The sequence below is a fragment of the Thioalkalivibrio sp. ALgr3 genome (assembly GCF_000377325.1).
Classification (GTDB): domain Bacteria; phylum Pseudomonadota; class Gammaproteobacteria; order Ectothiorhodospirales; family Ectothiorhodospiraceae; genus Thioalkalivibrio.
In genome coordinates, this window is record NZ_KB897991.1 from 1 (window position 1) to 46,677 (window position 46,677).

40 protein-coding genes and 3 pseudogenes are annotated in these 46,677 nt (G+C 66.9%); 27 read left to right on the forward strand and 16 right to left on the reverse strand.

The annotated features are described in order from the left end of the window. The first annotated feature begins 406 nt into the window (after nt 1-406). The 3 genes from C998_RS0111680 to C998_RS14635 are packed head-to-tail and all read left to right on the forward strand — an operon-like array spanning nt 407 to nt 1,868. Entirely contained in the window at nt 407-1,351 is a 945-nt protein-coding gene (locus C998_RS0111680; RefSeq protein ID WP_018871052.1) for a LysR family transcriptional regulator, read from the forward strand. Between the two features lie 54 nt (nt 1,352-1,405). Beyond that, nucleotides 1,406-1,645 carry a DUF4160 domain-containing protein gene (locus C998_RS14630; protein ID WP_018947922.1) on the forward strand — a complete coding sequence of 80 codons (240 nt, stop codon included), beginning with the start codon at nt 1,406-1,408 and terminating at the stop codon, nt 1,643-1,645. Then, nucleotides 1,605-1,868, forward strand: a complete 264-nt coding sequence (locus C998_RS14635; protein ID WP_081617446.1) for a DUF2442 domain-containing protein — start codon at nt 1,605-1,607, stop codon at nt 1,866-1,868. Before C998_RS14630 ends, C998_RS14635 begins: the two co-directional genes overlap by 41 nt. Before the next feature lie 11 nt (nt 1,869-1,879). On the opposite strand, the gene C998_RS0111695 is transcribed toward C998_RS14635, so the two are convergent. After that, nucleotides 1,880-2,629: a hypothetical protein gene (locus C998_RS0111695; RefSeq protein ID WP_018871055.1), complete on the reverse strand. Its 750-nt coding sequence runs from the start codon at nt 2,627-2,629 to the stop codon at nt 1,880-1,882. 254 nt (nt 2,630-2,883) lie between these two features. On the opposite strand from C998_RS0111695, the gene corA reads away from it, so the two are divergent. Next, nucleotides 2,884-3,960 carry a magnesium/cobalt transporter CorA gene (gene corA / locus C998_RS0111700; protein ID WP_018871056.1) on the forward strand — a complete coding sequence of 359 codons (1,077 nt, stop codon included), beginning with the start codon at nt 2,884-2,886 and terminating at the stop codon, nt 3,958-3,960. 241 nt (nt 3,961-4,201) lie between these two features. Here corA and C998_RS0111705 read toward each other — a convergent pair whose 3' ends face one another. Together C998_RS0111705 and C998_RS0111710 are read right to left on the reverse strand one after the other, a co-directional pair. After that, the gene (locus C998_RS0111705; RefSeq protein WP_018871057.1) at nt 4,202-6,610 is read right to left on the reverse strand and encodes a DNA/RNA helicase domain-containing protein; all 2,409 of its coding nucleotides are present in this window, start codon (nt 6,608-6,610) and stop codon (nt 4,202-4,204) included. Nucleotides 6,611-6,627: 17 nt separating this feature from the next. Beyond that, nucleotides 6,628-6,996 carry a nucleotide pyrophosphohydrolase gene (locus C998_RS0111710; protein WP_018871058.1) on the reverse strand — a complete coding sequence of 123 codons (369 nt, stop codon included), beginning with the start codon at nt 6,994-6,996 and terminating at the stop codon, nt 6,628-6,630. Between the two features lie 188 nt (nt 6,997-7,184). Between C998_RS0111710 and C998_RS15065 the strand changes: the two are divergent. From C998_RS15065 to C998_RS0111725, 4 genes and pseudogenes are all read left to right on the forward strand, one after another. Continuing rightward, nucleotides 7,185-7,672 (forward strand): annotated as a pseudogene (locus C998_RS15065) (class I SAM-dependent DNA methyltransferase); the annotation flags it as partial. Nucleotides 7,673-7,701: 29 nt separating this feature from the next. Further along, the gene (locus C998_RS14890) at nt 7,702-8,439 is read left to right on the forward strand and encodes a hypothetical protein (protein ID WP_156001308.1); all 738 of its coding nucleotides are present in this window, start codon (nt 7,702-7,704) and stop codon (nt 8,437-8,439) included. A gap of 204 nt (nt 8,440-8,643) precedes the next feature. Continuing rightward, nucleotides 8,644-9,651: a restriction endonuclease gene (locus C998_RS0111720; protein WP_026279602.1), complete on the forward strand. Its 1,008-nt coding sequence runs from the start codon at nt 8,644-8,646 to the stop codon at nt 9,649-9,651. Nucleotides 9,652-10,127: 476 nt separating this feature from the next. Beyond that, nucleotides 10,128-10,919, forward strand: coding sequence for a hypothetical protein (locus tag C998_RS0111725; RefSeq protein WP_231364992.1), 792 nt, complete (start codon nt 10,128-10,130; stop codon nt 10,917-10,919). 563 nt (nt 10,920-11,482) lie between these two features. Here C998_RS0111725 and C998_RS0111730 read toward each other — a convergent pair. Beyond that, on the reverse strand, nt 11,483-11,671 hold the full coding sequence (locus tag C998_RS0111730; protein WP_018871062.1) for a carbon storage regulator: 189 nt from the start codon (nt 11,669-11,671) through the stop codon (nt 11,483-11,485). Nucleotides 11,672-11,818: 147 nt separating this feature from the next. On the opposite strand from C998_RS0111730, the gene C998_RS0111735 reads away from it, so the two are divergent. Continuing rightward, nucleotides 11,819-12,877: a nuclease-related domain-containing protein gene (locus tag C998_RS0111735; RefSeq protein WP_018871063.1), complete on the forward strand. Its 1,059-nt coding sequence runs from the start codon at nt 11,819-11,821 to the stop codon at nt 12,875-12,877. An 8-nt stretch (nt 12,878-12,885) separates the two neighbouring features. Here the strand turns inward: C998_RS0111735 and C998_RS0111740 are convergent, their stop codons facing one another. From C998_RS0111740 to C998_RS0111750, 3 genes are read right to left on the reverse strand one after another with little or no spacing between them, the layout of a single operon-like run. Then, a complete protein-coding gene (locus tag C998_RS0111740; RefSeq protein WP_081617447.1) occupies nt 12,886-13,143 on the reverse strand; it encodes a Txe/YoeB family addiction module toxin in 258 nt (85 codons plus the stop codon). Beyond that, the gene (locus C998_RS0111745) at nt 13,122-13,412 is read right to left on the reverse strand and encodes a type II toxin-antitoxin system RelE/ParE family toxin (RefSeq protein WP_018871065.1); all 291 of its coding nucleotides are present in this window, start codon (nt 13,410-13,412) and stop codon (nt 13,122-13,124) included. The genes C998_RS0111740 and C998_RS0111745 overlap by 22 nt, the downstream gene beginning before the upstream one ends. A gap of 4 nt (nt 13,413-13,416) precedes the next feature. Then, nucleotides 13,417-13,656: a type II toxin-antitoxin system ParD family antitoxin gene (locus C998_RS0111750; RefSeq protein ID WP_038082052.1), complete on the reverse strand. Its 240-nt coding sequence runs from the start codon at nt 13,654-13,656 to the stop codon at nt 13,417-13,419. 281 nt (nt 13,657-13,937) lie between these two features. Between C998_RS0111750 and C998_RS0111755 the strand changes: the two genes are divergently transcribed. The 4 genes and pseudogenes from C998_RS0111755 (at nt 13,938) to C998_RS0111770 (ending at nt 15,046) form a co-directional block, all read left to right on the forward strand. Next, a complete protein-coding gene (locus tag C998_RS0111755) occupies nt 13,938-14,192 on the forward strand; it encodes a YlcI/YnfO family protein (protein ID WP_018871067.1) in 255 nt (84 codons plus the stop codon). A gap of 22 nt (nt 14,193-14,214) precedes the next feature. Further along, nucleotides 14,215-14,514: a type II toxin-antitoxin system RelE/ParE family toxin gene (locus tag C998_RS0111760; protein WP_018871068.1), complete on the forward strand. Its 300-nt coding sequence runs from the start codon at nt 14,215-14,217 to the stop codon at nt 14,512-14,514. A 104-nt stretch (nt 14,515-14,618) separates the two neighbouring features. Continuing rightward, nucleotides 14,619-14,759 (forward strand): annotated as a pseudogene (locus C998_RS14895) (efflux RND transporter permease subunit); the annotation flags it as partial. Between the two features lie 44 nt (nt 14,760-14,803). Next, nucleotides 14,804-15,046 carry a type II toxin-antitoxin system Phd/YefM family antitoxin gene (locus C998_RS0111770; RefSeq protein WP_018871070.1) on the forward strand — a complete coding sequence of 81 codons (243 nt, stop codon included), beginning with the start codon at nt 14,804-14,806 and terminating at the stop codon, nt 15,044-15,046. 21 nt (nt 15,047-15,067) lie between these two features. Here C998_RS0111770 and C998_RS0111775 read toward each other — a convergent pair whose 3' ends face one another. Continuing rightward, nucleotides 15,068-15,277: a DUF3185 family protein gene (locus tag C998_RS0111775; RefSeq protein WP_018871071.1), complete on the reverse strand. Its 210-nt coding sequence runs from the start codon at nt 15,275-15,277 to the stop codon at nt 15,068-15,070. Between the two features lie 122 nt (nt 15,278-15,399). Here C998_RS0111775 and C998_RS0111780 point away from each other — a divergent pair, with 122 nt between their 5' ends. Further along, nucleotides 15,400-15,735 carry a DUF3634 family protein gene (locus C998_RS0111780; RefSeq protein ID WP_018871072.1) on the forward strand — a complete coding sequence of 112 codons (336 nt, stop codon included), beginning with the start codon at nt 15,400-15,402 and terminating at the stop codon, nt 15,733-15,735. 9 nt (nt 15,736-15,744) lie between these two features. Here C998_RS0111780 and C998_RS0111785 read toward each other — a convergent pair whose 3' ends face one another. Beyond that, complete coding sequence (locus tag C998_RS0111785; RefSeq protein WP_018871073.1) at nt 15,745-16,509, reverse strand: SDR family NAD(P)-dependent oxidoreductase; 765 nt, start codon at nt 16,507-16,509, stop codon at nt 15,745-15,747. 51 nt (nt 16,510-16,560) lie between these two features. Further along, a complete protein-coding gene (locus tag C998_RS15070; RefSeq protein WP_018871074.1) occupies nt 16,561-16,713 on the reverse strand; it encodes a hypothetical protein in 153 nt (50 codons plus the stop codon). A gap of 104 nt (nt 16,714-16,817) precedes the next feature. Here C998_RS15070 and C998_RS0111795 point away from each other — a divergent pair, with 104 nt between their 5' ends. The 3 genes from C998_RS0111795 (at nt 16,818) to C998_RS0111805 (ending at nt 19,625) form a co-directional block, all read left to right on the forward strand. Beyond that, nucleotides 16,818-17,954, forward strand: a complete 1,137-nt coding sequence (locus tag C998_RS0111795; protein WP_018871075.1) for a glycerate kinase — start codon at nt 16,818-16,820, stop codon at nt 17,952-17,954. Between the two features lie 4 nt (nt 17,955-17,958). Next, on the forward strand, nt 17,959-18,906 hold the full coding sequence (locus C998_RS0111800) for a nitroreductase family protein (RefSeq protein WP_018871076.1): 948 nt from the start codon (nt 17,959-17,961) through the stop codon (nt 18,904-18,906). Between the two features lie 185 nt (nt 18,907-19,091). After that, nucleotides 19,092-19,625 carry a macro domain-containing protein gene (locus tag C998_RS0111805; RefSeq protein WP_026279603.1) on the forward strand — a complete coding sequence of 178 codons (534 nt, stop codon included), beginning with the start codon at nt 19,092-19,094 and terminating at the stop codon, nt 19,623-19,625. Here C998_RS0111805 and C998_RS0111810 read toward each other — a convergent pair. Genes C998_RS0111810 through C998_RS0111820 form a run of 3 tightly spaced genes read right to left on the reverse strand, consistent with a single transcriptional unit; the run spans nt 19,615 to nt 24,544 of the window. Further along, nucleotides 19,615-22,698, reverse strand: a complete 3,084-nt coding sequence (locus C998_RS0111810; protein WP_018871078.1) for an efflux RND transporter permease subunit — start codon at nt 22,696-22,698, stop codon at nt 19,615-19,617. The two genes, C998_RS0111805 and C998_RS0111810, sit on opposite strands and share 11 nt — an antisense overlap. Before the next feature lie 14 nt (nt 22,699-22,712). Continuing rightward, nucleotides 22,713-23,825 carry an efflux RND transporter periplasmic adaptor subunit gene (locus C998_RS0111815; RefSeq protein ID WP_018871079.1) on the reverse strand — a complete coding sequence of 371 codons (1,113 nt, stop codon included), beginning with the start codon at nt 23,823-23,825 and terminating at the stop codon, nt 22,713-22,715. Next, nucleotides 23,822-24,544, reverse strand: coding sequence for a TetR/AcrR family transcriptional regulator (locus C998_RS0111820; RefSeq protein WP_018871080.1), 723 nt, complete (start codon nt 24,542-24,544; stop codon nt 23,822-23,824). The genes C998_RS0111815 and C998_RS0111820 overlap by 4 nt, the downstream gene beginning before the upstream one ends. A 180-nt stretch (nt 24,545-24,724) precedes the next feature. On the opposite strand from C998_RS0111820, the gene C998_RS0111825 reads away from it, so the two are divergent. From C998_RS0111825 to katG, 4 genes are all read left to right on the forward strand, one after another. Next, nucleotides 24,725-25,594 carry a hypothetical protein gene (locus C998_RS0111825; RefSeq protein ID WP_018871081.1) on the forward strand — a complete coding sequence of 290 codons (870 nt, stop codon included), beginning with the start codon at nt 24,725-24,727 and terminating at the stop codon, nt 25,592-25,594. A 48-nt stretch (nt 25,595-25,642) separates the two neighbouring features. Next, nucleotides 25,643-26,533 (forward strand): hypothetical protein, encoded by an 891-nt coding sequence (locus C998_RS0111830; protein ID WP_231364993.1) that lies wholly within the window; start codon nt 25,643-25,645, stop codon nt 26,531-26,533. 57 nt (nt 26,534-26,590) lie between these two features. Beyond that, the gene (locus C998_RS0111835) at nt 26,591-27,433 is read left to right on the forward strand and encodes a PH domain-containing protein (RefSeq protein ID WP_018871083.1); all 843 of its coding nucleotides are present in this window, start codon (nt 26,591-26,593) and stop codon (nt 27,431-27,433) included. 149 nt (nt 27,434-27,582) lie between these two features. Beyond that, nucleotides 27,583-29,808 (forward strand): catalase/peroxidase HPI, encoded by a 2,226-nt coding sequence (gene katG, locus C998_RS0111840; protein ID WP_018871084.1) that lies wholly within the window; start codon nt 27,583-27,585, stop codon nt 29,806-29,808. Nucleotides 29,809-29,907: 99 nt separating this feature from the next. Here the strand turns inward: katG and C998_RS0111845 are convergent, their stop codons facing one another. Beyond that, nucleotides 29,908-30,453 carry a hypothetical protein gene (locus C998_RS0111845; RefSeq protein WP_018871085.1) on the reverse strand — a complete coding sequence of 182 codons (546 nt, stop codon included), beginning with the start codon at nt 30,451-30,453 and terminating at the stop codon, nt 29,908-29,910. Nucleotides 30,454-30,570: 117 nt separating this feature from the next. Here C998_RS0111845 and C998_RS0111850 point away from each other — a divergent pair, with 117 nt between their 5' ends. Continuing rightward, nucleotides 30,571-31,248, forward strand: a complete 678-nt coding sequence (locus tag C998_RS0111850) for a hypothetical protein (RefSeq protein WP_018871086.1) — start codon at nt 30,571-30,573, stop codon at nt 31,246-31,248. Nucleotides 31,249-31,269: 21 nt separating this feature from the next. Here the strand turns inward: C998_RS0111850 and C998_RS0111855 are convergent, their stop codons facing one another. Continuing rightward, entirely contained in the window at nt 31,270-32,208 is a 939-nt protein-coding gene (locus C998_RS0111855) for a pentapeptide repeat-containing protein (protein WP_018871087.1), read from the reverse strand. Nucleotides 32,209-32,270: 62 nt separating this feature from the next. Then, nucleotides 32,271-35,018, reverse strand: coding sequence for a response regulator (locus tag C998_RS0111860; protein ID WP_018871088.1), 2,748 nt, complete (start codon nt 35,016-35,018; stop codon nt 32,271-32,273). 195 nt (nt 35,019-35,213) lie between these two features. Between C998_RS0111860 and C998_RS15390 the strand changes: the two are divergent. The 5 genes and pseudogenes from C998_RS15390 to thiI form a co-directional block, all read left to right on the forward strand. Then, a pseudogene (locus C998_RS15390) lies at nt 35,214-35,333 on the forward strand (ESPR-type extended signal peptide-containing protein); the annotation flags it as partial. 39 nt (nt 35,334-35,372) lie between these two features. Further along, nucleotides 35,373-42,413 carry an autotransporter outer membrane beta-barrel domain-containing protein gene (locus C998_RS0111870; protein WP_231364994.1) on the forward strand — a complete coding sequence of 2,347 codons (7,041 nt, stop codon included), beginning with the start codon at nt 35,373-35,375 and terminating at the stop codon, nt 42,411-42,413. A 130-nt stretch (nt 42,414-42,543) separates the two neighbouring features. Further along, nucleotides 42,544-43,749, forward strand: a complete 1,206-nt coding sequence (locus C998_RS0111875; protein WP_026279604.1) for a diguanylate cyclase domain-containing protein — start codon at nt 42,544-42,546, stop codon at nt 43,747-43,749. A 158-nt stretch (nt 43,750-43,907) separates the two neighbouring features. Next, on the forward strand, nt 43,908-44,876 hold the full coding sequence (locus tag C998_RS0111880; RefSeq protein WP_026279605.1) for a DUF523 and DUF1722 domain-containing protein: 969 nt from the start codon (nt 43,908-43,910) through the stop codon (nt 44,874-44,876). Next, nucleotides 44,873-46,366, forward strand: a complete 1,494-nt coding sequence (thiI, locus tag C998_RS0111885) for a tRNA uracil 4-sulfurtransferase ThiI (RefSeq protein ID WP_018871093.1) — start codon at nt 44,873-44,875, stop codon at nt 46,364-46,366. Before C998_RS0111880 ends, thiI begins: the two co-directional genes overlap by 4 nt. The last annotated feature ends 311 nt before the right edge of the window (nt 46,367-46,677 follow it).

Below are 46,677 nucleotides of genomic sequence, written 5' to 3' on the forward strand. Positions count from 1 at the left end.
CTGCGCTCCTACGAGACCTCCCCCGACCGTAGGAGGCCAGCCCTATGGCCGATCGGGCCAGCCCCGGCGCCGGATCGCGCAGAGGGCTGCGCTCCCACGGGGCAGCGGTGCCGGGGGGAGAGCGCGCACAAAAAAGCCGCATCGACACCCAGCCAAGAAAAAGCGTCGATGCGGCGGGGGACTCCCTTCCCGCGGCGTGTCGGGACACCACCCCGACGTACCGGTCCAACGGAGATGTCACGCAGATACAGCAGCATGTCAGTCGCGTGGCAGGCTCTCCGCCCCGGCGCCTCGATGAAGGCGCCACGGCGGGTGAGCACGAGGGTTAGTTTCCACCCTGTCCACGCATGAGTAAAACAAGTTTTTGTCACGTAGTATGTGAGTCAGGCTCATGAAGGAGGGCGGCATGCTGGAGATCCGGCATTTGCGGGCACTGCACGAGATCGTGCGCCTGGGCAGCGTGACGGCGGCGGCCGAGTCGCTTTGCGTGACCCAGTCGGCGCTGTCGCACCAGCTGCGGCAGCTGGAAGAGCGCATGGACGTGGTGCTGTTCGAACGGCGCAGCTCGCCGGTGCGCCTGTCGCCGGCGGGAACGCGCCTGCTGCAGGCGGCCGAGCGCGTGCTGCCGGAGGTGGCCGCGGCCGAGCGCGACATCGCCCGCATCCGCGACGGCCGCGGCGGGCGGCTGTACCTCGCGCTGGAATGCCACAGCTGCTTCCAGTGGCTGATGCCCTCGCTGGCGGCCTTCCGCGAACACTGGCCCGAGGTAGAGCTGGACCTGAGCCTGAGCCATGGTTTCGATGCCCTGAATGCCCTGCGCGAACGCGAGGTCGATGCGGCGGTATCGCCGGACCCGGTGGAAGACCCGGAGCTGATCGCGCTGGACCTACTGGAATACGAGAACCTGCTGATCGTGCCGCGCGGCCATCGCCTGGAGGGGGCGAACTACGTGGAGCCCGCCGACCTCCAGGGCGAGACCCTGATCACCTACCCGGTGGAGGAGGAGCGCCTGGATATCTGCCGGCACTTCCTGCACCCGGCGGGCATCTCGCTGCCCCGACGGACCACCGAGGTGACGGCCATGCTGCTGCAGCTGGTCGCCAGCGGGCGCGGCGTGGCCTCGCTACCGGAATGGGCCCTGCCGGAACTGGAGGCACAGATGCAGGGCGCCGGCACCGGTTCGCGTGGCCCCGGGCGTTCCGCCATCGCGCGTCTGCGCATGGGCCCCGATGGCCTGTGGAGCACCCTGCGCCTGGCCATCCGCCGCGAAGACGAAGGCCTCGCCTTCATGCAGGACTTCGTCGGCATCGCCCGTGACGAACTCCACCAGGCCTCCGTGCGCCGCGGCTGAAAGGGACGTGTCTCGACTATACTGCTACCCTCGAAGCCAGGTCTGATACCAACGATGAGTCCAACCGTATTCAGAGAGAAGGGGTATCGATTCTTTTTCTTCTCGCGAGAAGAAACGCGCAAGCACGTCCATGTGGTTTCGGCGGAGGGCGAAGCAAAATTCTGGCTGGAACCGGAACTACAGCTGGCGCAGTCATGGCGATACAACCGGGCGCAGCTGAAAGAGATCGAGTGGCTGATCGAGGAGCACCATCATGAGCTTGTCAGCGCATGGCAACGCTATTTCGGAAGTTGAGGTCACGAACATTTCGGGGCATGGTCTCTGGCTGCTCGTGCGAGGCCAGGAACTGTTCATGCCCTACGACGAATTCCCCTGGTTCCGTGACCAGCCGGTCAGGGCCATCGTGAATGTCGAAGAACCATCCCCGGGACATTTCTACTGGCCCGATATTGATGTCGACCTGACGCAGGAGATCATTGAGCACCCGGAGCGGTTTCCGAACAGGGCGACCGGCTGATCGGCGCGGGGTCAGCAGCCGCCACCGCCGCCTCCGCCGGCCCCTCCGGCGCCGCCGCTCGAGCCGCGGGTGCTTTCTTCCAGCCACATGGCCATATGGCAGGCGATGGCGATGGCCCCGACCGGGCGCGGATGGATGACCTCGACGAACCAGCCGCCGGTCAGGCCGGTTTCCTGCTTGGGCCGGAAGGTGGCGACCATGTCGCGGTTGTCGCGCAGGGTATAGCTGAACAGCCCGCGCCAGTCGGTGCGTTCGCCATTGAGCTGGTAGTGATCGTCGCGATAGCTGAACAGCCCGCTGAGCGTCTTGCGGTCGGTGCTGGTCTCCTCGATCTGCGTGACCGTGCCCGCGCCGGCGCGCCAGACCTCCTGGCGCTGCGGCATCCCGAAGAAGCCGACATTGCGCTGAATCTGCTGGAAGAACCCCGCGTCCGGCGGGTCGGCCAGGCGCATGCGCGTGGTGGCGAAATGCAGCTCCGGCCTGCCGAACCAGGCCGCGAGCCCGCCCGAAGGGCGCCGCAGGCGGGCCACCGGCGTTCCGGCCTGTCGCAGTTCCGCGATGCTGCGGGTCTTTTCGCCAAAAAACGGCAGCCGCTTGAGCGGCGAGATCTTCACGAACTCCAGCTGCCCCTCTACCGGGCTTTCCTCTCCCGGCGGCGGGGATCCGGGCCCCGAGGGCGCTTCGGCAACCCCGGAAGCCGCGTTCGGTGAGGGGTCGTTCGGTTGCCACTGGGCCGCCGGCCCGTAACCACGCCTGGCCATGCTGATCTCCTTCCTGGATTGCGGAGGGCTGTGCATTCAGCCCGAGTATAGGCACGGCACGCTCGCCGTGCCCCGCATGAATGCATGGGGTGCAATGCCCGGTCCTGTTGCCCGGCGCCGATGCCGAAGAGGCCTGCCAGATCGCCGAACGGCTGCGCCGGGCCCTGGCCGCGAATGGGTTCGCGTGCGAGCACGCTCCCACGGGCGGGGGCGCGCACGGGCTATACTCGAGGCCCATTTCTGCGGGAGGCGTCATGAGCCGGCTGTTCGAAAAAAACTACCCCGAGCCCGGCGCGGCACCCGGCCACGGGGCCCATGCACGCGAAGACGTGGGCGAGGGCGCCCGGGCTTGTGCATGGCATTACGGCCATGAGCGGCTGACGGAGCTCGATGCCGACCGGATCCTGTCCGGAGGTGCGGGTGACACCGGCGAGGGTTTCATGTGGCTGCACCTGCAGGGTATGCCGGGGCCCGAGCAGCTCCGTGCCCTGGGCAATGCCTTCGGTCTGCATCCGCTGGTGCTGGAAGACATTCGTCACCAGGGCCAGCGCCCCAAGGTCGATTTCTTCGACAACGCGCTGATGGTCATCCTGAGCCACCCCCGGCACGAACAGGGCCGCATCGAACTCCACCAGTTCAGCCTGTTCGTGGCCCCCGGCCTGATCATCAGCATCCACGGTGGCGAGCAGGATCCCTTCGAGCCCGTGCGCGATCGCATGCGCAGCGCCAACCGCAACTTCAACCGCCTGGGCGCCGCGTACCTGGCCTACGCGCTGATGGACGCCGTGGTGGACCAGGGCTTCCCGGTGCTGGAAGAGATCAGCGAGTGGCTGGAACGCCTCGAAGACGAGGTACTCGAGCGGCCCGACGCCAGCACCCTGGCCGAGATCCACCGGCTGCGCCGGGAACTCCTGGTGCTGCGTCGCCAGCTCTGGCCTGCCCGCGACGTGGTGGCGCGGCTGATGCGCGACGACCTGGAACCGTTTACCGTCGAGCTGTTTCCGTACCTGCGCGACGTGCACGACCACGCCATCCAGATCGTGGATCTGCTGGAGTCCTACCGCGAAATGGCCGCCACCCTGATCGAGGCCTACATGTCCGCGATCAACCAGCGCTCCAACGACGTGATGCGCGTGCTCACCATCATCGCCACCATCTTCATCCCGCTCACGTTCGTGGTGGGGATCTACGGCATGAACTTCGACCACCCCGAGAGCCCCTGGTCGATGCCCGAGCTCTACACCTACTACGGCTACCCCGTGGTCTGGCTCGTCATGCTCGGCGTGGTCGCCGGCATGCTCTATTTCTTCCGCCGCCGTGGCTGGTTGTAACGCCCGGCACGAATCGGCCGGAGGGCCGGTCTACCGACTACCCCCGCCCGTAGGAGGCCAGCCCCCTGGCCGACCGGGGCCCGGACGACCCACCCGGCCGAATCGGCCGGAGGGCCGCCCACCCCGCGCAGGAGGCCAGCCCTCTGGCCGATCGGGGCCCGGACGACCCACCCGGCCGAATCGGCCGGAGGGCCGCCCACCCCGCGTGGGAGGCCAGCCCTCTGGCCGATCGGGCGCTCCGTCAATGTTCCAGTTGGGCGACGTACTCGCCGACCACGACCAGCTCGGACGCGCTGTCTTCTTCCAGGATGATGGACTCGTAGCCGGGAAGGCTGGATTCCGGTTTCAGGATGATTCGCTGGTGGCGCCACTCAGTGTCCGGGTCCGCCGTCTTCTCGCTGTGATAGCGCTTGATGCTGAAGCTGGCGCCGGTGTCCGGGTCATTGATGTCGCGGTGCTGCACCAGCACGATCTTGCCTTCGCGCGTTCCGCCGCCCGGCGCCCGGAACAGACACCATGCCCCGTTCGCGATACGGCGGTTCATTGACTCGCCGACCACCTGAGCGATGAACATCCCCGGTTGAGGCGTAATGAAGTCCGGGGGCATGACCCAGTCGAATGCATCCGGGTTCTGGTCCACGGTCTGAAGGTCACTGAAACTGCCCGCCGCCGCCTTGATCGGCACCACCGGCAATGCATTCACGAATGGCTCGACCTCCTCCGGCGCCATCTTCTCGAACGGCAGGACATCCGCCGGTGCGGCCTCTGCCGGGGCAGACTGCGGCTCGGGTGTGTGCTGGCCGATCAGCGCGCGGAAGTAGGCGTGCGTCTCCGCATCCGCCGACCAGATGAGGCATCCCTTCATCCCGCGACTCATCAGTGTGCGATAGGTGTTCTTGATGATCCGGTCGGCCTTGGCTCGGGCCGCATCCGGATCCTCCTTCAGGGCCTTCTTGTAGCCCTTGATGGAGGCGTCATTCTTCGAACGCGCTTCGGGCACCGTGATCACTTTGCCGTCCCGCACGATAAGGTCGGGCCCGATGATTACGCCTACATAGTCCAGCTCCAGCCCCTGACTGGTATGGATACAGCCGATCTGGTGGACCGAGTCCGGCTGGATCATCCAGGTGGAACCGTCCTTGTCGAGGTTCCACTGCATGGCGAAGTCGTGTTCGGGAAAGCGGATGTCCATGGCCTGTCCATCCTTCTTGCTCTCCCAGTCCCAGCAGTAGCCCGCCAGCATCCGTGCACGGTTGGCGTGCACGTTCAGCGCGAAGATCCGGTCGCGCATGGCGGTCGGCGAGTCGACTACCTCGACCGAATAATCCAGTTCATCCAGATCCTCGTTCGCCGTCTCGCGAATCTGCAGCGCCTGATCGAGCCAGGCCAGGTAGCCGTCGGACCCGGCACAACGGAACTGCGAGCGCAGCTCGGCGTAGTGCACGGTAGCGCCCGCCGCCTGTGCCCAGCGCTCGATCTCCTCCCGTGACCCGGTGTCCTTCCAGTGAATCCGCTGATCCTCGTCCAGGAAGAACACCGCCGTACGCGCCGCGTTAATGATCTCCTTGGTCTGGTTCTCGCCCAGGTTCTGGAAGATCCCCGACTTCTCGTTCAGGCGGTGTGCCTCGTCCACCAGCAGGGTGTCGAAGGTGTCCGCGTCGGTTTGGTGAAATGCACCGGAGCTACGGAACAGGTTGCTGATCCGGCTCTTCTTCATCGTGCCGGTCAACCTGGCCTCGTAGACCGCCCGCGGGGCCGCATTGCGGGTCACATACTGTGCAACCTTTTCCCGGCGAGTCAGTTCCCCGAGCAGGTTCACGGCTACCACGGATTTCCCGGTTCCCGGCCCGCCCTCCACGATCAGCACCTGCTTGCCGTGTCCCTCGGCAATGTCGGAAAGCTCCAGCGCGCTTTCGAAGACCAGCTTCTGGTCGTCGACCATCACGAACTCGGCGTTCCCCTGCAGCAGCGACGCCAGATGGTCCGCGAGCGACTTCGAGGGGCGAATCCGGCCATGCTCGACCCGGTAGAGGATGTCGTTGGTATCCCCCTTGCGCACATGCTGGCCGAGAAAACGAGCGAGCTTTTTGGCATCCGCCTTCAGAAAGGCCGGCGCGCGCTCTAGGTGCTCGTGGTACCGCGCATCGGAAATCGCGCCCGACACGCTGTTGTGGAGATAGGCACAGGGGTGCAGCCCGATGCCGTCGGTCTGCACGGTCTCGTTGTAGTCCTCCAGCAGCGCCGCATACGACCACGCCTGGTAGGAGGGATGCGTCACCTCGCGTTCCTTGCCGCCCACGAAGGTGCGCACGATCGCGTCCTTCTCGGTCGCCTCGACCTGCTCCCACTGCTTCAGTTCGACGATCACCGCCGTATCCCGGCCATCGTCGTTGCGTCCGGTCAGGATGAAGTCCACCCGCTTCGAGGTCTGCGGGATCATGTACTCGATGGCGACACCGGCATCATCCGGGATCCCCGATGCGCTGAGCACGTTCTCCATGTACTGCATCGAGTTGCGCCACGAAGTGATCTCGTTGGGCGAGGGCTTGCCCTTGCCGGCACCCAGCATCCCGGCCAGGATGCGATCCTCGATCTGGTTGTGCTGGACATGCTCGACGAAACGGCGCTTGTCAGCGGTATAGATCAGCATCGTGACTTGCCTTTTGGCTACAGATCCGTGTACTTGCGCGCACTGCCGCGCGCCTTGTCGACCGGATACTTCTGCTCGTTCACGTTCAGCTTTTCGTTCGCTGCCTGAACCACGTCGATTCCCAGCCCCCGCGCCAGCAACAGCAGATAGATCTGCACGTCCGCGATTTCCGCCTGAACGGCCTCCCGCTCTGCATCCGACAGCTCACGAGACCGTTCCTCCGTCAGCCACTGGAAGTGCTCGATCAATTCTCCCGCCTCGCCCGCCAGCGCCATCGACAGGTTCTTCGGCGAATGAAACTGCTCCCAGTCGCGCTCCCGAACGAACGCCTCCAGGCGGCCCGCCAGATCATCCAGCTCCGTTGAGTTTCGTGACTCCGTACTCATCGATCCCTCGCCTGTTCCGTTCTTGCCTGCCGGCATCGTACCGGACTCCGCCAGCTCCAAATACCGCCAAACCAGCGGTACCCGCCGCAGCATACGCTCAAAATTGCTATGGTTTCCCTCGACGGACAAAAACCACGACCGCAGACAACGGAAGGGCTGCTCCAATGGTGCTTTCAAACCGCGCTTTCGACCTCGACCGCGCCGTCTTCGACGCCTACGGATGGAACGACCTCGCCGACCGCCTCGTCGGCCGCCCCGGCGCCACCACCCCGCTGCCGGACAAGCCCGCCGACCAGTCCGAAGCCGAAGAAGAACTCCTCAGCCGCCTCGTCGCGCTCGACGCCGAACGCGCCGCCGAAGAAGCCCAGGGCCACGTCCGCTGGCTGCGCCCCGACTACCAGGCCCCCGAAGCAACCCAGACCACCGCCACACTGGAGGCCAAACCCGAGGCCGCCGCCGAGACCCCGACCGAACCGGCCAAAAAGCCCACCTGGCCCAAATCCATGCCCGACCAGGTCGAAGCCGTCCGCCGCCTCCTTGCCATCGGCCCCCAAACCCCGGACGCCCCGGCCAGCCACTTCAAGCGCAAACCAACGAAGTCATCACCCAGGTCCTCGCCGCCCTCCAAATCCTCGGCCAGGCCACAACCGACAACAACCACTGGCGCCTGATATGAACGGATCGATAATCTCCGCCGTAATAGCCATGATTTCTATGGTCATTGGCTATTTTCTGCAAGTGGTATCTTATTGGGCCAAAGACTTTATTGACTCAAGAAAAATAAGAAAGTTAACCGTTGACGATCTGCTTTACCCGCTTGTCAGGGTGTCTGACGAGCTTGTGGGTCGCACATATCACCATGCTAAAGAAGACTTCAAACGCAACGAAGGGCGTCCGGAGACCGTTGACTCAATCAGCAATCCAGATCAGCTATATGATGTCTATTTATGGGCGCGCTTCTGGGCTCACACGAGCGCCATACGAAAAAACATCCTTTCTTACAATCTGAGCCAGACTCAGGAAGGTAAGAGTCTGTTGCGATTCTTGGACTGTCTTGAGGCTATTAAGGTATCGATCGTACCCCGATCCTATCAACGTCTCGTAGGGGATGCATTTTCGGACGAACTTGGGTTAAAAGAGGGCGTGTCGTATTACAGGTTTGCGAAAATAGTTCAAAAAGACCCATTTTTTGCCGAAACTTTAGACGGCGTGAATATGCTGTTTGTTAGAGCGTTCGAGGATAAAGAGTTCAGGCGTGAATTCGTTAAATATACAATCGTGATTCACGCCATGGTCGAATATTTGGATGAGAAAAAGTCGGTGTCATCTACGCGTAGCGCGCTAGCTAACAAGCTCGACCATAAGCATCGAAATGATCTCAAACATCGCATTTTTCGAAGATATACGCCCTTGAGCGGCACGCAAATGTCAAAATACCTTTGACCAAAGGCTAAAGCAACGGGGACGGGGAGTTAGGAGAAAAACGGAGGGGGAGTCGGGAGAAAAATTTGCCCGCACACTACCTTAACCTAGAGCTAGGGATCGTCGTGATTGGGCAAATCTGCAATCTCAGGTTACCGCGAGATCGCCGCCTTGTCAACAATGGGTGGCGACGCATTCCCGGCAACTGATTATTGCGCTGGGCGCATGGAGCCTGAAGCGAATATGTGGATGGTGCGTGCGGGCCAGGGAGGGCGGCAGGCCGATGAATTTCGAGAAAAGGGGCATGTCGGCATTGGCTGGGAGGAGGTCGGCGACCTGTCTGCCTTCGCGGACAAGGCATCGCTGGTACAAGAATACCGCTCACGCTTTCCGGACTGGCCCGACGGCCGACGCCTGAGCGCGGCGAGCCAGCTGATCCGTTTTCGGGACGAGATGGCCGCAGGAGACAGGGTGCTGACGTACGACTCCAGTCGCCGGATCTATCACGTTGGCACGCTCACAGGGGAATATCGGCACGACACGGCGGTGCTGCCGCCGTGCGAGAACGTGCGCGCCGTAGAGTGGCAGGCGGAGCTCGATCGAGACCGTCTGTCGCTGGCTGCGCGGAATTCTCTTGGGTCCACCCTCACGCTGTTCCGGCTCTCGGATGCGGTCAGGCAGGAGATCGAAGCCCTGGTGAGCGGGCAAGCAACCGCACCGGTTCCCGTAGAGGAGCAGGATGACGGCGAGGACGAGGAAGCCCTGCTGAAACGCTACCGCGAAGAGGCGGTGGAGATCATCAAGGACCGAGTGAGCCGTCTGGATGCCTGGGAAATGCAGAGCCTGGTGGCGGGCCTGCTTCGAGCGATGGGCTACAAGACGCGGGAGTCCTCGCCGGGGCCGGATCGGGGCGTGGACGTGATCGCCTCTCCCGATGGGTTCGGGTTCGAGTCGCCGCGCATCGTGGTGGAGGTGAAACACCGTCCGCATACGGCCATGGGCGCGCAGGAGGTGCGCAGCTTCCTGGGCGGGCGTCACGGCGACGACAAGGGGCTTTACGTGAGTACCGGGGGCTTCACCAAAGAAGCCCGGTACGAGGCGGATCGGGCGAAGATCCCGCTGATGCTGATGGACCTCAACGGCCTGGTCACCGCCCTGATGGAACACTACGACCACGCCGATTCAGAAACCCGCGCGCTCGTGCCGCTGACCCGCCTGTTCTGGCCTGCGTGACCGGCGGGAACGCGACCGGGCGAGCGCGGCGAGGGCGAGGGAGTTGGCCGTAGAGCCTATGCGGAAGGGGGTGGCTTCCTGGGTTCGGAGGCCGGGCATTCCGGTGCATCTCATTGAGGATTTGTCGCGGGGCTCGATGAAGCCTGGATCGCGGGCATGAGAACACATAGACGCGTCTTTCAGTGAGGCACTCTGGATTAGGTTCCCTCTAACATACCAGACCTGTGCCCGCCAGATTGACCGGCTGATTTCCGCCCTTTACCCTCGCGGACGCTTTTCTCGGTTCTTCATATGATGTGTCTACTGAGAATGGCGCAATAACAACAATTGGCGAAGATAAGGCTATAACCAATATGATCAAAAACGGAGTGATTCTGCCCGTGGTGGCAGCCATTTCCCTTCCCGTGTTAACCGGCTGTCTGGCCTCCACGCCTTCCTCCCAGGGTAGTGGATCCGAGTCGGTCGAGTCTGTCTCGATGGAACCGGTGACCTACCGGATCCCGGATGACGTTGATTTTGTGCCGGAGGCGGGGGACCCGTTCAACCTGGCGCGGTACGCAGACCCGGATCGTTATCTTGGTGTTGATGGTTCGGATGGGATTCTGGGTATGTTCGATGATGGCCCTGATGAGATCCGGACGCGCGCGGTGGGTTTTGGGGAACTGTCGCTGCTCCATATCGACGTACGTGTTCGCGATTCCTTCCGCCAGCGTCTGTGGCTGGAAGATATTGATGACACGTCTTTTGTGGTCCATCGTCGGAATGACAATGGTCGCGCGGGATCTGGTATCCAGTACGCTATCGATTACTCGACCCAGGATAAGGAAGATTTCCAGGAAGTGTCTTTCCAGGCTGTAAGTGCGGAGACCTATCGGCAGGGTGCAATTGGTCGCATGGCTGTCCCCCCTTACGATGAGGATGAGCTGCGGACCATGCTCTCCAGTGGTCTGGTGTTCTATCGGTTCGAGATTGACAACCCCTATGACCCGGACACGGTTTACGCGAACTTCCGCCGCCTGCTTGATGCGTACTCGTTCAGGCCGAACCATCACAACGAGGACGTGTCCGGCTTTAATGCGGATCGTTTTCTGATGCCGGTGGATGACATGGATGTTCGGGTCTACATAGAGACCTTCCCCTATCGAGATGGGTCCAAGGTGGAGGGAGTTGCAATCTTGCCGGCTCCGCCTGCACAGAACGGCGTGATTGATTTCGGTCCGCTCGCTGAGGAGGTTTCGGAACGGCTCGAGGCGGTCGTTTTCGACTAGGCCAGGGCGGCTGTCCTAGTGTGATTGAGTCAACGCGCGAGGGTTGGGCTTTGTTAAGTATCCTGAACCGAGAGCGTTATCAGTGAAATTCAACGCGATCCTCGTTGCGTTGGCTCTTCTTCTTTCCGGATGCCTTGTGCGCCAAGAGCCATTCGAAGTGCACGGGTATAGCTACGGGCCATTTGGCGGACGTGAAGCGGCTTTCGTCTTCCAGGGCTTTGATGAAAGGAATTGCGCGGTGTATCGGCTGGCGCCTATGGAGGAGGGTGTTCGGGTGCCGCGCGCGGTTCATTTCTGGGATGGTTCCCGCTTTACGAGGGATCGGAGCCAGTGCAAGCCGTTTGTGACGCCGAGCCCGGAGCAGTGGCCGAAACAGTTGTAAGGCTTGTGTAGAGCGTTTCTTGCTCGGACTTTCCCCGGTCCTTCGTTTTTCCATTACAAAGTGTTCGCCGGAGCGGTGGGTGCTCCATAGGAGCGTGTAGGCCGCCCGCCTGTCCTGTCGGCCGTATGGGTACCCATGGGGCATGCGCAGGTCCAAGTCAGTCCCAGCGCGACCGTCTGGCTTAATCCCTCCGATCCGACGTGCCTTCCGCAGGGTGGGGCTCATCGGCGATTTCTTCCCGGACGATGTCCACGTCCTCGGGGGCGGCGATACCCAGCCGGACCTGGTTTCCCTTGCTTTGCAGCACGGTCACGACGATCTCTTCGCCAATCTGCAGGCTTTCGCCTTCGGTGCGTGAGAGTACGAGCATGGGGTAAAACCGCTTGGTCTATGTGGAAAAGACTAAAGTAGGCCGGCGTGCGGGTCGAGTCAATGGTGCTGTGGATGGCGGGTCCGTTGGTGGTGGCTGGACTGCACCATTACGATAGTTCGGGTTTTGGCGCACAAAGGAGGCGGGATGATTCTCAAGGAGAAGGACGGTACGAGCGGGCAGGACGTGCGGTCGAAGGCCGGTCACCAGCAGGAGCAGGACGTGGCGTTCTACCTGCGGCGCGAGTTTGCCGATGACGAGAGCGTTCGGGTCATCAACGATCTGCGGATCGAACACAACGGGGAGCGGGCGCAGATGGATCACCTCGTGGTTCATCCGTACGGGCTGGTCGTGATCGAGTCCAAGAGTATTTACGGCGAGGTGAAGGTGAACGGCCACGGGGAGTGGTCGCGCAGTTACCGTGGTGAGTGGTACGGGATGCCGTCGCCGGTGCGCCAGGCGGAGTTGCAGGAGGCGCTGGTAAAGGATCTTCTGCGAGAGAACGTGGAGCAGTTCCTCGGCAAGCTTCTGGGGATGCAGACGCAGATTGGTGGACGGGACTGGCGAACGCTTTGTGCGGTTTCCAGCAGTGCGATCCTGCACCGGGACGAAATGCCCCGGGAGATTACCGACCGCGTGGTGAAGAGCGAGTTCGTGGCCGACAAGGTGCGCGAACTGGTGGGTTCGCGGGCGAAGGGCCTGCTGACCGGGAGGCCGCGGTTCAGCCAGAAGGAGATCGAGGGGATCGGCGATTTTCTGATGCAGAACCATTTGGGGGACACGGGCGCGACGGCTGCGGAGGTCCGCGAGGCGCCGGCTTCGGCCGAGCCCGCCCCTCAGGCCGCACCTGAGGCGGAGCCGGAGTCCCGGCCCGCACCGCAGCCAGAGGCGCAACCTCAGCCGCAGCAGGCCCAAGCCGAGACGACGGATTCGCAGCCGGCCGCCTCGTCGGCGGCGGCCACGGATGGCGCGGTTGCCTGCAAGAACTGCGGCGAACTGCAGAACCTGAACGGCATGTACGGCAAATACGGGTATTACGTACGCTGCGGGGCCTGCGGCACGAATACCTCCATGAAAAGGCCATGTCCGGCATGCGACTCGCGCAAGGTTCGCGTGACCAAATCCGGGCCGACCTACACTTCTGCCTGCCAGGACTGTGCGTACGAATGGGTGGTGTTCCGGCAGCCCGAGACGGCGAGTACCTGAAGCCCGGATCACAACGTGTCGTAATGGCCGCCGATCGCGAAGATGTGGATGGTTTGATCGTCGAAGCGGTAGATCAGTCGGTCCCGGGCGGACAGGCGCCGGGACCAGAAGCCCGAGACCGAATGTCGGAGGGGTTCCGGCTTCCCGGTTCCGGTGGCCGGGTCGTTGCGGAGCATTTCCTTCAGGATCCGGCGCAGGGTTCGATGTAGCCTTGGGTCGCGCTCCCGGAGCGTTACCGCATTGCCTACGACTCGTTTCCCTCCCAGTCTTCGTGCGCGTGGCGAACACGGATGATCAGGATTTCATCACCTTCGATCTGGAACAGCACGATGTGTGCGCCGACGGGGTGAACCCGAACGGGTGGTGAGATTTCCTTGCGCTCACGCGCTGCACGAGGGTTTTCCGCCAGAAACTCGAAGGTTGCAGCCAGCAGGCTGTGGTAGCGCTCTGCCTGTTGCGGGCCGAATTGCTCGACGCTACTGCGGAAGATCTCGATGACGTCGTCTTCCGCCTTGCAGGTCAGGGCATATCGCATGCTGTTAGTCTTCGGGGTCGCTCCTGGCGGCTGACTTCAGCTCTTCCATCGTTCGCTCGCCACGACCGCTTTCCAGGCCTTCCGTGGTGAGCGCCTGCAGGTGCGCGATCTTCAGCGCCCGCTCCCGGTCGCGGCGGATCAGGTCTCGCACGTAATCACTGCTGTTGCTGTACTGGCCGGATTGCACCTGCTCCTCCACCCAGGATTTCATGGGATCGGGTAGCGAAATGTTCATTGTGGCCATGGAGGCCTCCGCGTCTCGGGTTGGCAAACTTTGCCATAAGTATAGGCCAGCATCCTCGGGTCGTCGATCATTGCGGTCGGTCACCAGGGCCACAAGCGGCACCGAGCGACGGCCGATTGCCGCGGTCTCTGCGAGGCCTCGCAATGACGGAGACAGGCCAGAGTGGTTACGCGTGGCCCATCAGCCGGGTCAGGCTGCGTCGAGCGGCGCGGACGGGTCCACCGATGGGCGCTGTATTGCATTTGCGATACACTCCGAGGAGGTTCTTGCGGAGACGCGGTATGAAAAACACGACGTTACCGGCCCTGCGGGTCAGCGATGGTTTTCGGCATCAGGTGGAGCAGGCCCTTGGCGAGGGAGAAACGCTGTCGGCCTTTATCGAGGATGCCGTTCGCCACGAGATTGACCGCCGACAGGCGCGGGCCGAGTTCCTGGCGCGAGGCCTGGAGTCCGCGCGCAATGCCCGGGAAACGGATGAGTATTACCCGGCCCAGTCGGTCCTCGACGATCTCGACCGTCTCTTAAGCAAGCAGTAGCCGACCCTCTGGAGTCTCAAGGATGAGTTACTCGGTACGATTTACAGCGCAGGCACGCGAAGATCTCCTGCGGCTTGTCGCTTTCCTCGCGGAGAGCGACCCGGCGGCCGCGGACCATGCCCGAGCCGCCATCGGCGAGGCGGTGTCGCTACTGGAGCGCTTTCCGCTGAGCTGCCGCATGCCCGACGCGTCCCACCCCCGCATCCGCGAACTCCTGATCCCGTTTGGCCGCTCGGGCTATGTCGCCCTGTTCGAGATCGACGATGCCGAGACGGTCACCCTGCTGGCGTTCCGGCACCAGCGCGAGGATGACTATTTCTAAACACGTGGGAGCCCAGCCCTCTGGGCGATGGGGACCTGGACGCACCTGATCGGCCAGGGGGCTGGCCTCCTGCGGTGGTCGGGCCCCAAGCCCGCGGTGGGGAACGGGCGGTGGTGGAGGCCGGCGCGCTGCGCCTGCGTCCGATCCTGATGACCACCCTGACCACGGTGCTCGGCATGTTGCCGCTGGCGATCGGCCTCGGCGAAGGCGCGGAGATCAAGCGTACGGTTTGCGGGACGTACGTCAAGGCGTACTCTTAATCGGAGCCCACACACGCGCGAGGTGTGCCATGACGGGGAATACGGCTACAGAGGCGCGCAGCAACCTCTACCGGTTGATCGACGAAACGGCGGAATCCCATGAGCGAATCGTGATCACTGGCAAACGGAACAACGCAGTCCTGCTATCCGAGTCGGACTGGTCGGCCATTCAGGAGACCCTGTACCTGCTATCGGTGCCGGGTATGCGCGAGTCGATCCGCGAGGGGATGGAGACCCCGGCGGATGAATGCGACGAGGAGCTGGATTGGTGACATGGAAGCTGGTTGGCGACCTCAGCGGCGCACGCCGAAGATCGCCAGGACGAGGCCGACGACGGTCATTATCCCGCCAAGGATCAGGTACAGGCGCGTGTCATCGGTGTAGCGGCCGGTGAATTCCTGGTGCAGTTCCTCGGTCAGGCTTTCGGTGGCGTTGAAGCCCATGACCAGGAGGATGATCCCTCCTGCCAGAAGGGCGAGTCCCAGAATCCGGGTCCAGTGCATGTTGTGTGCCTCGGTTGGCGAGTGATCCCCTGACGCTAGCACGGATTGGCGAGTTCGCAGCGTGCGGTAGGCCGCATCGGGGCTACACTGGGCACGTGTTCCACGCCCGTGGCGTAACCATCATGTTGCTGACGTTGCTGTTCATGTTCGCCGTGCTGGCCCTGGGGGTCGCGCTGATGCTGTGGCACGCACGGCTGGTGTTTACGGTGGAGCTGCGTGACGGCACGGCCCGGGTGCGGCGCGGCAAGCCGCCGACGGCGTTCCTGCGCGGCTGCGAGGACGTGGCCCGCCAGTACCGCCTCCAGCGCGGGCGGATCCATGCGGTACGCACGGACGGAGGCGTTCAGCTGCGTTTCTCCCGTGATCTGCCGAAGAACACCCACCAGGCCTTTCGCAACGTCTGGACCCCGCCACCGGGTGGTGGCGGAGGCGGAGGCGGCATGCGCGCGACGGGGTAGGGCCCCGGGTTACTGCGCGCAGAGGCCGCCGTCGACGACGTAGGTGTTGCCGGTGCAGCCGGAGGCGGCGTCGGACAGCAGGAACGCGGCCATGCCGGCGCATTCCTCGTTGTTGACGTAGCGGCCCAGCGGGATGCGCGCCTCGAACGACTGGTGCACCTCGTCGGCGTGGCCGGGGTTCGCCTGTTCCTCGATGGATTCCATCATGCGGTTGGCGACCGGGCCCGGGTTGAGGGTGTTGACGCGGATGTTCTCCGGCCCGAGTTCGGCGGCCAGGCACTTCATCATGCCCACCACCGCATGCTTGCTGGATACGTACGGCGAGAGACCGCCGAAGCCGCGCAGTCCGGCCACGCTGGAGGTGATGACGATGCTGCCGCCGTTGCCGCGGCGCAGTGCCGGCAGGGCCGCTTCCGCGCCCAGGCGCACGCCCTGCACGTTGACGGCGAAGACCTTGTCCCAGGCGGCATCGGTGCGGCTGTCGAACGGACCGATCTCGCCCTCGATCCCGGCGTTGAGGAACACGCCATCGAGGCGGCCGAAGCGATCCAGGGCGGTGGCGACCATGCGCTCGTTGTCCTCGCGCCCGGTCACGTCGACTGCCAGGCCGACCGCGCGCTCGCCGAGCGAGCGGGCGATGTCTTCCACCGGGCCCGCCTCGCGGTCGGTGATGACCAGGCTGGCGCCCTGTTCATAAAGCTTGCGCGCCGTGCTCTCGCCGATGCCCCCGACGCCGCCGGTGATGGCGATGACCTTGCCTTCCAGATCACTCATGTCGCTTCTCCGTCTCGTTAACCGTGTGGTGAATTCGATGGGACCAACGTATCAGTTTCCGCCGCGGGTCCGCAGATAAAGCAGCCGGCCGATGAACGCGATGCCGAGGATGATCCAGCCGACGGGATACGGCAGCACGCCGGCGAAGAAGGCCGCGAGTGTGGCAGCCAGCAGCAGGCCGATGATCAACAGCGGGATGTCCATGTACGTTCGAGCCGTGGGTCAGGCGAAGGTTCGTTGTGCCATCGTCCATAATGAGGGGTGTGGCAACGGACGGACGTGACAGGTCGCGGACTCGGGAGGGGAGCTTGGCGGAGCCGCTGCGGGTGGTGGTGTGCCCGGACAGTTTCAAGGGCAGTCTGGCGGCGGAGGAGGTGGCCGCGGCGATGGTGCGCGGGGTGCGTGCGGCGCGGCCGGATGCCCGCGTGCGCGCGCTGCCGATGGCCGATGGGGGCGAGGGCACGGCGTGGCGGGTGAGCCGGGCGGCGGGCTGGGGATGGCGCCAGGCGCGGGTCACCGGCCCCGACGGAACGGCGCTGCAGGCCGGCTGGGGACTGGACCCGCAGGGTCGCCGGGCGGTGCTGGACGTCGCCGCGGCCTGCGGTCTCGACCGGATCCCCGCGGGGCGCCGCGATCCCTGGCAGCTGGATACCCGGGGCGTGGGCGAACTGATGCGCGCGGCGCTGGATGCGGGGGCCCGGCATCTGCTGGTGGGCCTGGGCGGCAGTGGCACGGTGGACGGGGGCGCGGGCCTGCTGGCAGCACTGGGCGTGCGGTTCCGGGATGCGGACGGATGTGCGCTGGCGCCGCATCCGGCGGCGCTGGGGGCCCTCGTGCAGGCCGATTTCGCGGAGCTGGATCCTTGCCTGGGCGAGGTCGATATCACGCTGCTGAGCGACGTGGACAACCCGCTGATCGGCCCGCAGGGGGCGGCGGCGGTGTTCGGACCGCAGAAGGGCCTGGCGGTGGACGACGTCGCGGCGATGGATGCCTGCATGCAGCGCCTGGCGGGGGTCATCGAGGCCGCCGGATGGCTGCGGCGGCCGGTGGATGCACCGGGTGCCGGCGCGGCCGGCGGGCTGGGGTTCGCGCTGGGCTGCGTGCTGGGCGGGACCGCGCGCATGGGGGCGGCGTACGTGGCCGACCTGATCGGTCTGGATGCGGCGATGCGCGAGGCGGACCGGGTGATCACCGGCGAGGGCCGGCTGGATGGCCAGACCGCGCATGGCAAGGTGGTGGCCGAGGTGCTGCGTCGCGCCGGGGGGCTGGGCGTGCCGGTGGCGGCGGTGGCCGGTTCCGTGGATGCCGATGCGGACGAACTGGCCGCGCTGGGCCTGACCGACGTGCGCGCCCTGTGTGACGGGAGTCTGACCCTGGAAGAAGCCATGGCGCGTCCGGCGGATGCCATCGCGGCGCGCACCCGTTCCCTGATCGAAGAGGCCTGACCCCATGGATCTCGACCCCGTCCTCCGGAACTGGCTGGAGCTTGCCGCGCAGGCGCCATCGTCGCACAACAGCCAGCCGTGGCGGTTCCGCGTGGCGCGCGACGGGATCGAGGTCTGGACCGACCCGGAGCGGGCCCTGCCGGTCTCTGACCCCGGCGGGCGCGAGCGGGTGATCAGCGTGGGCTGCGCGGTGATGAACCTGCGGGTGACCGCGGCGGCTGACGGCCGGGGCCTGAACGTGCGTCCGGAACAGGCCGGTCCCGGACCGTACGTGCGCCTGCTGAACACGACCCACGCAGGCGCCGATCTGCAGACGCTGCCGTCGCTGAAGGAGTGGATCCCGCAACGGCGTTCGTGGCGCGGGCGTTTCCGTCCGGACCCGGTGCCGCCGGAGGTGGTGGATGCGCTGGTCGCCGTGGCGCGCCAGGAGGGCGTCTGGCTGCGGCCGGTGACCGGGACGGAGTCGCGCCGCGAGGTCGTGCGGCTGGTGCGGGAGGCGACGCGCGAGCAGTGGCGCAACCCGGCCTGGCGTGCCGAGCTGGCGCACTGGATGCGCCCGGCGGCTGCAGGCGACGGGCTGCCGGTGGGCCGTCTGACCGGCGGTCTGACCCGCTGGGCGGTGCGCCGGTTGGTGTCGCCGCGGGGGATGGGTCGTGCCGAGGCCCGGGTGGCGAGCGGGGCCCCGGTCCTGCTGGCGCTGGGGACGGGCATCGACGGGCCGATGCAGTCACTGGCGGCCGGGCAGGGCCTGCAGCGGGTGCTGCTGGAGGCCGCGCGTCACGGGTTCTGCGCGCGCTACCTGAATCAGCCGCTGCAGCTGCCGGAGCGACGCGCGGAGCTGGCAGAGCCGCTGGGTGGCGGGCATCCGCAGCTGCTGTTCGCGCTGGGGCGACCGGACGGGACGCCGCGGGCGACGCCCCGGCGGCCGGTGGAATCGTTGCTCCGGACGTGACGCCGGATCGGCCAGGGGGCTGGCCTCCTACGGGGCGTCGGGTCGGCCAGGGGGCTGGCCTCCTGCGGGGTGTCGGGTCGGCCAGGGGGCTGGCCTCCTACCGGGGGAGGGGACGGCGTGTACGGCGCCGGTCGCCTGGCCTATGCTTGAGACGGAAATGATCAGGGAAAGATGGGGGAAGAATGATGCAGGTTGTGGTCCGGGGAGTGAAGATCGAGTGCGTGACCGGCAACATCGTCGAGCAGCACGACATGGACGCCATCGTCAACGCGGCCAATGCCTGGCTGCGCCTGGGCGGGGGCGTGGCCGGGGCCATCCACCATGCGGCGGGGCCGGAGCTGGAGCGTGAATGCCAGGCGCTGGCCCCCATCGAACCGGGTCAGGCCGTGCTGACGGACGGGCACCGGCTGCGCAACCGTTACGTGATCCATTGCCTCGGGCCGGTGTACGGGCGTGACGAACCGGCCAGTCGCCTGCTGGCCTCGTGCTATCGCGAGGCCCTGGCGCGCGCCGAGGAGGCGGGGATCTTCAGCATCGCGTTCCCGGCGCTGTCCACCGGGGCGTTCGGCTACCCCATCGAGGACGCGGCGCGGGTGGCCCTGGAGACGGTGGTGCACCGGACCCCGCATCTGGAATCGGTGCGCTACATCCGCTTCGTGCTGAGCAAGGACGAGGACCGCGACATCCACGCACGCATCCTCAAGGAACTTACCGGGTAGCGGCGAGGCGGTCGGCGTAGTGGTCCCGCGCGAGGTAGGTGTAGATCGCCGGGACCACGAACAGGGTGAACAGCGTGCCGATGGCCATGCCGGCGGCGATGACCAGCCCCATGGCGAAGCGCGAGCCGGCGCCGGCGCCGGTGGACATCAGCAGCGGCACCATGGCCACCACGGTGGCGGTGGTGGTCATCAGGATCGGCCGCAGGCGCAGGCTGGCGGCCTCCTCGATCGCGTCGCGCAGCGGGTGTCCCTGGCGTTGCAGCTGGTTGGCGAACTCCACGATCAGGATGCCGTGCTTGGCGATCAGGCCGATCAGCGTCAGCAGGCCCACCTGGGTGTAGATGTTCAGCGAGGTCACGCCCAGGCTGATGAAGATCAGCGCGCCGGCGATGGACATCGGCACGGTGGTCAGGATGATCAGCGGGTCGCGGAACGACTCGAACTGCGCGGCCAGCACCAGGAAGATCACGAGCAGGGCGAAGAAGAACGTCACCACCAGGTCGCCGCCCTCGGCCTTCAGCTGGCGGGATTCACCTGCGTAGTCCACGTTTACGTCCGGCGGCAGTACTTCGGCGGCGATCTCGTCGATCAGCTCCAGCGCCTCGCCGAGGGTCACGCCCGGGGCCGGCACGCCCTGCAGGGTCACCGCGTTGAGCTGCTGGAAGCGGTTCAGCTCGCGTGGCGTGACGGTTTCCTCCAGGGTCACGATGCTCGACAGCGGCACCGGTGTGCCGTCGGCGGTGCGGGTGAACAGCTCCTCCAGCTGCTCCGGGGTCAGGCGGTCGGTGCGCTGCACCTGGGGGATCACGCGGTAGCTGCGGTTCTCCATCGCGAAGCGGCCGGTGTAGCCCCCGGAGAGGAACGTGGCGAGGTCGGCGTTCAGCGTGGTCATGTCGATGCCGAGCTGGGCCGCGCGCTCGCGGTCGATCTTCAGGTCTACCCGCGGCTTGTCGAAGTCGAGATCGGTATCCAGGAAGATAAAGCGCCCGGTGTCCATCGCGCGTTCGGTGATCTCGTCACTGAACGTTTCCAGCTCCTCGAACGAGGCCGTGGAGTTGAACACCACCCCGATCGGGGCGCCGTCGCCCGGGGTCGGCAGCTGCGGTGGCTGGACCGCGAACACCTCCAGTCCCGGGATGCGCTCCAGCGCCGGTTGCAGGTCTTCTTCCAGGATCGTGTCGGTGTCGCGCTCGCGCTGTTCCCACGGGCTCAGCACGAAGCCACCCAGCGCCTGGTTGGTCGCGCCGGCCATGCCCGGGCCGCCACCGAAGCCGTTGACGATGAAGATGTTGTCCATCTCCGGGATCTCGTCGAACAGGCGGTCGGTCAGGGCCGTGTTCCGTTCCAGGTGGTCGATGCCCATGTGCGGGTCGCCCTCCATGATGGAGAAGGCGAAGCCCTGGTCCTCGGGCGGTTCCAGTTCCGACTGCGAGGTGACGAACAGGAAATAGCACGAGACCAGCACGATGGCGCCGAACACCGCGATGGTGAACCGGTCGCTGAGGGCCCCGTGCAGACGCCGCCGGTAGCGCCGGCGCAGGCCGTCGAAGCGGTCGTCCAGCCAGGTCTCGATGCGTCCGCGCCGCTGGCCGTCGCCGTGGCGCAGGATCTTCGAACACATCATCGGCGACAGGGTGATGGCGACGATCCCCGAGATCACCACGGTGGCCGCCAGGGTGAAGGCGAACTCGATGAACAGCGTGCCGGTCAGCCCGCCGATGAAGCCCAGCGGCAGGAACACCGCGACCAGCGTGGTGGACATCGCCACGATCGGCCAGGCCAGCTCGCGCGCGCCCTGCAGCGCGGCCTCCATGCGCGACATCCCCTCCTCGATGTGCCGCGAGATGTTCTCCAGCATGATGATCGCGTCGTCCACCACGATGCCGATCGCCAGGACCATCGCGAGCAGGGTCAGGAGGTTGAGCGAGAAGCCCATCAGCAGCATCAGCATGAAGGTGCCGACCAGCGACAGCGGCACCGCCACCGCGGGGATGATCACGCTGCGCAGCGAGCCCAGGAACAGGTAGATCACCACCAGCACGATCAGCAGCGCGAGGGCGATGGTGATCAGCACCTCGTTGATCGCGCTCTCGATGTAGTCGGTGGAGTCGTAGACGATCTCGCCGTTCAGCCCCGACGGCAGCCGTGGTTCCACGCGTTCGCCGAAGACCTCGCGCACCTCGGCGATCACGTCCAGGGCGTTGGCGTCCGGCGCCAGCTCGATCCCCATGAAGGTGGCCGCCTGACCGTTGAAGCGCACCGAGGAGTCGTAGGTCTCCGAGCCCAGTTCCACTTCGGCCACGTCGGCCAGGCGCACCAGGTCGCCGTCGGCCTCGAACAGTACCAGCTGCTCGAATTCCTCGACGCTCTGCAGGTCGGTGTCGGCGGTGAGGTCGAGGCTGACCATCGAACCCCGGGTCTGGCCGACCGCGGAGAGCACGTTGTTGCCCTCCAGCGCCTGGCGCACGTCGCGCCCGCTGACCCCGTACGCGGCCATGCGGTCGGCGTCCAGCCAGGCCCGCATGGCAAAGGGCTCGCCGCCGAGGATCTCGGCGCGCTGCACGCCGTTGACGGTGGACAGCTCCGGCTGGACCTCGCGCACGAGGTAGTCGGTGATCTGGTTGTTGTCGAGCTGTTCGGAATAGAACGACAGGTACATCGCCGCGACGTCGTCGCCCACCGACAGGTCCACCACCGGGTCCTCGGCCTCGGCCGGCAGCTCGGAGCGGATCTTGTCGACCTGCGCGGAGATCTGGGTCAGCGCCTCGTTGGGGTCGTAGTCCAGCTCCAGATGGGCCTGTACCGTGCTGGTGCCCGCCATGCTGGAGGAGACGATGTAGTCGATGCCCTCGGCCTCGGCGACCTCGCGCTCCATCGGGGTGGTGATGAAGCCCTCGACCAGATCGGCCTCTGCGCCGATATACGACGTGCTGACGGTCACCACCGCGTTCTGCACCTCGGGGAACTGGCGGACGTTCAGGTCCACCACCGCGCGGATGCCGAACAGCAGGATGAACAGGCTGACCACCGTGGCCAGCACCGGTTTCTGAATGAAGACGTCGGTGAAACGCATGATCGCGGTCCGGCTCAGCGAGTGTCCGGGCGCGGGTCGCGCTCGGCATCCGGCTGGGCGTCTTCGGTGATGTTCACCGGGGTGTCGTTCTGCAGCTTGAGCAGGCCGCTGGCGGCCACGGTGTCACCTTCCTCCAGCCCGTCGCGGATGCGGATCAGGTCGCCGCGCCGTTCGCCGGTCTCGACCAGACGCTGTTCCACCCGCTTCTGCCCGTCATCGTCCTCGAACACCACGAACGCCGACTGGCCCCACGGGGCGTGGCGGATGGCGGTCTGCGGCACCACCAGTCCTTCCTCGGCCTCGCCGCGTTCCAGCGTCACGCGGGCGAACTGGCCCGGGCGCAGGCGGTGGTCCTCGTTATCCAGGGTGGCCTGCACCTGGAACATCCGCGAGGCCGCGCGCACCCGGGGTTCGATGGCGGTGATCTCGCCGCTGAAGGTGGAGTCGTGCGCATCCACCCGCACGCGCACCTCCTGGCCCAGCTCGATCTGGCTCAGGCGCCGCTCGGGCAGGGAGAAATCCAGGTGGATGGGGTCCAGGGTCTGCAGTTCGACCACCGGATCGCCGGGCCCGACGAACTGGCCCTCGTCGATCTGGCGGATGCCCAGCTGGCCGTCGAACGGCGCGCGCAGGCGCTTCTGCCGGATGCGCTCTTCCTGCGAGCGCACGGCGGCGCGCGCCTGTTCCGCTTCGGTCTGCCGGCGCTGCAATTCGGAGTCGGAGATGCTGTCGCGCTCGGCCAGCCCGCGGGCGCGCTGCAGCTCGCTTTCGGCCAGCATGGCCGCGGCCTGCAGGCTCTCCAGCTCGGCGCGGTCGAGGGCGGTGTCCAGCTCCACCAGGGTCTCGCCTTCGACCACTTCGGTGCCACTGGAGAACAGGATACGATCCACCAGGCCCTGGCTCTGGAAGCTCAGGGTCGCGCCGCGCACCGCCTCGAGGCTGCCGATGGCACGGGTCTCGGGCGTCCACGCGTCGGTCTCGACGGTGGCCGCGTTGATGGTCGCCTCGGGTTCGGGCATGTCCTCGAAATATTCGGCGATCTGCTGGTCCATGAAGGCCTTGAATCCGAAGATCCCGCCCAGTACCACGGCCACGCCGAACAGCATGTAGAAGAAACGGCGGCTCACTGGAAGGTCTCCTGCAGCACGGCGCGCACGCGCTCGGTCTCCGCGCGCACCACCGAGGGTTCGTCGGGGTCCACGCGCGGCTCCCAGCGCCAGCCGGTCATCAGGGCGTGGAAGTGCCGGATCAGGTGATCCAGCGGCTGGCCGATGTCATACGCCTCCAGCAGGCCGCGCGCGTTCGCGAGGTTCTGCATGCCCAGGTTCAGGGCCCAGGGGCCGAGCCCCATCTCTTCGGCGGAGATCTCCCGTGCCGCGGGAAGGTCCCCCTTTTCCCGGGCCCTTTCCACCACGCCACTCACGGCATCGCTGATGGGCTGGGCGGCCGTGAGCAGGGCCTCCCGGCGTTCCTGCGAGATCTGCGCCCAGACCGCTTCGGTGAGCAGGTACTGCATCAGGCGGTAGTGGTCCGGGTTGGCGGCGGCGAAATCGAGATCCGTCAGTACGATCGCCAGCATCTGCGAGCGCGTGCCCAGGGGCAGCTCCGGCAGCCGGCGGAAGCGTTCGGCGTGCTGGATGGTGGTGCGTGTCGCCACCGCGGCCAGCAGATCCTCCTTGGAGGCGAAGTGCTGGTACAGCGTGCCGGTGGCGTATTCGCAGGCGGCCGCCAGCTTCGACATCTGCAGGGCCAGCAGGCCGTCCGTGCGGATCAGCTCGTGGGCCTTGTCGATGAACAGCTGTTCGCGTGCCTGGCGCTCGCGTTGCTTGCGGTCTTCGGTTCCCATGACGCTGCAGGCTAGCGAACCCGGAACGGTTTGTGAACCAGGTTCATGGATTGTGTCGGGTTCGTTCTGTCGACTGGAACACGCTGCGGCTGCTCGACGTCTGCCGGGGGACCGGTTCCATATCCCTGCCGGCCAGCGGGAAAGTATCCTTGAGGGGAAGGCAGGCCACGAGGAAGGCCCATGAAGACGCTGCGCGAACGGATGGCCGACAACGGCTTCGAGTCGAATATCGACTATGCCCATCATGTGGACTGTGTGCTGGCCCAGGCGGGTGGAGCGATCCCCACACTGAACGTGGAAGGGGACTCGGGGCGGCGCAAGACCGCTTTCGCCAACGCCCTGGCCGCGGCACTGGAAGTCCCGCACGTGCTGTATCACGATTTCACCCAGGCGCATGATCCGGCACCGACGGCGCAGCCGCCGTCCAATCCGGAGGAGGACGGAGTCGAGGAACCGCCGATCCCGGCCTTCGACCGCGAGGTCTCCAGTGCCTGTGCGTACTCCGAGGGCGAACGCACCATCCTGATCCTGGATCAGCTGCAGGCGGCGGACTTCCGCGAGCACCTGCGGCTGTACCGCTTCGTGGTGGATGGCGAGTGGTCCATGGGCGGGGCGTCGTTTGTGGCCAGTCGGGAGCGGCTGATGCTGGTCCTGATCTCCGAGGAACCGGTCTATCATTCGTTGAAGAAGGTCGGTTTCAGCGTGTGGGTGCCGCGTGCCTCGGTGGGCGAGGCGGATTACCGCCCGGAGGACTTTGGCCTGGGGCCGGAGGCCGAAGGGCTGATGAACGGGCTCGGGGAGCTGTTCCGGGCGCTGGGTGTGCAGCCCACGCCATCGGAGTTCCAGCGGCTGCTGGACGATATCCGCAACCGCGTGCGTACCCGCGAGGAGCTGACCCATTCGATCTTCGGCCGGACCGAGGGGATCGACCACACGCTGCTGGTGTCCGATGCGATCCAGCAGCGCATGGAACGGCTGATGCCGGAGCTGTGGGAGTTCGTGGGGTCCGAGCACGTGGAACTTTCCGGCGTGCCCCCGGATCCCGAGTAGACGGATGCCGGGCCGCAGGGCCCGGGGCGCACGCAGGGGAGGATGGCCATGGTACGGACGGGATGGACAGTGGCCGCGGGCTGGCGGCTTGCGGGCGTGGCGGGATTGATCGTGTTGCTGGCGGGCTGCGGGCGCGCCTTTCCGGAGCCGGCGCCGGATCGGGAGTTCGCCGACGGGCTGTCGGCCGAGACCCTGTTCGAGCGCACGCTGGAGGCCCACGGGGGCGACCTGCGCGAGGACCCGCGCGACTTCAACATGGCCACCGACGGCGAATGGGGACGCATGATCCAGCGCATCCAGCCGCTGGTGGCGGACACCGGATTCCGCGGTCGCTCGGAAGAACGCTACCGGCCGGCGGATTCGCTCTATGTCCGCGAGTACACCGGGCCCGAGGGCGTAAAGCACGTGTTCCGCCACGAGGGCACGATCAGCGTGTACTACAACGGCGAGTTCGAGACGGACCCGGACCGGGTCGCCGCCACCGCAATGACCATCGACGCCGGCGAGCTGTTCCATTTCGGCCCCAGTTTCGTGAAGCACCGCGCCACCGATCTGCAGCGCCTGCCGGACCGGCGCGAGGACGGTGTGGACTACCACCGGGTGCTGGCGACCATCGAACCGGGCTTCGGCTTTGCCGAACGCGACGAGGTGGTGATGTGGATCCATCCGGAGACCGACCGGCTGTACCGCGTGCACATCACGCTGGAGGGCTTTGAACGCACGCAGGGCGCGCACGTGGACACTACGTTCCTGGAGTACGAGGAGGTCGGGCCGTATGTCCTGCCGTCGCGCTTCGAGGAACGGGTGCGCGGCCCGCTGCGCCTGCACGTGCATGACTGGTGGGTGACCGGACGCGACATGGATCGCGGCTGGGAGATCGAGGACGTGCGCGGACCGGGGTTCTCGGGCGCGGCCGAGCCGCCGGCCGCCGAGGAATAAGCCGTTCGCTGATAGACTGGCGCCTTTTCCGGATACGGATAACCGCAAGAGGGCGTGATGGCGCAGGGTTTCTGGGCACGACTGGGGCGGCAGATGCCGCTGATCCTGGCGGTGGCAACGGTGATCTCGCTGCTGGGGGCCATGCTGGTGCGTGGCGGGAGTTCACTCGGGTTCGTGGCGGCGTTCGTGGTGCTGCTGCCGCTGACACTGGCGGCGGCGCTGATCCGCTGGTGGCCGGGCGGGCGTTCGGCCCGCGAGGTCTGTCGTGGCGAGCGCGTGCGCCGCGCCCTGTGGATGCTGGCGGTGGCGCTGATGCTCTCCGCGGTCATCACCCTGGTGGCGGGTGTGGCCTGGTCCGGGGCGCGCGTCGGCAACATGCTGCTGGTGGCGGGCATCCTGCTGTTGCCGCCGGCGGTGCTGATCAGCCTGCTGGTGATCCTGGGGCGGCGTTCCATCGAACTGCGCGAAGAGCTGGAGCCCGGGGCGCATGTGGAGCTGGAGACCAACGCCCACTGGGCGGTGTTCCTGCCGGCGCTGGGGGTGCTGGGGCTCACGGCGCTGCTGGCCATCGGCCCGCTCGGGGTGTGGGGACTGGGCGCGGCCGCGGTGCTCTACCTGGTGGTCCTGCCGGGGCTGGCGATTCGGGGGCTGGCCAGTTTCGTCAATTCCGAGGCGGTGCTGACCGATCGTTACCTCCACGTGGCGAGCGGGCTCCTGTGGCAGCGCGCGGTGCGTTTCGATCTCAAGAGAGTCGGCGACATCGGCGTGAAGCAGCACTGGCTGGGTCGGCGCCTGGGCTTCGGCAAGGTCACGGTGGTGGATGCCGACGGGCATGCAAAGGTGGTGCCCGGCCTGCGCGATCCGGCCGGTCTGGTGCAGCGGGCCCGGGCCCGGCTCTGATCCCCAATAGGTGACCTCTATCAAGGCCATGTGAAGTCGATAATGGCTTTTATGGCTGCTCCTGCTATACCTCAGGACAGGGATACGCATGGATCGAACGAGATCGCTTGCGTGCGTGTCCACGAATACAACGCAAGAAGGAGAGAGAGATGGCAGGAGACAAAGCGAACGCCGAAGGCAAGTGCCCGGTGATGCACGGAAGCCGTACCCGCAACGATGCCGGCGGCGGTGGCCCGCGTGACTGGTGGCCCCACCAGCTGAATCTGGGCATCCTGCACCAGCACGGGATCGAGTCCGACCCGCTGGGGCCGGAGTTTGACTACGCCGAGGCGTTCAGCCAGCTGGACCTGAAGGCGGTCAAACAGGATCTGGCCGATCTGATGACCGACTCGCAGGACTGGTGGCCGGCCGACTACGGCCATTACGGCCCGTTGCTGATCCGCATGGCCTGGCACGCCGCCGGGACCTATCGCACCGCCGACGGCCGGGGCGGGGCGTCCACGGGCAACCAGCGGTTCGCCCCCATCAACAGCTGGCCGGACAACGCCAACCTCGACAAGGCGCGGCGTCTGCTGTGGCCGATCAAGCAGAAATACGGCAACAAGATCTCCTGGGCCGACCTGTACATCCTGGCCGGCAACGTGGCGCTGGAGTCCATGGGCTTCGAGACCTTCGGCTTCGGCGGCGGGCGCGAGGACATCTGGGCGCCGGAAGAGGACATCTACTGGGGTGCCGAGGACGAGTGGCTGGCGACCAGCGATCACGCGAAGAGCCGCTATTCCGGCGAACGTGAACTCGAGAACCCGCTGGCCGCGGTACAGATGGGCCTGATCTACGTGAACCCCGAGGGTCCGGACGGCAACCCCGATCCGCTCAAGTCGGCGCACGACATCCGCGAGACCTTCGAGCGCATGGCGATGAACGACTACGAGACGGTGGCCCTGACCGCCGGCGGGCACACCTTTGGCAAGGTGCATGGCGCGGGGGATGCCGCCCACGTGGGGCCGGAGCCGGAGGCCGCGCCGCTGGAGGAGATGGGTCTGGGCTGGAAGAGCAGCTATGGTTCCGGCAAGGGCCGCGACACCATCACCAGCGGGCTGGAGGGTGCCTGGACCCCGACCCCGCGGCAGTGGGACATGAGCTACCTGGAGATGCTGTTCAAGTACGACTGGGAGCTGTCGAAGAGCCCGGCCGGGGCCTCGCAGTGGGTGCCGAAAAACCTCGCCGACGAGGATCACGCCCCGGACGCGGAGGACCCGTCGCAGAAGGTGGGCATCATGATGACCACCGCCGACATGGCGATGCGCGAGGATCCCGAGTACCGCAGGATCGCCCTGCACTTCAAGGAGAACCCGGAGGAGTTCGCGGACGCCTTCGCCCGCGCCTGGTTCAAGCTGACGCACCGTGACATGGGGCCGAAGGATCGCTACCTCGGGCCGGAAGTCCCCGCCGAGGACCTGATCTGGCAGGACCCGGTGCCGCCGGTGGATCACGTGCTGATCGACGAGCAGGACGCCGAACGGCTGAAGGCCGGGATCCTCGCGACCGGGCTGACGGTGCAGGAGCTGGTGGCCACGGCGTGGAACTCGGCCTGCACCTTCCGTCAGTCGGACAAGCGTGGCGGGGCCAACGGCGCCCGCATCCGCCTGGCGCCGCAGAAGGACTGGGAGGCGTTCGAGCCGCAGCAGCTGGCGAAGGTGCTGGATCGGCTGGAGGGCGTGCGCAAGTCCTTCAACGACGAGCAGTACGGGGACAAGCGCATTTCCCTGGCCGACATGATCGTGCTGGGCGGGGCGGCCGGCATCGAGAAGGCCGCGGCGGATGCCGGGCACCCGGTGTACGTGCCGTTCGTCCCCGGACGCACGGATGCGACCGAGGAGCAGACCGACGCCGAGTCCTTCGAGCCGATGAAGCCCGAAGCCGACGGTTTCCGCAACTACCGCCGGGCGCGCTTCACCGTGGCCGAAGAGGAGATGCTGCTGGACCGCGCCCAGCTGCTGGGCCTGACGGCCCCCGAGATGACGGTGCTGGTGGGCGGCATGCGGGCACTGGATGCCAACCACGGGGGCTCGAAGGATGGCGTGCTGACCGATCGTCCCGGGCAGCTGACCAACGACTTCTTCGTGAACCTGGTCGACATGGGCATCGAGTGGCAGCCCGTGGGCGAGGAGTCCGACCGCTTCGAGGGACGTGACCGCGCCACCGGCGAGGTGAAGTGGACCGGGACCCGCGTGGACCTGGTGTTCGGCTCCAACTCGCAGCTGCGGGCCCTGGCCGAGGCCTATGCTCAGGACGACGCGGCGGAGAAGTTCGTCTGGGACTTCGTCGATGCCTGGAACAAGGTGATGAACGCCGATCGCTTCGATCTGATGTAAGCCGAGTGCCGTAAAACGGGAGCCCGCCCCGCTTTGTTCGACTGTGGGAGCCTGCTTGCAGGCGAAAAGGGGGCGGGCGCCGGTTCCTTTTTCCCGGCCCTACTCCTGTTCGGGCAGGGTGGTGTCGAACTCCACCTCCACCGAGCGCGTGCGCGACGGATCCGTCTCCTCGCTCAGCGGATTCTCCCGGTGGTGCAACTCGCCCGAAACCCGGCCGCTGATGCGGGCGGTGTCCCCGTCGACCTCCAGGCGGTCGAACTCGTACTCCACATTCTCGAGCTGGTCGTTGCCCACGAAATCGGGGCCGCCGGCCTGTTCGTGATAATAGCTGACCTCCACCCTGCCCACGTTGTCGTTGAAGGTCGTTACGCTGACGATCAGTGAACCCAGGGGGTTGGGCGTGCTGCCGTCGCGCAGCCCGTGCAGGTTGAACAGGCGGGCCCCCGCCGGCAGGTCGGTGAAGAAGGCCGGTCCTCCGTCATCCGTGTCGAAACGCTCCCAGGTCCGTTCGTCGCCATCGATCGTGCCGCTCATCACCACCTCGCCGGCGAGGGCCTGTCCGCCGGCCAGCGCGAGGGCGGCACCGGCCGCCAGACCCGTAAGCAGGGTGGTCCGGGTGCGGGTGTTCGGTTGCGTCGGCTGCATGCTGCCTCCAGTGGAAGGGATGTGGCGAACAGCCTAAACTGCGCCCCTCCCGCCGTCGCCCCTCAAACGCAGGGGAGATCCGTCGAGCCACCGCATGCACAGGGACGAGAAGCCGCGATGAATACCAATACCTTCTATAACCGCCTTTCCGAGAAGATCAGCGATCTGATCCTGGCGGTCATCGCGCTGGGGCTGCTGGTGGTTTCGGTCGAATACGTGCAGTTCCTGACGGATCACCCGTCCACCATCCGGGACCCGGAATTCTGGAAGCGCATCGTGCTGACAGCACTGGTTACGGTCTTCACCGCCTACAAGTTCGTCGCTTATTCGGCCTATTTCTGCAATCCCGACAACGGCGCCCGCCTGGCCGGGCTCAGCCCGCGCCGCATCGTGGTCCTGTTCCTGCTGGATCTGGTCGAGGTCACGCTGGTGGCCTGGCTGTACGCCATCCTGCTGATCGGTCACCTGACCTCGCTGGGCGGGCGCGAGGCCACCATCAGCGTGGAGCTGGGCGCCACCATGCTGCCCTTCCTGTTCCTGTTCCTGGCGCTGTGGCACCTGACCGTGCTGGTCTGGTACTGGGTGGCCCGCGGCGGTTACCGCGACATGTTGATCCACCTCGCCTTCGCGCTGGCCTACCTGGCCATGATGACCCTGCTGCTGGCGACCGACACCGTGCGCTACAAGGAGCTGTTCGACTGGGGCGCGATCGCCTTCTTCGCCGGCTGCGTGGCGCTGCTCTACTGGGTCAAGGGCATCCCCGACATCCGCAACGCCCTCGAAAAACCTGCCTGACACGGGGCTGCCCGGCGCGCATCACTCGCAGGTGCCGACGGCTTCGGGCGGACAGCGCGAGCCGTCCGGCCACAGCGCACGGCCCAGGCGGGCCCCGTTCAGTTCGGCGTCCTGCGGGTTGGCTTCGCGAAAGTCCACGTGGCGCAGGTCGGCGCTCGAGAAGTCCGCACCGGCCAGCTCCGCGCCGCGCAGGGTGGCCCCCCGCAGCCGAGCGTCCGTCAGGCGTGCGTCGGCGAGGCTTGCGTGGGTCAGGTCGGCGAATTCCATTACAGCCCCGTCCAGTCGGGCCCCCTGCAGGCGGGCACCGGGCAGTCGGGCCTCGCGCAGGCTGGCCCGCGTCAGATCCGCCTCGCGCAGGTCGGCCACCGGCATCTCGCAGCGGTTCCAGTTGACCTCCGGAGCGGGCGGGGCCGAGCAGTCGCGGGCGGGGGTCCCCGGTGGCGGCTCGCGCAGCAGCCACAGCAGCAGGATCGCCACGAGCAGCGTCACCCCCAGCGTGATCCAGCGGCGAGGCCCGCGGAGGATCGCGGGGACGTGCCGTGCCGGGAGGGTCAGCAGTTCCGCCCACTGCTGACGATGGGTCACGGTCTCGGGCGATTCGGGCCGGCGCCGCTCGCCCTGACGACGTTCAAGGAGTTCCGGCGGGGTGTCTTCGTCCGGGGCGCGGCGTTCGCGCAGGCGCTCGTCCTCGCGCAGTCGGGCCTGCTGCAGCCGTTCCAGCCCCTCCGGGGTGTCGGCATGCAGCAGTTCCTCGGGGATCAGCCCGGGCACCTCGCGCAGCGGGTACCACAGGTGCGGCGTCGGCCCGACTTCATAGTCCGGAGTGAGCCGTCCGAGGATCAGGTAGCGCCGGATCAGATGCGCCGGAAACGGCCCGTGCACCTCGCCGTCGCACCGGATATACCACAGCTCGTAGCCCTCGCTGTCCCGTTCCGGCGTCTCGCCCGGCTCATCGCTCATGGCTGTCCCCTTCCGCACCTGCGTGCAGTGTAGTGGAATACCCGGGTACGCGGGATCGGGTTTCAGGCGAGCCGTTGCTCGATGCGTTGCGCACGTGCCAGCAGGTCCCGCTTGCGTTCCGTGTCTTCGACTCGGGCGGCCACGAAACGCGCGGTCCGGATCACCAGGCCCCAGCGCGGGCGCCTCGGAAGCGTCTCCGGATCGCAGTAACGGTCCAGCGTGCGGGTCTTGCGCGTGGTGTCATCCAGGGTCACGGTCCACAGGCCGCTCTCTTCGGCCAGATCGGCCCGGGTGAGGCCGGTTTCCAGCTCCCAGTCGCGCAGGCTCCGGGTCAGCAGGGTCGCTAGCTGCGTGCGCAGGTCTTCTTCGTCACCGTCCGGCTGGTGTGCCTCCTTTTCTTCCAGGGCCCAGCGCATCTGTTCGTTCTCGTGGACCTGCAACTGGGACTGCACCCGGGCCAGCAGTTCCTGACGGTAGAACGGCTTGGGCAGGTAGTCGTTGGCTCCGGCCTGCAGCCCTTCGACGATGTCGTGTTCACGCGTTCGCGCGGTGACGAGGATGATCGGCAGCGAGGCCGGGTCGTGTTCCTCGCGCAGTCTGCGGCAGACGGTCAGGCCGCTCATGTCCGGCATCATTACGTCCAGCAGAACGAGCTGCGGGGCCTCGCGGGCGATGCATTCCAGTGCCTGTTCGCCGGAACTGGCCCGGCTCGTGCGGTAACCCTCCAGTCCCAGCTGGGTTTCCAGGACGCGCGCGGCGCTGTCTTCGTCTTCAACAATCAGGATGTGCGCCCCGGTGGTTGCACCGGGCCGGGTTGCCGTGGATTCCCCGGCCGGTTCCGGGCCGGTGGGCTGCGCCGGGGTGGTCGACGTCGGGCCGGCAGAGGGGACGGACGCGCGAGCGATCTCGAGGCAGAAACGGGCCCGGGTCCCGCCGTCCGCTCCGCCGGAGAGCTCCAGGCGGGCACCGTGGCGCTCCAGGATCTGCCGGCTGATGGCGAGTCCGAGACCGACCCCGCCGCGTCCGGCATCCGCGGATTCGTGGCCCTGTTCGTAGGGTTCCTGGAGACGTTCGGGATCCAGTTCGGCGATCCCGCTTCCGGTGTCTTCGACTTCCACACAGACGGTTTCACCCTCGCGGCGCGCCCGCAGGACGATGCGGCCCGCATCGGTGTATTTCACTGCGTTGCCCAGCAGGTTGAACAGCACCTGATGCAGGCGGTCGGCGTCGGCCCGTACCGCCGGAAGATCCGTCTCGATCTCGGTTTCCAGTGCCACCGGCCGGTCACCGAGCAGGGGGCGCACGGATTCTGCGGCCGTGTGCAGAAGCGGGGCCGGCGCGATCGCCTCGGGCCGGATGTGCAGGTCCCCGTGTTTCAGGCGTGTGAACGAAAGAATGTCATCCACCAGCCGGCTCAGGCGGTGCCCGCTGGACTGGATCAGGTCCAGTGCTCGTGCCTGGCGCGGGTCCTCGCGCGGGAGCGATTCGGCCATGCCGATCATGGCATGCAGCGGGGTGCGCAGCTCGTGGGAGGTGCTGGCCAGGAAGTCATCCTTGAGGCGGTTCGCGCGACGCAGCTCGGATTCCAGCCGCTGGCTGCGTTCGAAGGCCCGCGCGTAGCGGCGCGAGAGGGTGATGGCGTGCAGTGCCACCGCAGCCAGGACGCCGGTATTGGCGACCGCGTTGCGTACTCCCATCTCGTTGAACCACAGGATCTGCAGGATCGCACTGCCGGCAACGACTGCGGAGCCGAGCAGGATGGGACCCGCGTCCGGCACTCCCCGCCACCAGGCCCGTGCCACGAACGCCAGGGCCAGCGCCAGCATTCCGGTGAGGAAATAGAGAAGCCAGCCCACGGCTTCGCTGCGGGTCATTTCCGTGCCCAGGAGGGTGATGGCCAGATAGATGATCAGCGGGGCCAGCACCCAGCGCGTGTAGCGCATGGGCAGTTCACGCGGGAACAGCGACGACAGGAACAGGAGATAGAAGGCCGCGGCCGTCAGGGCGGTCAGGCCGTCCAGCGGACGCGCGATCTCGATCGGCACGTGCCAGCCCATATGCACCAGCAGCTGCCCTGTCAGCGCGGTCTGCATTCCCCAGGCGACGATCATGAAGCCGAAGAACAGGTACATGGTCTCGTTCTGGCGCAGACGGAACAGCACCAGCTGGGACAGCCCGAGGAGGACCAGGCCGCCCGAGAGGGCGGCATTGCCGATCAGGTCACGCGCGACGTTGTGCTCCATCACTTCGGGCGTGGCCAGCTCGAGAGGGTGCGGGAAGCCCGCTGCGCGCGAGGTGAAGTTGCTGACATGAAACAGCAGCTCCAGCTCCTCGCCGGGGTTGTCGATGACCACGCGCCGCTCGCCGTAGTCCGGGCGGCTCTCGTCGGCCGAGCTCCCGGGTTCGCCCACCTGCGCCACCCGTTCGCCATCCACGTACAGGCGGTAGGCCGAATACACCATGGGCACGCGCAGCACCACTCGTGCGGGCGGGTCTTCCAGTGCCACGCGCAGACGAAAGCCGCCATGGCCGGCAGCGGGAAGGGCGGTTCCGTCGATGGCCAGCCCGGTCCAGCTCCCGGGCAGCTCCATGCGGGCGTCCGGTTCGTCCTCCGCGCCCGGTTCCGGAAACTTCTGCCAGAAGAACTCCCAGGGGCTGTCCAGGGAGTGTACGTCCTCCCCGAGGTCGAGGGGCGGTGTGCCGGCGTCCGCCGTCGGGGCCGAAAGCCCGAACAGCAGGGCGAGCACCAGCGCGAAGACCACTGTCACCGCCGCTTCCGGCGGGCCGCGACGCGCGCGGGCCGGGTTCATGTCTGCGGGGTGTTGCGGGGTCCGGGCATCTCTGGATCCATCCAAAGTACTGTTTCCAAAGAAGTATACATTCTGTTCCGGATTGTTCCTAGGCAGCGCTCGCGGCCCGCGGGCAGTTTGACGCGTTCATGAGAACGCCCGGGCCGCATTCGTTTGGCGGGCGAAAAAACGGAACTCCAACGGAGAACGGACACCATGAACCAGACCTTCCGCCTCGTCTTCAATCGCGCTCTTGGAACCTGGCAGGTTGCCGCCGAGATTGCCCGCGGCCGTCGCAAGGGGTGTGGTCGTCGAACCCGGTCCATGGGCGCTCCGGGTCGTTTTCGAGGCGTTCTGACAGGGGCGCTTGCCGTTGTGTTGCTGTTTCCGACCAGTGCTCACGCGTTGTGGGACTGGTTATGGACCGGCGAAGACAGTGCCGACTGGTTCGCCGCCGGTAACTGGTGGGACGACGATGGGGAGTCCACGGGTGCGCTCCCCGGGGGCGGTGACTCGGTGCTGATTGCCCGGGAAGGCGTGCATGGAGGCAATCCCTGGCCGGTGATCGACGGAGAAGAGGCGACTGTCGACTGGCTTAGCGTGGGGGCGGATCCGGAAACTGCCGAGCTGACCATCCGGAACGGCGGGGTTCTGGACGCGAGGAATGTGGGTATCGGGAGCGACCTGACGGACAGTGACGCCGGCGTCCGTGGCCGCGTGACGGTCACCGGCGAGGGCAGTGAACTGGTGGTGGATGACCCTGATGGTGGCTTGTCCGTCGGCTACTACTCGAACAGCACGGCGGAGCTGTTCATTGAGGATGGAGGAGTGGTGCAGGCGAGCCAGTCCGACGTTGGTGTTCCCAACCTTGTGGGTGGCGATGGCGGGGCCTCGGGCTATGTGGAAGTCATTGGTGAAGGATCAAGGTTCACGAACATCGGCGATCTGGATTTGGGGGGATCGTCCCAGTTCGGGTCAAGTCTGGGTGTAACCGGCAACGTGAGGGTGATCGACGGAGGCAAGTTGGATGTCACCGGGGAGCTGGGGCTTGGCTCTGAGCCGGGGAGCGTTGGCCTGCTGGAGATCGGAAGCAGCGGAGAAGACGCCCCGGGCCAAGTGTATGTCCAGGATGGCATCGTGGCCAGAGAAGGCGAGTCGTTGATCCATTTCCAGCACGGGGATGAGGACTACTATTTCACCGAAGACGGGACCATCGACGGACAGGCGCCGGCACTGGAAGGGGCACTGGAACTGAACCATTACGGGACCGGGCAAACCCTCCTGACTGGGCACACCCATGAACTGACGGGGGTGGTTGACGTTCACCGGGGAACCCTCGGGGTCGAAGAAGGGAGCATGGATCTGCAGTCGGAGCCCCTCCGGGTGCTGGACGAAGGGACCTTTTTCGTGGGGGCTGGCGGACAGCTGGACGCCGAAGAGGTCGAGGTCGGTGAAGACCCGGGGGAACCGGGTCGCCTCCAGGTTGCAGAGGGCGGTCACCTGGATGTCTCGGACGGTCTGCTGCTCGGTGGTGAAGGTGAAGGTGAGCTGGAGCTGGCTGGCGGGAGCGAGGGCGAGCTCGAGTCTGCGGTTGCGGGCCGCGACAGCGGGGGAAGCGGCCGTGTCGAAATCGACGATTCCTCTTTGGCGGTGGCGCGTGGGTTCACCCTGGGGCGGGCAGGAACCGGAGAACTGGTGCTGACCGATGGAGGTCAGCTGGATACCGCAACGGCAACCCTCGGAGAAGAGGCGGGTGCTGAAGGTGAAGTGCATCTTGAGGCAGGCCTCTGGATCAGCCGGGGTGAATTGACGGTGGGAGATGCCGGTGCCGGCACGGTTACCGTCGAGGAAGGTCTGGTTGAAACGGACGACGTCGCGAACTTCGGGGCTTCTGATTCTGGCGAAGGGACGCTGGAGGTCCTCGGCGAGGATGCCGAATTCCTGGGTCGTGTCGGGATTGGCAAGAAAGGGCACGGGGTTCTGGAGGTCAGGGATGGCGGGCGCGTCGGTGGTAACCAGCTTTATCTGGCCCAGAGGGAAGGCGGGAGTGCTGAAGGTCGTATCACCGGAGAAGGGACCCGAATCGACCGCGGGGATGCGGACCTGAACACCGTAGCGGTGGGCAGCAGGGGCACGGCCCGGCTGGAAGTATCGGACGGCGCGGAACTGGCCGCGACAAGGTTGTTTCTGGGCCGGTATCCCGGAGCAGAAGGGCATCTCGTTCTCGGGGACGGCGAGAGGGCCGGCATCCTGAAGGTGGACGAGACGTTCGAAGTCGGCGACGGCCACGGGATCCTCGAGTTCGATCACGCGCAAGCGCCTTATCACTTCACCGATACCGGGGAGGACGACGGAACCGAAGTCGCTCTGTCCCGCGAGGTGGAGCTGCGCCATACCGGGGAAGGCACCACGGTGTTTTCCGGGGATTATGCACTGGGCGCAGACTCGATCATTGAGGATGGCACCCTGCAGGTCGGCGCAGGGGATGAATCCGGATCCATCGAGGGACGGGTCGAGAACGACGCCGTGCTGGCCTTCAACCGCGCCGACGAGTACACGGTCGAGGCGGACGTCTCGGGGGGTGGTGACCTGGTCCAGCGTGGCGAGGGCACGCTGATCCTGGACTCGGAGCAGGACTACACCGGCGAGACCCGGGTGGAGTCCGGCACCCTGGTGGCGGATGCGGATCTGAGTGCGGCCTCGGCGCGCGTGCTGGACGGGGGCACGCTGGCCGGGCGCGGAACCCTGGGGGATACCACCGTGGAAGATGGGGGTCGTCTGGATCCGGGCAATTCGGTCGGCAGCCTGACCGTGGACGGCGATTTGCTGCTTTCGCCCGATTCGCGGCTCGATTTCGCCCTGGGCGCACCCGGCGAGGATGAGCCGGATGCCGGTACCAGCGACCGCATCGAGGTGACTGGCGACCTCACTCTGGACGGGGTGCTGGACCTGCGTCAGAGCGAGGATGGGGACGATGGCGACGCCGGGTTCGGGTATTACCGGCTGATGACCTGGGATGGCTCGCTCACCGACAACGAACTGGAGATCGGCGAGAGCCCGGAACTGGACGAGGGGGCCCTCTTCCTGCTGAACCCGGAAGGCGGGTATCTGGACATGCACGTGGTGGTCGCCGGCGATGACACCCTGCAGCACTGGCAGGGTGGTGACGGGACCTGGAGCGATGCCTCCGAGCAGTGGATGAACGATGGCGGCGAGGTCGCCGTTGCCTGGGCCGGCAACCATGGCGTGTTCCGGGACGAAGGGGATTATCAAGGCGGGACTGTTGAGGTCGAGGGCACCCAGTCGTTCCGGGGGCTGCAGTTTGTCGACGAGGATTACCGTCTGGAAGGGTCGGGGGCCATCGCCCCCGATGCCGACGAGGACGGTGAACTGCGGGTGCTGGCGGACCGCGCCGAGATCGCGGTGGACATCACCGGTGATGGCGAGCTGTACAAGACCGAAGGCGGTACGGCCGTCCTGACCGGCGAGGCCACGCACACCGGCGGCACCCGGGTCGAATCCGGTGTCCTGCAGGTGGGCGATGGCGGAACCGAGGGCCGGCTGGCCGGCGACGTGGAACTGCTGCAGCCGGGCACCCTGCGGATGGACCGTAGTGACAACGCGTCCCTGGACGGGGACGTGACCGGCGATGGCGACCTGGTGCATGCTGGCGACGGGACCGTGGTGCTGACCGGCGACGTGGCCCCCGGAGAGACCCTCATCGAAGGCGCCACCCTGCAGGTGGGGGACGGCGGTGAGGCCGGGATGCTCGATGGCGAGGTGCACAATGACGGCACGCTCGCGTTCGATCGCGCCGATACGGTCGTGTTCGGCGGCGCACTCGAGGGCGAGGGCGATCTCGTCCAGCGTGGTGAGGGCACGCTCGCGGTCGACGGGGCTCAGGCGCTGGAAGGCGAGACCCGCGTGGAGTCCGGCGTGCTGCGGGTCGATGGGGATCTGGGGCGCTCCGCCACCACGGTCACCGACAACGCCACGTTGGCCGGCGACGGCACGGTCGGTGCGACCCGCGTCGAGGATGGTGGCGTAATGGACCTTTCGACCGGGGCCGGGGCACTGCGGATCGACGGCGATCTGGCACTGGACCCGGGCGCCACGCTGGATGTGGCGCTGGGAGAACCGGGCGAAGAAAACCCCGCCGACGGCGTGAGCGGCCGCGTGGAGGTCGCTGGCGACCTCACGCTGGATGGCACCCTGGATCTGCGCGCCAGCGAGGCCCCGGATGCCGGGGATCCCGGGCTCGGTTACTACCGCCTGATGACCTGGGAGGGAGACCTGGATGACCGCGGCCTGGCTGTCGGCGACCTGCCGGAACTGGAAGAGGATGTCCTGCACGAGCTGCAGTACGGCGATGACCGGCTGGACCTGTTCATCGGTCTTGAAGGCGATGACAGCCTGCAGCACTGGCAGGGTGGCGACGGCGTCTGGAGCGCAGATGGCGCTGACTGGGTAAACGAGGACGGCGAGATCGCTGTCGCCTGGGGCGGGCAGCACGCGGTGTTCAAGGACGCCGACCCCTATCGCGGCGGCACCGTCGAGGTCGAGGGCACGCAGGCCTTCGAGGGCATGCAGTTCGTTGACAGTGGCTATCGCTTGCGGGGTGACGGCGAGCTCGAGACATCCGACGAAGGCGAGATCCGCGTGCTCGCCAGCCATGCCGAGATCCGGACGGATATCACGGGCTCCGGCGCGCTCACCAAGACCGAAGAGGGGACCCTGCTGTTCTCGGGGGATGCCGATCATGCCGGCGGTACCGATGTCGAGGCCGGGGAACTGCTGCTCGACGGCGGGTCCATCGAACACGCGGGTGCGGAAACCCGAGTGGGCATCGAAGGTGGCACGGCCCGCCTTGGCGTGGAGGACGGCGCGACCGTGCGGGATGGCGGCGCCACCCTGGGTGAATTCGAGAACGCTGCCGGTCATGCCCGTGTGCAAGGTGCCGGCTCACGCTGGGAGAGCGCTGGCGGCCTGCGGGTCGGTGCCGCCGGTGAGGGAGAACTGGAGCTTCGGTCCGGAGGCGAGCTGGCCAGTGAGTTCGCCTACATCGGGGCCGCCGGGACCGGCAGCGGGCGCATGCACGCCAGTGGCGACGGCACCCGCGTCGATATCGCGGACGATCTGATCGTCGGTGACGGCGGGCAGGGCCGGGTCGAAGTCGAACGGGGTGCGCGGCTCGGCGCCGGGGCACTGGACATCGGGTACGCGGACTCGGCCGAAGGCAGCGCGAAGGTGGCGGGTGCCGGCACCGAACTGGAGGTCGACGGGCGCCTCACCGCGGGTACATTTGGTGAAGGCGAACTGGCGATCGCGGATGGCGCCGACGTGCGGGCCGGGAGTGGTTCAGTCGCCCGGTTCGCCGATGCCGGAGGGCAGGCCGCGGTCACCGGTAAGGGCTCGCAGTGGGCGATGGACGGCATGCTGGAGGTCGCCGCGGGGCGGGATTCCACAGGAACCGTTCAGGTCGCCGAGGGCGGCCGGATCAGCGCCGGTGCGGGCGTGGCCCTGGGTGCGGGAGCGGACAGCGACGCCACCCTGGAGATCGGCGGCGCGGACGCCGCCGGGGTCGTGGAGGCCGAACGGATCGAAGGAATGGGAGACGGCGCCACCCTGAGTCTCACGCACGGTCAGGAGGACTATCACCTGACCTCCGACGGCACCGCCGGAGGAGACCCGGTGACGCTCTCCGGCGACCTCGACGTGGTGCACGCGGGCACCGGCATGACCGTCATCGAGGGCGAACACGACCTGAGCGGCGATGCGGACGTGCATGGCGGCAACCTGCGCGTGAACGGCTCCATGGCCGATTCGGCGGTTACCGTGCACGCCGGCGGGGTGATCTCCGGCACCGGCACCGTGGGCGACCTGAACGTGGCGTCCGGGGGGCAGGTGCGGCCCGGCAACTCGGTGGGCGCGCTCGCGGTGGCCGGCGACATGACGCTGGAATCGGACAGCGTCCATGTGGTGGAAGTCTCCGAGGACGGATCGGAGGCGGACCATACCGGCGTCGGCGGGGAGCTGACCATCGAGGACGGGGTGCGGCTCCACGTCACCGAAGAAAACGGCGGAGATGGCCGTCTGTTCGAGGGCGACGAAATCACCCACACCGTGCTGGCGGCGGAAGGCGGCGTGGACGGTAGCTTTGACGAGGTCTCCGACGATTTCGTCTTCCTGGATACCTCGGTGGCGTACTCCGATACCGGGGTGCAGCTGACGCTGTCGCGGGTGGCGGTGTTCGAGAGCGTGGCGGAAACCGCCAACCAGCGGGCCGTCGCGGGGGCCCTCGATGAACTGGCCGGCGACGAACGCGTTTCCGCGCTGGTGGATTCGCTGCTGGTCCGGGATACGCACGGTGCCCGTGCCGGTCTGGATTCTCTGAGCGGTGCGGATCATACCCATGCCCAGCAGGTCGGCATGCGCAGTGACCAGCGTTTCCGGGGTCTGCTTCGGGGGCGCATGGGGGGTACAGTCGCTCCGGCCGCCGGCGAGGTGGCAAGTCTGTCCGACCTGGCCGGTACGCAATGGGCCTCCACGGGCAGGCCGTCCGGTGCTTCGGCAACGAGTACGCCGGAATCGGATCGCCACTGGTGGGTGCGTGCCCAGGGCGGTCAGGGGGAGATCGATGACACCTCCGGTGCGGCCGGCTCGGACTACAGTTTCGGAGGCATTGCGCTGGGGGCCGACACCTCCCTGGGGGAACACGGCTTCATGGGGTTCGGCCTGGGCTTCAGCCGGACAACCGCGGACAGTGGGGCGGCCGATATCGACGTGGATTCCTGGCAGGTGGCCGTCTACGGCGGCTGGGAACGCAACGGTTATTACGTCCGCGGTGATGTTGGTGCGAGTTACCACGACGCCGAAACCGATCGCGACGTTGCCCTGACCGGTGACACCGCGGAGGCGTCCTATTCCGCGACTGGCGTTGGGGCCGGCGTGGAATTCGGGCGCGGCTTCGACGTCGGAGAGCGGACCCGCGTGGCGCCATTTGCCGGACTGGATTATCAGCAGCAGAGCCGCGGGTCGTTCACCGAATCCGGCGCCGGCCAGGCGAACCTGCAGGTGGACAGCGAGCGCGAGCATTCGCTGCGGACCCGGCTGGGCGTGAATCTGGACCAGCATTTCGAAACCGCGGGCGGGGCGGAACTGGTGCCGAACGTCGAGGTGGCCTGGCTGCAGGAACACGGTGACCGGGCCAGCGAGATGCGCACGGCTTTCGACGGGGCACCCGAGCAACGGTTCACCATAGAGGGGCCGGAACTCAGTCGTGACCGGATCCACGTGAATGCGGGACTGAGCGCCCGTTTCGGCGAAGGAAGTCGGGTGGATGTCGGTTATCACGGCGAATTCGCGAGTTCCGACGACGTCCACGCGGCGGGGATTACCTTCCGGCAGAGCTGGTAGGGCGACTGTCAGCAGTGGCTTCGGCCATCGGCCGGGGGAGGGCTCAATACCGCCCGGTTTGCGCGGTTGTGTTGCCGGGGGTGTGATGGCGTTCGCATAGTGCATTTCGCGCGTCGTTCGTGGGGGATGCATGCAGTTTTCGCAAAGGGTGAAGCGGATCGGCGGGCGTCTGGTGAATGCCATCACCCTGGCGTTCGTGATCCTGCTGGCGGGGATGCTGGTGGTGGTGGCCAACAGCGTCTGGCAGAACCAGCGGCTGCTGGACGAGCTCCACCACATGACCGAGGAACGGGCCCAGCGGATCCAGCTGGCGTCCGATCTGCTCGAAGCGGCCTACAACCGGCACCAGACCATGGTGAATCAGGTGCTGACGGATGATCCGTTCGAGCGCGACGATCTGTTGATGGAGTATCACCGCTGGGGTCACCGCGTCGGCGAGGTCCGCGCGGCCCTGGACGAGCGCGTGACCGAGCCGGTGGCCCGCGAGCGGCTGGAGGAGCAGGATGCGCTGATCCCCGAGATCGTGGAGCTGCAGGACGAGGTCGTGGACCTGGCATCGCGCGACGAGATCGAGCCTGCGATGGCGATCCTCAGTGAGCGCCTGTTCGACCTGGATCGCGAATTCGATGCATCGATCGAGGCACTGCGTGCCCACGAACGGGCGCAGATGGAGGCCGCGGCCGAACGTGCGCGCGAGGTCGGGGCCAATACGCAGCGGTTCATGCTGGTGTTCGGGGGAGGCGGCGTGCTGTTTGCCCTGGCCCTGACGTTGGTGACCCGCCGGACGCTGGTGGCGATGCATCATGACCTGCGGGAACAGGCCTCCCGGCTGGAGGAGGCCGGCCGTCGGCTGGAGCACGAGGCCACGCACGACGCCCTGACCGGCCTGCCCAACCGGCGTGCCTTCTATCGACAGCTGGAGGACGCGATCGAGCGCGGCCGCGAGACCGGCGAAACGTTCTCGGTGGCCTTCATCGATCTGGACCAGTTCAAGCCGGTGAATGACCGCCTGGGGCATGCCGCGGGGGACGAGCTGCTGGGCGTTGTGGCCCGGCGGCTGCAGGAGGCGGTTCCGGAGGCCGCGTGCGTGGCGCGGGTGGGCGGCGACGAATTCGCCGTGCTGCTGGCGGGCGAGGGGGCGTCGGAGACGGCCGGCGAGCGGCTGAAGGCCGCGGTGAGCCGGCCGGCGCAGCTGGCCGCAGGCGAGGTGACGCCCGCGATGACCCTGGGCTGGGCCTGCGGCCCGGGAGACGGTGATCCGGATACGCTGCTGGGGCGCGCCGATCGCGAGATGTACGCCCGCAAGGCGGGGCGTACCCCGGCGCCGTCCTTGTAGCGACGGGTCACCGTGCGAAGAGGTCCACCAGAGCCCGGCCGGACCTTGCGGACGCACTTTCCCGGAGGTTTCCATTTCCTTTGACCTTCCGGGGCGCCTACCATGTGCGCTCCGAAGTACCGAGAACCGGGGCCGGTGGAAGGCCACGGCGCGCAACGATGAACGATCCCGACACTGTCCCGCCACGACCCCGTCTGGGGGTCTCGCGCTGCTTGCTGGGCGAGCGGGTGCGCTACGATGGCGGTCACCGCCGCGACGACTGGCTGACGCAGGTGCTGCTCCCGCATGTGGAGCTCGTGGCCCTGTGTCCGGAGGCCGAGGCCGGTCTGGGCACGCCACGCGAGCCGATGCAGCTGGAGCGCGGCCCCGGCGAACGGCTGCGTCTGCGCGGCCGCGAGAGCGGGCAGGACCATGCGCCGGTGCTGCAGGCCTGGATCGACCGGCGGCTGCCGGAGCTGGAAGATGCGGACGGGCCGGACGGGTATCTGCTGAAGGCACGTTCGCCCAGTTGCGGGCGCGCGGTGCCGGTCAACGGCCAGCGCGAGCCGCGTCCGGGGCTGTTCGCAGCCGCGCTGGAAACGGCTGCCCCGTCGCGGCTGCTGGTGGACGAGACCGCGCTGCACGATGCAACGGCGCGCGAGGCGTTCGTGATCCGGCTGTTCGCCCTGGCGCGGCTGCGCGAACGCCTGGCCACGGAGTGGACTGCCGGTGACCTGTCGGCCTTCCATGCGCGCGAGAAGATGCTGCTGCTGGCCCACGGACGGCCGGACTACGACCACCTGGGTCGCCTGGTGGCGGCCGCCGGGACGCGTCCGCGCGCGGAGCTGGCGGCCGAATATGCAGCGATGTTTGCCCGGGCGCTGGCGCGCGGGACCACGCGCGGCGCGCACGTGAACGTGCTGCAGCACCTGCTGGGGCATTTCCGCGAATATCTGCCCGCGGACGAACGCGCGGCCCTGCAGGCCGCCATCGAGGACTTCGGCGCGGGCCGCCGGGACCGCATGTCGGTGGTACGCCGGCTGCGGGAGCGCGCGGATGCGCTGCAACTGGACTGGGTGCGCCGGCAGAGCTATCTGCGGCCGGCGCCGGATGAACTGCTGACGGGTGAAGACCCCGCGAACGAATGACTGCCGAATCCGATCTGATCATTCTCCGCCAGGCGCCGGAGATCCACCTGAAGGCGCCCGGCACGCGGCGCCATTTCACCCGCATCCTGCAGCGCAACCTGCGCAAGGCACTGGAGGATATTCCGCATCGTCTGGCCACCGCGCAGGGGCGCCTGCTGCTGCGTACGGCGGAGCGCGAGCGGGCGCTGGAGATCCTGCCGCGGGTGTTCGGCCTGAGCACCTTTTCGCCGGTGGTGGCCGAGGTCGAGCCGGAGCTGGAGGCCATTGTCGACGGCGTGCGGCGGCATTTCACCGAGGTGGTGCGCGGCCGGACCTACGCGGTGCGCTGCAAGCGCCAGGGCACCAAACGCGTGTCGGCCACCCGCATCGAGCGCGAGGCGGGCGCGGCCCTCAATGGCCCCGGGAAGGTGAACCTGGATGCGCCCGACGTGACCGTGCGCATCGATCTGCAGGAGGATCGGGCCTGGCTGTTCAGCGAGCGGCGGCGCGGGGCCGGCGGACTGCCGCTGGGGGTGCAGGGGCGCACCCTGGTGCTGCTGTCCGGCGGCTTCGATTCGGCGGTGGCCGCCTGGTACATGATGCGGCGCGGCACCACGGCGGATTTCGTGTTCTGCAACCTGGGCGGGCCCACGCACGAGGCGATGGTAGCTGCGATCGCGCGACGCCTGGCGGGGGACTGGGCACACGGCACCCGCCCGCGGCTGTACGTGGTTGACTTCGACGCGGTGGTGGAGGATCTGCGCGCCAGCGTCCCCGGCGATATGTGGCAGATCGTGCTCAAGCGGCTGATGTACCGCGCGGCCGAGGCGGTGGCGGCGCGCAGCGGGGCCGAGGCCCTGGTCACCGGCGAGGCCCTGAGTCAGGTGTCCTCGCAGACCCTGTCCAATCTGCAGACCATCGACGCGGCCGCCACGCTGCCGGTGCTGCGCCCGCTGATCGGTTTCGACAAGCAGGAGATCACCGACCGCGCGCGGGCGATCGGCACCTTCGAGCTGTGCGAGCGGGTGCCGGAGTTCTGCGCGCTGTCGGAGCAGCCCCCGCTGGTCGAGAGTCGTACCTCGCGCATTGAACGCGCCGAGGCCGCGCTGGATCCGGCCGTTCTGCAACAGGCGATCGACGCGGTGTGCGAGCGCGATCCGCTGGCGGCGGATGACGGACCGGACGGGGTCGCGGGCGAGGGCGAGGGCGAGGGGATTTTCGTGGACCGCATCCCCGAGGGGGCCACGGTGATCGACTGCCAGCCACCGGAGGCCTACCGTTGCTGGCACTGGCCCGGGGCGGAGAACCACCCGGCCGACACCCTGCTGCAGGCCTTCGCCGACTGGCCCGCCGACCGCGAATACGTGCTCTACTGCCAGCGCGGCAGCAATTCGGCGGTGATCGCCGAACGCATGCAGCGGGCCGGGTTCCGCGCGCGGGCCTTCCGCGGCGGGCTGAACCGCCTGAAAAGGCAGGAGGCCAGCCCCCTGGCCGACCCGGCGCAGGGGTAGCCCGGACGTGAGATCGGCCGGAGGGCCGGCCTTGTATGTTTACCCCCGGCAGGCCTAGAAAGGGTCTGTCGGGGTGGAGGGACGAGGCCGGCATCTGGCCTGCGGCACAGACAGTAGGAGACTTCGTCCCACCCCTCACCTGAAGCGCCGATAAGGAATCGATCGGCTCGGGACCGACGATCGATGGCAAGCCAGCGTTCGGTGAGGCCCCGACAGACGGTTTTACGCTAGCTCGGGAGGTGAACGATGGCAACATCGGTAACGGCTCAGCGGATCGGGGTCGATGTGGGCAAAACCGAACTGTGGCTCAG

What these genes read in the sequence shown, in the direction of transcription:
- C998_RS0111680 (WP_018871052.1), top strand. Translation starts at nt 407, where the DNA reads ATGCTGGAGATCCGGCATTTGCGGGCACTGCACGAGATCGTGCGCCTG.
- C998_RS14630 (WP_018947922.1), top strand. Translation starts at nt 1,406, where the DNA reads ATGAGTCCAACCGTATTCAGAGAGAAGGGGTATCGATTCTTTTTCTTC.
- C998_RS14635 (WP_081617446.1), top strand. Translation starts at nt 1,605, where the DNA reads ATGAGCTTGTCAGCGCATGGCAACGCTATTTCGGAAGTTGAGGTCACG.
- C998_RS0111695 (WP_018871055.1), bottom strand. Translation starts at nt 2,629, where the DNA reads ATGGCCAGGCGTGGTTACGGGCCGGCGGCCCAGTGGCAACCGAACGAC.
- corA (WP_018871056.1), top strand. Translation starts at nt 2,884, where the DNA reads ATGAGCCGGCTGTTCGAAAAAAACTACCCCGAGCCCGGCGCGGCACCC.
- C998_RS0111705 (WP_018871057.1), bottom strand. Translation starts at nt 6,610, where the DNA reads ATGCTGATCTATACCGCTGACAAGCGCCGTTTCGTCGAGCATGTCCAG.
- C998_RS0111710 (WP_018871058.1), bottom strand. Translation starts at nt 6,996, where the DNA reads ATGAGTACGGAGTCACGAAACTCAACGGAGCTGGATGATCTGGCGGGC.
- C998_RS14890 (WP_156001308.1), top strand. Translation starts at nt 7,702, where the DNA reads ATGATTTCTATGGTCATTGGCTATTTTCTGCAAGTGGTATCTTATTGG.
- C998_RS0111720 (WP_026279602.1), top strand. Translation starts at nt 8,644, where the DNA reads ATGGAGCCTGAAGCGAATATGTGGATGGTGCGTGCGGGCCAGGGAGGG.
- C998_RS0111725 (WP_231364992.1), top strand. Translation starts at nt 10,128, where the DNA reads ATGGAACCGGTGACCTACCGGATCCCGGATGACGTTGATTTTGTGCCG.
- C998_RS0111730 (WP_018871062.1), bottom strand. Translation starts at nt 11,671, where the DNA reads ATGCTCGTACTCTCACGCACCGAAGGCGAAAGCCTGCAGATTGGCGAA.
- C998_RS0111735 (WP_018871063.1), top strand. Translation starts at nt 11,819, where the DNA reads ATGATTCTCAAGGAGAAGGACGGTACGAGCGGGCAGGACGTGCGGTCG.
- C998_RS0111745 (WP_018871065.1), bottom strand. Translation starts at nt 13,412, where the DNA reads ATGCGATATGCCCTGACCTGCAAGGCGGAAGACGACGTCATCGAGATC.
- C998_RS0111750 (WP_038082052.1), bottom strand. Translation starts at nt 13,656, where the DNA reads ATGGCCACAATGAACATTTCGCTACCCGATCCCATGAAATCCTGGGTG.
- C998_RS0111755 (WP_018871067.1), top strand. Translation starts at nt 13,938, where the DNA reads ATGAAAAACACGACGTTACCGGCCCTGCGGGTCAGCGATGGTTTTCGG.
- C998_RS0111760 (WP_018871068.1), top strand. Translation starts at nt 14,215, where the DNA reads ATGAGTTACTCGGTACGATTTACAGCGCAGGCACGCGAAGATCTCCTG.
- C998_RS0111770 (WP_018871070.1), top strand. Translation starts at nt 14,804, where the DNA reads ATGACGGGGAATACGGCTACAGAGGCGCGCAGCAACCTCTACCGGTTG.
- C998_RS0111775 (WP_018871071.1), bottom strand. Translation starts at nt 15,277, where the DNA reads ATGCACTGGACCCGGATTCTGGGACTCGCCCTTCTGGCAGGAGGGATC.
- C998_RS0111780 (WP_018871072.1), top strand. Translation starts at nt 15,400, where the DNA reads ATGTTGCTGACGTTGCTGTTCATGTTCGCCGTGCTGGCCCTGGGGGTC.
- C998_RS0111785 (WP_018871073.1), bottom strand. Translation starts at nt 16,509, where the DNA reads ATGAGTGATCTGGAAGGCAAGGTCATCGCCATCACCGGCGGCGTCGGG.
- C998_RS15070 (WP_018871074.1), bottom strand. Translation starts at nt 16,713, where the DNA reads ATGGACATCCCGCTGTTGATCATCGGCCTGCTGCTGGCTGCCACACTC.
- C998_RS0111800 (WP_018871076.1), top strand. Translation starts at nt 17,959, where the DNA reads ATGGATCTCGACCCCGTCCTCCGGAACTGGCTGGAGCTTGCCGCGCAG.
- C998_RS0111805 (WP_026279603.1), top strand. Translation starts at nt 19,092, where the DNA reads ATGCAGGTTGTGGTCCGGGGAGTGAAGATCGAGTGCGTGACCGGCAAC.
- C998_RS0111810 (WP_018871078.1), bottom strand. Translation starts at nt 22,698, where the DNA reads ATGCGTTTCACCGACGTCTTCATTCAGAAACCGGTGCTGGCCACGGTG.
- C998_RS0111820 (WP_018871080.1), bottom strand. Translation starts at nt 24,544, where the DNA reads ATGGGAACCGAAGACCGCAAGCAACGCGAGCGCCAGGCACGCGAACAG.
- C998_RS0111825 (WP_018871081.1), top strand. Translation starts at nt 24,725, where the DNA reads ATGAAGACGCTGCGCGAACGGATGGCCGACAACGGCTTCGAGTCGAAT.
- C998_RS0111830 (WP_231364993.1), top strand. Translation starts at nt 25,643, where the DNA reads ATGGTACGGACGGGATGGACAGTGGCCGCGGGCTGGCGGCTTGCGGGC.
- C998_RS0111835 (WP_018871083.1), top strand. Translation starts at nt 26,591, where the DNA reads ATGGCGCAGGGTTTCTGGGCACGACTGGGGCGGCAGATGCCGCTGATC.
- katG (WP_018871084.1), top strand. Translation starts at nt 27,583, where the DNA reads ATGGCAGGAGACAAAGCGAACGCCGAAGGCAAGTGCCCGGTGATGCAC.
- C998_RS0111845 (WP_018871085.1), bottom strand. Translation starts at nt 30,453, where the DNA reads ATGCAGCCGACGCAACCGAACACCCGCACCCGGACCACCCTGCTTACG.
- C998_RS0111850 (WP_018871086.1), top strand. Translation starts at nt 30,571, where the DNA reads ATGAATACCAATACCTTCTATAACCGCCTTTCCGAGAAGATCAGCGAT.
- C998_RS0111855 (WP_018871087.1), bottom strand. Translation starts at nt 32,208, where the DNA reads ATGAGCGATGAGCCGGGCGAGACGCCGGAACGGGACAGCGAGGGCTAC.
- C998_RS0111860 (WP_018871088.1), bottom strand. Translation starts at nt 35,018, where the DNA reads ATGAACCCGGCCCGCGCGCGTCGCGGCCCGCCGGAAGCGGCGGTGACA.
- C998_RS0111875 (WP_026279604.1), top strand. Translation starts at nt 42,544, where the DNA reads ATGCAGTTTTCGCAAAGGGTGAAGCGGATCGGCGGGCGTCTGGTGAAT.
- C998_RS0111880 (WP_026279605.1), top strand. Translation starts at nt 43,908, where the DNA reads ATGAACGATCCCGACACTGTCCCGCCACGACCCCGTCTGGGGGTCTCG.
- thiI (WP_018871093.1), top strand. Translation starts at nt 44,873, where the DNA reads ATGACTGCCGAATCCGATCTGATCATTCTCCGCCAGGCGCCGGAGATC.